The sequence below is a fragment of the Vibrio sp. Vb1729 genome, assembly GCF_033338655.1.
Taxonomy (GTDB): Bacteria; Pseudomonadota; Gammaproteobacteria; order Enterobacterales; family Vibrionaceae; genus Vibrio; species Vibrio alginolyticus.
Window position 1 is genome coordinate 1 of sequence record NZ_JAWOTB010000017.1, and the last position, 53083, is coordinate 53083.

Below are 53083 nucleotides of genomic sequence, written 5' to 3' on the forward strand. Positions count from 1 at the left end.
ACCGCGTTAAGAAATATGAAGGCGAAGTTCCACTATTCAGCCACTACCAAATCGAAAGCCAAATTGAATCGGCTTTCCAACGTGAAGTGCGTCTGCCATCTGGTGGTTCTATTGTTATTGACCCGACTGAAGCACTAACGTCTATCGATATCAACTCTGCTCGTGCAACTAAGGGCGGCGATATTGAAGAAACAGCTCTAAACACGAACCTAGAAGCAGCCGACGAAATTGCTCGCCAATTGCGTCTACGTGACTTAGGTGGCTTAGTGGTTATCGACTTTATTGATATGACCCCAGTTCGTCACCAACGAGAAGTAGAAAACCGTCTACGTGAAGCCGTTCGCCTTGACCGCGCTCGTGTACAAATCGGTCGTATTTCTCGCTTTGGTTTGTTGGAGATGTCACGCCAGCGCTTGAGCCCTTCTCTTGCAGAAGCAAGCCATCACATCTGTCCTCGCTGTAGCGGAACTGGTGTCGTTCGCGACAACGAATCTCTAGCACTTTCTGTACTTCGTTTAATTGAAGAGGAAGCGCTAAAAGACAACACAGCACAAGTACTTGCAGTCGTACCTGTGCCAATCGCCTCTTACTTATTGAACGAAAAACGTCGTTCAGTAAACCATATCGAACGCATTCAAGAAGTGAAAATTACGGTTGTTCCTAACTCTGATATGGAAACACCGCACTTTGAAGTTATCCGTGTTCGTGAAGGCGAAGAGTTCGATCTGATTTCTTACTTACTTCCTAAGAAACTGGAAGCAATGAAAGAAGCAGAAGGTAAAGAGCCAGCGGAAGTTGACGTAAAACCAAAACGAATTGAAGAGCCAGTTCTTAAAGGCTTTGCGGCTCCGTCTCAAACCGCACCTGCACCAGCAGCTAAACCAGCTCCTGAGGCGAAGAAGAAAGAACAAAACGTTGAACAAGAAGAGAAACCTGGATTGTTCAGCCGTCTGTTTAAAGCACTTGGTAGCTTCCTATTCGGTGGTTCTGAAGAAACAAAAGAAGAACAGAAACCTCAGGAAGAGAAAAAACCAAATCGCGATAATCGACGTAACAAACGTGATCGTAACGATCGTCGTCGCAATAGCAACCAGCGCGATAATCGTGATAACCGCGACAATCGCGATAACCGACGTCGTCGTAAGCCTCGTGATGAGCAGGCTAATGAGCAAAACGAAGCTCAACAACAAACAAATAAACCGCAAAACCGTAACCAAAAGCGTAAACCTAAAGCTCAACAGGCAGATAAAGCCCAAGAGCAGAAAGCAAACGCAAAAGTAGCGGAAAAAGGTCTGCAGCTAGCAGCGGAAGCTCGTACTGAAACAAAACCAGAAGAGAGCAAACCGAAGCAGCAAAATGCGAAAGCAGAAAAAGTGAAAGAGCGCCGCCAACGTCGCAAATTGAACAAGTCTGTACGCGTTAAGGACCAAGAAGCTATTGAGAAGAAAGCCGAAGAAACAGCGGTTAAGACTCAAGAAACGGTTGAAGCTAAAGTTGAAAAGCCAACAGAAGCAGCGGTAGAGGCACAGCAAGACAACAAGCAAGCAGAGTCTAAGCAACGTCGTAATCGTCGTTCGCCACGTCACCTGCGTGCAAGCGGCCAGCGTCGTCGCCGTGGCCGTGATCGCCGCCCTAACCCGTTCCGCCTACGTAAGGGAGGTGTCGCTTCTCCTGAAATGGCTATGGGTAAAGTAATGCCACGTTACATTCCGAAACCAGCACCTAAGAAGGAAGAGCGAGTTAAGGAAGAAGCTGTAGCAGCAGTACCTGCAATCCAAGGTGGCTTTGCTTGTCCAGAAATGGCAATGGGTAAAGTGATTATTCGTCGCGAGCAACCTGTCGTAACAGATGCGCCAGTTGTTGAACACAAGGTTCAAGAAACCGTTGAAGCGAAAGTGGAAGCTCCAGTAGTAGAAGCACCTGTTGTTGAAACAGTAATCGCAGAAAAAGCTGAATCGGCAGTAGTAGAAACAGCATCGGTAGAGCCTATCGTTGAAACTCCTGTAACTGAACATGCTGAACCGGTTGATGCCATTGTAGAAACGGCACCTGCTGAAGAGCCTATCGTTGAAGCAGCAAAAGAGATTGCAGCCGAAGCGCCAGTAGATAAACCAGAGCCTAAAGTCGAAGCCATTAAAGTTGCGGCTAAGCTAAACGCTAGCGCACCGATGACGAAAGCACCTGGCCCTCAAGAGCTACGCGAAATCACGGTTGCAGCAGCACCGTTCAAAACCGAACGTTACCAAGCTAAAGGTGCTGGTAGCCAAGTGGCTAAAAACCGTGCATCGGCAGAGATGACAAAGCCTAACTTTAACTAGGCTAAATCATTACGTTCAACTGCTTAACGGCATAAATAAATTAAAGGCTACCATCTGGTAGCCTTTTTTATCTTCATATTTGCCCAATAAATTGTTCATATAAATACCAATTCGTGATCACATTTGTACGCCATTATTCGTATCATTCTTGAACTTAATCACACTTTTCGGTAGCATGCGCCGACTCAAGTTTTCGACACCATTCTGATGCTGCTCTTTTAATACTACGGTTTACACTGCAATGTTTGATTAAAAATCAACCTTCCAGTGGCTTGTGCAAATACGAATATGTGTCGGGTTTAACTCATTGCAAAGAGAACTTAAAAACAAACATGTTCGAATTTCCCCAATTTTCTAAGCACTCCGTAAAAAATGATGTGCTATCAGGCCTAACCGTTGCGCTAGCATTGGTTCCTGAAGCTGTCGCATTTGCGTTCGTCGCAGGCGTAGATCCGATGGTCGGTCTTTACGCTGCATTCATCGTTGGTCTTATTACTTCCATTTTCGGTGGTCGTCCTGGCATGATTTCTGGTGCAACAGGTGCCATGGCAGTCGTAATGGTTTCGCTTGTCGCGACTCACGGTGTCCAGTACCTATTCGCAGCCATCATGCTCGCTGGTATTCTTCAAATTGCCGCTGGTATGTTTAAATTGGGTAAGTTCATCCGTATCGTACCTCACCCTGTGATGATCGGTTTTGTGAACGGTCTGGCTATTGTTATCTTCCTAGCTCAGTTGGGTCAGTTTAAAGCGCCAGACATCAACGGCATGCTTACTTGGCTACCACAAGACCAGATGCTGCTAATGCTTGGTTTGGTTGCGCTGACTATGGCAATCATTCACTTTCTACCAAAAATCACAACAGCTGTACCCTCTTCACTTGTTGCGATCGTAACGGTGACGGCTTTAGTGGTTGGCTTGGATCTGGAAACTCGTACTGTTGTTGACTTCCTGCGTACAATGTCTGGAGATGAAGCTGCAACACTCGCTGGTTCACTACCAACCTTCTCTATTCCTGCGGTACCATTTACGCTAGAAACTCTACAAATCATTCTTCCATACGCGATCATTCTAGCGGCCATTGGTCTAATTGAATCTCTACTAACACTGACAGTTTTAGATGAGATGACGAATACTCGTGGTCAATCTAACCGCGAATGTATCGGTCAAGGTATGGCAAACATGACGTGTTCTGTGTTTGGCGCAATGGGTGGTTGTGCGATGATTGGTCAGTCGATGATCAACGTAAACTCAGGTGGTCGCGGCCGTCTATCTGGTATCGTTGCGGCTATCGCTCTATTGATGTTTATCTTATTCGCTTCTTCGCTAATTGAAATGATCCCACTCGCTGCTCTGGTTGGTGTGATGTTCATGGTTGTCATTGGTACATTCGAATGGGCAACATTTAAGCTAGCACGCCGCGTACCGAAGCAAGACTTCTTCGTTATTGTTCTTGTGACCGTTGTTACTGTTCTTACTGACCTTGCTGTTGCCGTAGCGGTTGGTGTTATCGTTTCTGCATTAATGTTTGCATGGCAACACGCTAAGCACATCTATGCCGACACGTGCTTAAACGAGGAAGGTTCAAAAGAGTACAAGATTCACGGCCCTATTTTCTTTGGCTCTGCGGCTAACTTCCTGGAGTTGTTTAACGCGCCTGAAGATCCAAAAGATGTGATTGTCGATTTTGCAGACTCTCGCGTGACAGATCACTCTGCAATTGAAGCCATTGAAACACTGGCTGAGCGTTACAATGCTCAAGGTAAAACGCTGCACCTTCGTCACCTAAGCCCAGATTGTCGTAAACTTTTGGACAAAGCTGGCAGCTTGGTTGAAATTAACGTGAAGGAAGACCCAAGCTACAAAGTCGCAACCGACATACTAGCGGGTTAACACGAATAAAAAGGGATGAGCTGAGCTCATCCCTTTTTCTATTGTCTTCAAGCACGGTGATTATAGCTTCTTCAAAATTGCGCCTGATGCCTCTTCGATTAAATCAAGCACCAGTTCAAAGCCATCTTCCCCACCATAATATGGGTCCGGGACTTCGTCGTAAACTGACTCAGAATGACTTAAAAATAACGATACTTTGTGTCGATACTTCAACGGACAAATATCCAATAAATCGGCCAAATTTGCTTTATCTGCGGCTAATATAAGGTCAAACTTTTCAAAGTCATCAATGGTGACTTGGCGCGCTTGCATTCCTTTAAAAGAATAACCTCGCTGCTTTCCTGCTGCCATCGCTCTTGAATCCGGTCGGTTTCCTGCGTGGTAGCCAATTGTACCTGCCGAATCAACCTCTACTTCAACGCCTAGCTTTTGAGCTTTCGCTCTTAACACTGCCTCTCCAGTTGGTGACCGACAAATGTTTCCCATACAAACAACAAGTATTTTCTTCATTTTATTCCCTGAATTATCGGTGGTTTTTCTTCACGATATGTTGGTCTATCATAGCGAGATAAATCAATGAACCCAAATTAGCTTGGGCACAGCACGAAAAGGAATTGAGGAAGTATTATGTCTATCGAAGAAAATAAAGAAGCACGCCATAAAGCTCGCCAACAAAAAGTCAAAGAACAGGTAGACGCAAAAATCGCTGCTGCTCAAGAGGAAAAAGGTCTGCTACTGATCATTACCGGAAATGGTAAAGGTAAATCGACATCAGGATTCGGTACGATCGCACGCGCAGTGGGTCATGGTTTGAATTGTGCTGTCGCGCAGTTTATTAAAGGTACTTGGGACAACGGTGAGCGCAACCTACTTGAGAAACTCGGCGTTGAATTCCAAGTAATGGCAACCGGCTTTACGTGGGAAACTCAAAACAAAGCCGCTGATACCGAAGCAGCGCAAGGCGTATGGCAAGAATGTAAGCGCATGCTGCAAGACGACTCTATCGATGTCATCTTGTTTGACGAGCTAACTTATATGGTGAGCTACGGCTACATCGACTTAGACGAAGTGGTCGAAGCACTGAGCAACAGACCTAAAATGCAGTCGGTTATTATTACTGGGCGTGGCGCACATCGAACCCTGATTGAAATGGCCGATACCGTTTCTGAAGTGAAAAATGTAAAGCACGCATTTGAATCTGGCGTAAAAGCCCTCAAAGGCGTCGATTGGTAACACTCGCAGAGTAATTTAAAAAGGGTTGGCAAAATGCCAACCCTTTTGATTTTCACGCACGGTTAGTTGAAAAGATTCTTCAATAAACCATCGACCGCATCTTTGGTTTTCTCGTCTTTGATTTTGTCCGTTAGCTTCTCCACGCCACGATCGATTTCTTTTTGAGCTTTCTGCTTCAGAACATCATCGAATACGAGCTTGAATTTAGGATCTGCCCACTTACCAGACACATTGATTGGAATCGTGATGTCTTTCAGCTCATCTATATCTTTACCGCCCTGGCCTTCTAGGCTGCCTACAACTGACGTGCTGATAGTAAAGTCGACTGTTTCATTGATGTAGTTTGCGGTACCTTTACCACGAACACGTAACAATGGAGACTGAGCTTGCATATTATCCGTTGATACAACACCTTTGTTGAGTTTCAATGTCGCCGTCATCGCACTGAAGTCTGTTTTCTTAGCTACATTGGTGCCTTCAACTTTTTGCCCTTTAAATTTCGCATAGTTTTCACGAATCAACTGAGCAACGTTGATGCCATTCACCGCACCGTCAGCAAAATTGATAACAACCGTACCAGATAGATTCTTCTTGATACCGGTAGGCGTGAGACTCTTACCTGTAACATTCACATCAATGTTACCTGTCCCTTCAAGTTTGTCGTTTTCAGCAACGTCTATAAGTAGCGGTTGAACTTTCACGCCTTTGATTGACTTTTTAACACTGTAAGTCGCTGGTGATTGGCGTGCATCTAACTTCGCTGTCGCTGAGATTGAGCCTTGGTACAACTTCGAACTAAAAGATGTAAGCTCAAACACGCCACGATTTACAGTGAAGCTCGTTTTTACCGCTTCCATCTTCGCATTTGCCGCTTTGAATTTGTCGATGGTAATGTCACCCTTTACATCTAACGTTTTCAACGCAGACAAATCAGGCTCAACCTCAGGTCCGGCAGGAGCACTCTCGCCACCAGAAGCAGGCTTATTACCTTCGGCAGCTTGCTTATCTAACCCTAAGAACTCATCAAGATCGATATTGGGGCTATGGAGAGCAAAGCGTACTTTAGGAATATCACCGAGTGCCACATCAGCCTTACCATCTAAGGCGATAGCATTCGCTGTTAACTTCTCTAGAACAAAACTCAGATGGTTTTTCGTTAGGTCGAAAGACAGATCAGACACCATGTCGACTTTCATCGGGGACTGAGGTAAGGCATCACCCTCAAAAGTCGATTTAAGAGTTAACTTATCCAACTGTACTTTGCTGATAGCCTTGTCCACGCTAAGTTGACCAGCACCCTGCATATCTAACTTCATACCACCAGCGTCACCCTTAATGGCATAAGTCAGGTTATTTACTTTATCGAATTCAAACGTGTCTAAACCGATCGTTGCCGATTCAATTTTATTGGCAGGGTCAGAGTATGTCGCATCAAAGTTGATGTTCTTTAGCGCGTAGTTTGCCAAACCTTTTTCTAGCTTAAAGTCTGCCTGACCTTTCGCGGTGAACTTTTGGTCGTTCATTTCGCCCTTCACGCCAAAATCAGCCGTTGTCCAGTTGTCAAAAGCGAATTCGGAAAGGTTTAATGAAATATCATAAAGTTTGGTGTAACTACCGGCTTGCTTATCCTGCATTTCTAATGAACCGTTAGAAACCGTAACGCCAGCAAGATTAATACTCCACTCAGAACCAGAAGTTTGCGTTTCACCATTTTGCGTAGGCGCAGCATTGCTCTCTTGTTCTGCTTGTTGTGTTTGGGCTTTCGTCAATGCATCAATATTCTTGCTGCCATCTTTCTTGGTTTCAATGTAGAACTCAGCACCATCAAGCGTGACGTTTCCAATTTCAAGCTGTTGACTAAAAAGTGGCATAACAGAGATGTCTACACCAACGGTATCAACTTTGAATAAATTGGGTTTACTAAAGCCTTGTGGGTTTCGCAATTCTGTATGTCCCAACTCAAAGCCAATTGATGGGAAAAATTGCCAACTGATATCCCCTTCAATCACCAACTCTAATCCCGTTTGCTTTTGCGCTTGCTCAACAATAAGGGGTTTAAACTGATTCGGATTGACGAAGATGGTTAACGCTAAAATTGCGACCAAAATGACCACAATCGGTATTGCTAGAATTAAGAGCAGTTTCTTCATTTGTTTTTCCTTGCTCGAGTGTTTTTACAATTATAAGCGCAGACTCCATTTGCCGCTGACAGTTCCACAAAAGCGTGAAAAGTGTCTGGTTTTAACCTGCAACTGACTAATTTAAAAACAAAAAAAGAAGTGGCACTTAAGGTGCCACTTCTTCTCCTAAAAATAAAGCGATATAGCCGTCTATAGGCTTAAGCTTTCAAAAGTCTTGCAATGTGAGCTTTTAATACATCAATTGCGATACGGTTTTTACCACCGCGAGGAACAATAATGTCCGCATATTGCTTAGAAGGTTCGATAAACTGCATGAACATCGGACGTACTGTTTGTTGGTATTGCTTAAGAACAGACTCCATAGTTCGGCCTCGTTCTTCCACATCACGCTTAACACGGCGAAGCAAGCAAATATCTAACGGTGTGTCCATAAATACTGTCGCATGCATCAAATCACGAAGACGAGGGTCTGTAAGAAGAAGGATACCTTCTAGAATGATCACCTTTTTAGGTGTCATTGTGGTGGTGTTAATTGTTCTTGTGTGCTCAGTGTAGCTGTACTCAGGCACTTCTACTGCTTCACCACGTACCAATTTTTCTAGGTGCTCACACAGTAGGTCGTGGTCCAACGCACTCGGGTGATCGTAGTTCGTCTTTACTCGCTCTTCCATGCTTAGGTGGCTTTGGTCGTTGTAGTAGCAATCTTCCGTGATGACACCGATTTGATGATCGCCTACTTTCGCGCGAAGCTCATTATAAATAGTGCTCGCGATCAGACTTTTTCCAGAAGCAGAAGCGCCAGCAATACCTACGATGACGCATTGATTATTATCAGACATTAGTTTGCACCCGATGATGATTTCTAGTCACATAAAAAGATAAACTGCCTGATTATAGGGAGTTCACCCCATAGTTACTAGTTGGAATTAGGGTTTAGTCATAAGTTTCTGCCTGCTCAGAGGATTAACCTCCGAGCAAACGTTAAAATGTGCAATTATCAACCAACAGGCATAGTAAACTTAGTTCACCATTGTAAAGCTAATCGCATCTGGTTTTGCTTTGCCTTGCCAAAACATCGTGCTACATACGCGATCGGCAAGTTGCTTATAATACCCTGCATGCTCACTTTCTGGGCGTCTTGCTACCGTTGGCACGCCAGCGTCAATATCTTCTCTCATAGAGATATGAAGCGGAATTTGTCCTAACAATGCTAAGCCAAATTCTTGCGACATTTTTTCAGCTCCGCCCATACCAAAAATATGCTCTTTCGCGCCACATTGACTACAAATGTGATAACTCATGTTTTCCACAACACCAATAACCGGGACATGGACTTTGTTAAACATTGCCGCTCCCTTCCTTGCATCGGCAAGGGCTAAATCTTGCGGTGTTGTGACTAACACGCTACCTGTTACCGGAATTTGTTGTGACAGCGTCAATTGAATATCCCCCGTACCTGGCGGCATATCAATCACCAAATAATCCAAATCTGGCCAATCTGTTTCAGTTAATAACTGCGACAACGCTTTTGAAGCCATTGGACCGCGCCATATCGCCGCTTCTGATTTATCCACCAAATAACCGATAGAATGAGTATAGATGCCGTGAGCAAAAATGGGTTCCATCCACTTGCCATCACGAACTTCTGGTTTAGCATCTTCTTGCCCCAACATCATAGGTACAGACGGACCATAGATATCGGCATCCAACAATCCCACTTTCGCCCCAGATTGAGCAATTGCCAACGCTAAGTTAACTGCGGTAGTAGATTTACCAACGCCACCTTTCGCAGAACTGACGGCAATGATGTTCTTAACACCCTTAACCGAGTTAGCCACTTGAGTTTCTAAAGCTTTAACTCCAAGGCGAATATTAAATGGGAATTCAGCCACTTTACCCGAGGCTTGCTGCTGTTTGATCCAGTCATGCAGTACGGTTTGAAGCTCATTACTTGCGAATGGCAACGTTATATCAATAGAACCCTGTGTCGTAATCGAAATTGCGCCATGAATATCTGCCCAGTTTTCCACCAACTGTGGATGTTGGAATTGGTTAAACCAGTGACAAAAATCTTGTTTTGAAGTGAACTGATGCATAAGCCCTCCTTTTAGATGTCATGCTACCACCGTCCAGGCTCAACCAGAACCCCAAAAAAACTAAGGCATTCCGCAGTTTGACACCTTGGAGTTAGTCAGTTCATGGGGTAGTATTATCCATCAAAATTTATTTATACCTATCAAGAAAAGCGAATATTAAGTATGGCAAACGATCCAAAAAACTTTCCGTCAAGGAAAATGCTGGTAACTTGTGCCCTTCCGTACGCTAACGGTTCGATCCACCTTGGTCATATGCTTGAGCATATCCAAGCGGACATTTGGGTTCGTTACCAACGCCTACGCGGCAACACTGTAAACTTCATCTGTGCTGACGATGCTCACGGCACGCCAATCATGCTTAAAGCGCAACAGATGGGTATTACTCCTGAAGAAATGATTGCCGCAGTTAGCGAAGAGCACCAAAAAGACTTCGCTGGATTTGATATCAGCTTTGATAACTACCACAGCACACACTCAGATGAGAACCGTGAGCTAGCGTCACACATTTATCTTGAGTTGAAGAAAAATGGCTTTATCTCTAGCCGAACTATCTCTCAGCTGTTCGATCCAGAAAAAGAGATGTTCTTACCGGACCGTTTCGTAAAAGGTACCTGTCCAAAATGTAAGTCTGAAGACCAGTACGGTGACAACTGTGACAACTGTGGTGAGACTTACAGCCCAACAGAACTGATCAATCCTAAATCTGCGGTTTCTGGTGCGACGCCAGTAATGAAAGATTCTGAGCACTTCTTCTTCGACCTGCCTCAGTTTGAAAGCATGCTAAAAGAGTGGACTCGCTCTGGCTCGCTACAAGCTGAAACAGCGAACAAAATGCAAGAATGGTTCGAATCTGGTTTGCAGCAATGGGATATCTCACGTGATGCGCCATACTTTGGCTTCGAAATCCCAGGAGAGAAGAACAAATTCTTCTACGTATGGCTAGACGCACCTATCGGCTACATGGGCTCTTTCAAAAATCTATGTGACAAGCGCGACGACCTAGATTTCGACGAGTACTGGAAGAAAGACAGCTCAGCAGAGCTGTACCACTTCATCGGTAAAGACATCGTTTACTTCCACAGCCTATTTTGGCCAGCAATGCTAGAAGGTTCTGGCTTCCGCAAGCCTAACAACGTATTCGTACACGGTTACGTAACCGTAAACGGCGCGAAAATGTCGAAGTCTAAAGGTACGTTCGTAAAAGCAAGCACTTACCTAGAGCACCTAGACCCTGAGTGTCTACGTTACTACTACGCTGCGAAGCTAAACAGCCGTATCGACGATCTAGATCTTAACCTTGAAGACTTCACTCAGCGCGTAAACGCTGACGTTGTTAACAAGATCGTTAACCTGGCATCTCGTAACGCAGGTTTCATCGCGAAACGTTTTGAAGGCAAACTGTCTGACAACTTTGCAGAGCCTGAACTTTACAACGAATTTGTTGCTGCTGCTGACCGTATCGCTGAGCTTTACGAAACGCGTGAGTTTGGTCGTGCAATCCGTGAAATCACGGCATTGGCAGACAAAGCTAACCAATACGTTGATGAAAAAGCACCGTGGGTTGTAGCAAAAGAAGAAGGCAAAGATCAGGAACTACAAGACATCTGTTCTGTCGGTATCAACCTATTCCGCGTACTGATGACTTACCTGAAACCAGTAATGCCATCGCTAGCTGCGCGTACTGAAGCGTTTCTAAACCAAGAGCTAACTTGGGAAAACATCGCTGCTCCACTAACAGGCCACGAGATCACTAAGTTCAAAGCACTGTTCAACCGTATCGATCCGAAGAATGTTGAAGCGATGATCGAAGCGTCTAAAGAAGATGCGGCGGCAGAAATGGCGGCGAAAGAGAAAGCTGAAGCGGAAAAGAACAAGGCTAGCCAAACCGAGCTAGACAAAGAACCAATCGCTGAAGAGATTGAGTTCGATGCTTTTGCCGCAGTAGATATGCGTATCGCTCGCATCATCTCTTGTGAAGAAGTACCAAAAGCCAACAAACTGCTTAAGTTCCAATTGGACATCGGTGGTGAAACTCGTCAGGTATTCTCTGGCATCAAGTCAGCTTACAAACCTGAAGAGCTAGAAGGCAAGCTAACAGTAATGGTAGCAAACCTAAAACCTCGTAAGATGAAGTTTGGTATGTCTGAAGGTATGATCCTAGCGGCAGGCCCTGGTGGTAGCGACCTGTGGATCCTTGAGCCACATGAAGGCGCTCAACCTGGTATGCGCGTAATGTAAGTTGTAGCTTTACAATCAAATTTAAAAAGTCCTCGCCAGTTCAGCGGGGACTTTTTTTGACTGAATTCACACTTTTGGGGAATTTGTGCACCAAACTTGTACAGCACCTCTCCCATCACAATCCTAAATTACTGTTTTAATAGAATTTAATTAGTGGCATCAAAACTGCAATCTTCCTTGTTAGGTCCAAACACTAACAAGGAGTTGGTTATGTTTGTTTTGATTTCCACACTATTGTCCATCGCTATTTTAGCTGGAATATATCACTTATCTTCTAAACGAGAGCAGCAACATGCGCGCAAATATCAGCTGTTAACATTGTTGCGAGATGTTGTTCACCTTCTGAGACACCACCGAGCTGCTACTCACTACTCGCTTCAATTCCAACAAAACGATCAACAAAAATTGGACGCTCTTCATGATGCTCTGACTAACAAGCTGCATCTTTTAGTCGAAACATCACGGTTTGAAAACAAACCCATGTATCGCGTATTACAGATTAAAGTAGGGAAACTACTTGAACAATGGAATGACCATAGTGTTGCAAGAAACCAGATGGAGCATGGTAAGTTAATTCGTCATTGCTTGTTTTTGATGGATGAAGTAACCATCGCATGGCTAGCGGTTGAGCAAAGAGATGACTTGCATAATGAGTATCACATGAACTGGCAAAACATTATGGATAGCTTGGAGACCCTGACTCAGTTACGAATCAGCATTCAAGATTTAGGAGAGCAAGGCGGAAATGAGCGTTTCAAAAATTATGCATCGGTCATGATGCGTAAGCTAAACCAACTAGCGGTTATCGCTCCACTTAGCATTACCTCTCCTGCTTCCACGCGCTCAATACAGACGCTAAATGAATACGTGACAGGGAGTCATGTCGACTTAACAGAAGCAGAGCTTTATGGCGTCACATCGGACTTGTCATTGACCATCTTCAATACTTACGACCATGTCCTTTCAGATGTCGTAGAGTCATTATATCTACCGTTACCCAGACTCTCACTAGCAGGATAAACGTTCCATACCTTATTATTGGTGCTTGGTTCGTCGCCGACTTATAAATAAAAACAAAAAAACCGCAGGCCTAAGGCACTGCGGTTTTCGTTTATTCAACTTGTCAGCGCTTAGCTGTCGTCTTCCGTGAAGTTCGTTGGTAATTGCTTTTTCATTTCGTTCCAGATCAACGCACTTTCCATACCATAATGACGAATCACTACTGGTAGTTGCTCACGCTGGCCACTTTCACAAGTTTCGAGCAATTGATGGTAAAACTTCAGAGCTAGCTCACGAGAAGCTGGATTTGAGAAGTAGTAGCTACCGACACGATCGTAGAGCTTCTTCAAACCATTAAAGATCAAACCGTAAATTTGATTTCCTGAATGGAATGCTAGGCGCTGGAAAAGCATATAATCGTAAAAGTTGAACGTTTTAGCAATCAAGATTTCTTGACGCTTCGCTTCATCTTTCTCGTTATCTTCTTTCACATTCTGCAGAACTTTTTCAGCATACGGCGAAGAAGCGATGAATTCGTCCCAGGAAGCCGCATTCATTAAAGCTTCACAAGATTCGATTACGTTCTTAATTGTACGCTCAGAGCCCTCTTTGTTCGCTTTAAATGCATAGCGCATAAAGATAGGACTGATGTTGGTACGTGCCGCAAGCAGATCTTCTACAATGTTTGTCGCATTATCAACGTCTAGCGTCATTAAAGTATCCAAAATATGCAGGCCAGAGGTCTCCATAAATTGGTTAACTTTCGTAGGTTTGCCGTGCTGGATAGTCAGCCATCCATCACGGGCTAGTCGTTGAAGAACCTCTCTTAAAGTCGTTCGAGTAACACCAATCAGTTCGGACAGCTCGCGCTCAGCAGGTAAAATTGAGCCTGGAGGAAAACGGCCGTTCCAAATGCTCTCGATAATATATTTTTCTGCGAATCCCGCAGGGCTTTTCGCCTTTATGACCATTCTACTTTTTATCCAATATTGATTTCTGAGGGTCGATACTACTCATCATACCACTACTTAGCGGTTTGAGAAAATTTACGATCAATAGTGGAAATGACTCCATAACATAGAGTTAATACTCTATATGTTGTGTCAATTTAAGAGGCTCTAACATGCGAGCGAAAGCAGTAAAATATGAATTTTCATTTAATTAAACAGCTCACAAATCTCGGAGAAATAAAGACAACCGTGTCACATTTTTATATTCAAAATATGAAAAATTACTTTGTATATCACAGTTAATATTCTTTCTTAATTTGCCTTTTCTCGTCACTGACCGTCATTTAAAATCCAAGAGGATTTTTTTAAGACTTTCATGGTATAGTAACGCCGTTTTGATCGCGTTATTACATTTAAAAAGTCATTTTAGTCGGTAGCATCACGTTTTGTTATTGACTAATAAATGCCTGAGTGTAGAGTTTGCGGTCGAAAGTGAGCGGTGCTTGAGTTCAGGGGAAGTAACTTGGCAAGACTACAATAAACAAAGGATTGTTGTTTTACTAAGTTATTGTTTTTAAAGACTAGTTAATAAGTCTAACAAACAGATACTTAAGCACTATTGTAGTGTCTATTCATAATTTTGTTATAAAGAGAATTATCATGCCGATATCGCTCGGAAACGCTTTTATCAAGAACTTCCTTGGTAAAGCGCCTGATTGGTACAAAGTTGCCATTATAGCCTTCTTAATAATTAACCCGATTGTATTCTTCCTAATAAACCCATTTGTAGCTGGATGGTTGTTGGTCGCTGAATTTATTTTCACGCTAGCAATGGCATTAAAATGCTACCCATTACAACCTGGCGGTTTACTTGCTATTGAAGCCATTGCTATCGGCATGACTAGCCCTGCGCAAGTTAAGCACGAATTAGTAGCAAATATCGAAGTACTGCTACTTCTGGTATTTATGGTTGCGGGCATCTACTTCATGAAGCAGCTATTGCTGTTCATTTTTACCAAAATTTTACTTGGCATTCGCTCTAAAACCCTACTATCACTCGCGTTCTGCTTTGCTGCGGCATTTTTGTCTGCATTTTTGGATGCCTTGACGGTTATCGCCGTTGTTATCAGCGTGGCGATCGGCTTTTACTCTATATATCACAAAGTAGCGTCTGGTAACCCTATCGGTGACCATGACCATACACAAGATGACACGATCACTGAACTAACGCGTGATGACCTAGAAAACTATCGTGCGTTTTTGCGCTCTTTGTTGATGCATGCTGGTGTAGGTACTGCCTTAGGTGGCGTAACCACGATGGTTGGTGAACCTCAAAACTTAATTATTGCAGACCAAGCGGGTTGGTTATTTGGTGAATTCCTAATCCGTATGTCTCCAGTGACACTACCTGTATTTTTCTGTGGTCTCATCACTTGTGCTTTAGTTGAAAAGCTTAAAGTGTTTGGCTACGGCGCGAAGCTTCCTAATAACGTTCGTCAGATCCTCGTCGATTTTGACCGTGAAGAGCGTAAAACGCGAACAAATCAAGATGTCGCAAAACTCTGGGTTCAAGGTCTTATTGCGGTTTGGTTGATCGTTGCACTCGCTTTGCACTTAGCGGCTGTCGGCTTAATTGGCCTTTCTGTGATCATATTAGCGACCGCATTTACTGGTGTCATTGAAGAGCACTCCATGGGGAAAGCGTTTGAAGAGGCCCTGCCCTTCACTGCACTGCTTGCAGTATTTTTCTCGATCGTTGCCGTAATCATTGACCAAGAGCTGTTTAAACCAGTCATCGATGCGGTGCTTGCCGTTGAAGATAAAGGTACTCAGCTAGCTCTGTTCTATGTGGCGAATGGCTTATTATCTATGGTGTCGGATAACGTGTTCGTTGGTACGGTTTACATCAATGAAGTAAAAACTGCACTCATTGAGGGTCTCATTACTCGTGATCAGTTCGACTTACTGGCGGTGGCAATCAATACTGGTACTAACCTGCCTTCTGTTGCAACGCCAAACGGTCAAGCGGCATTCCTATTCTTACTCACATCGGCTCTCGCTCCATTAATTCGTCTGTCTTACGGTCGAATGGTTATCATGGCGCTGCCTTACACCGTCGTTCTTGCGATTGTCGGTCTGATGGGAATCATGTTCTTCCTAGAGCCTGCAACAGCTTCTTTCTACGAAGCTGGTTGGATTTTACCTCATAGTGGTGATCTGACTCCCGTAGTATCCGGTGGTCACTAAAATTTGAGTTGATTAGGAAACTTATCCACGATAAAAAGCTCTGAGTATTCAGAGCTTTTTCTATTTCAGACAGGAACAAAAACGTGACTATTTTAAATTCACTTAACCAGTTTTCAAAGGGACGTTTATCGTGGCTACTGCTTCTGCTATTCGTCGTTTTCTTTGAAGCATGCGCCCTCTATTTTCAGCACGTCATGATGCTTGCACCATGTGTCATGTGTATTTATGAAAGAGTCGCGATGATGGGAGTGGGCGTCGCTGCAATGGTTGGTATATTGGCACCCAAGAACCCAATTTTCCGCTGGCTAGGTTTGATAGGCTGGGGATTAAGTGCTTACAAGGGTTTGTTACTTGCAATGCAGCACGTTGACTACCAGTTTAATCCATCACCATTCGCGACTTGCGATTTATTCGTCACATTCCCCAGCTGGGCTCCGCTCAATCAGTGGGTTCCTTGGATGTTTGAAGCATATGGTGATTGCTCTAAGGTTGTGTGGCAGCTCCTTGATTTATCAATGCCACAATGGTTAGTAGTAATTTTTGCAGGCAATTTAATCGCTTTGGCATTAATTGTAATTGCACAATTCTTCCCTGCAAAACGCGTTAATCCAATTCGTTAATCCTACTGACGCGTAAAAATTAACAAAAAGCCGACCATCTGGTCGGCTTTTTGTTAAGTGGATAGCGCGGCGATTCGCTTTAGCCGCGTGATTGACCACAGCACTGCTTGAATTTTTTTCCGCTCTCACAAGGACAGGGATCATTGCGCCCGATACCTTTGAATGGGTTTAGGCTTTGAGCTTTATTTCCTACCATCAACTCATCCGCGCCCAGCGCGACTTCACCGACCATTAAATCAAGCTGGTCGACTAAATCTGTCAGGGCCGGTGGCGTTTCAATACCTGCGTCGCGCATCTGTTGCTGCGTTGCTGGCTCATCGATAGCCAGCATCAAAGTGGTCAGTAATGCTTGCAGCATACGCTGTAATCCATCATTGAGCTCAACGTCCTGCCACTGTTCTTCAATCATTGGCCAAACAGACATAAAGCCTTCGGCAAAATCAGCAAGTTGTTCAGGTTCTTTGCCTGTTAGCTCTAGCACGGAATATTCGTTTCGTTGAATTCGGTTATGCTGCTTGTGAATTTGCTCTTCCACAGCTGGTTGAATCGCTTTGAATCCCTCACCTAATAGCGGCTCTAACCACTTTTCAGGAGCGAGTGGTTTTGTCGTCAGATTCGCAGCTAACACTGCGCCTTCGATAAATAGGCAAGATTCATCGACGTGAACTTCACCTTTTTCAATCAATGTGTATTGCATGACATCTGGTTTCCCATAAATTTGGCGGCATTATACCTCAGAGCTCAAAAGCACGTAACCTAACGTTGTGTGTTTGACTGCACTGGGCGCTTCGACTCTTTTAATGACAAACTTAACTTACATCGCTACAATCGCCCTCCTTTTTACCACCAAACTGTATTAGGCAAGCTATGCGAGTTGTACTAGGCCCAATGGAAGGCGTTTTAGATCATTTGATGCGCCAAATCCTGACCGAGATAAACGACTATGACCTGTGTGTTACGGAGTTTGTTCGCGTAATCGACCAGCTATTACCCGATCATGTATTTCACCGTTTATGCCCGGAGCTGTTGCAAGGTTCTCAGACTGCATCTGGTGTGCCAGTACATGTGCAATTGTTGGGACAAGAACCAAACTGGATGGCTGAGAACGCAATTAAAGCGGCAAATCTTGGCGCCAGAGGTATTGATATAAACTTTGGTTGCCCAGCCAAAATGGTCAACAAAAGTAAAGGTGGTGCAGCGCTACTCCAGCATCCAGAGCTCATTCACCGTGTTGTGAAAGCTTGTCGAGAAGCCGTTCCAGAAGCCATTCCCGTAACTGCAAAAATTCGTCTTGGCTGGGAGAACCCTGAAGATTGCTTTGAAATTGTCGATGCCATTCAGTCTGCTGGCGCAAATGAATTGACCGTACACGCACGTACTAAACAAGGTGGTTATAAAGCTTCTGAGATAAAATGGGATTACATCAACCAAATTCGCGAACGTTTCGATATCCCACTGATAGCGAATGGTGAAATTTGGAATTATGAAGACGGTCAACGTTGCATTGAAACGACTGGCGCTAACTCTTTGATGGTGTGCCGAGGCGCTTTCAATATCCCTAACTTAGGCAATATGGTAAAACATAACCACCAGCCAATGTCATGGCCCGAGGTGGTTGAGTTGCTCATCTATTACTCCAAGTTTGAGATGAAAGGCGATAAAGGCTTGTATTACCCAAACCGCGTAAAACAATGGTTCTCTTACTTACGTCAGGCTTATCCTGAAGCAAAAGACCTATTTAGAGAAATCAGAACGTTCAACAAAGCCGCACCAATTGTTGAGCATATTCAACGCTACCGCGATGACTTAAACTCTCAGGTTGCATAACTCCCGAACACAAAAAAGGACGAATATCTCGTCCTTTTTTGTATCTAAATCCTAGTAACAGATCTTATTTTTGCCGGTACTTTTGGCTTGATATAACTTTTCATCCGCCGCTTTAAACAATTCATCAAAGTTTTCTACTCGGCTCTCTTTACTAAACACCACACCGCCAGAGATCGTAAAGCCTTCTTTCGTTACGCGTGTCGAGCGCTCATCTATGGCCTTTTTTACTCTGTCTAAAATGAGTTTAATGCCCTCTGAATCTTCGTCATAAATCGCTAAAACGAACTCTTCGCCACCAAACCTTGAGGCAACATCGGTATGGCGAATATTTTCACGTATACATTTTGCAACAAGCTGAATTGCAGAATCACCGACATCATGACCATAGGTGTCGTTGATCTTCTTGAAGTTATCAATATCGAACACTGCTAAAGCAACCTGTTTTTTTGTCATCTTATTACGCCACACGGTTTGCATACCTCGACGATTCAATAAACTGGTCATTGGGTCTCTTGCTGCCAGTTCTTTAAAGTAACGTCGCTCGCTATGCATATTCACATAGAACAAGACGACGGTACTCAGCACGTAAATAAATAGTGCGACAATAAGGCTGTATTTTTCAAAAACCGCTAGGTTCTTAGCTTCATCCCAAAGGTTGTACTCGTAGTACATGCTGTGATTCGCACTCAATCGCTCTAATTCGACTGGTTTGATTCGTGTACTGTTTGAAGGAATGGATTGTAAATTGGAAACCAAATGAAACTGACCAACAAGACCTAGCGACGAAGCCATGAGCGTATTGATGTCAAAATCAATAGACAAAACACCTTGGTGTTCTCCTTTCTCATAGACGGGTACCGTCATACTAATGACTTGACCTTCCATCGAGTCCAACACTGGCCCTGGTCCAGCCAAGGTAATGTTCACTTTATCTTGCGCGGTTTTTTGCCAAAAAGGTCGGGCTTTTAGCGTTGACAAAAGTTCTCTCGTGAAATTTTTTGCGTAGGTATCGGGTGAGGAGATAACGTAACCGCGTTTGTCAATGTAATGGATTCCAACAATGTGCGATTCAATATCGTGCAGAAATGACAAGGACGGCGCAAAACCCGCCTTTTGTTCAGCTAACTGGTTAATCGTTGAACCTTGCTGGCATAAGCTTTCGTCCCCTACGATCATATAATCAAGGTCAACCGCAGGTAACCCTTCACTATAAACACTATCGAGTAATAACACATCTATAGGCCAAAGATAACAAAGCCCTTCTTTGACTAAAGAATTATGTTCTTCAAACAGTGGGTTAGCGTAATTGGTATAGTTGGTGAAGCTGTAATCTAAAGCCGTGAGTACTTTAATACCGCGAGACATTGCACGCTCGATACGCGAATACTCAGAATCGATATAGCGGTTAACCGCATCATAGTAATTTTTCGTTGTCACGAGTAAAACCACTACAAATAACGCCAGAGGAAAAAAGATGACAAATGAGAGGCTAAATCGCCTTTGGTTTACCATTGAGTACCATACATATGAAAGGTCAATAGTCTCTTATGACTGCTATTAAATTGATACTCGTTATCTGGTGACGCATGCAATGCAGCACCAGATAACAAGAGACCAAACAAATGTGTGCGCGCTGTTTGAGACCGTTTATATATTAAAGGAGTTTAATCAATATAGAGTGTGGTGTCACTTTAGTCGCCATAATTTGCAGCTCTGTGCAGACATATTGACAGAGATATGACCTTTATAATCAACCTGTTCTGTGTCATCTAACAACGATACAACTTGGCTAACCTCCAAGCCCAGTTGCCACATAGGTAAATCGATTGAACATTCATTACCACTGAGATTAATCATTACAACGACTGCTTCACGACCCAGTACACGTGCGTACGCCAACAGGTTGTTAGTGCAATGAAGCCATTGAATACAGCCCGACTGTAAAGGCTTACATTGTTTACGTATCTTGATCCATTGTTGGTAAAGCGATAGCCATTGTGAACTTTCAATTTCATTCCAAGGAAAACAGCGACGATTATCTGGGTCTAGACCTCCTTCTAGACCGACTTCACTCCCGTAGTAAATACAAGGCGTGCCAACGTAAGTCATAAGCATTGCTAGCGCGATGTTCATTTTACGCTTATCACCATCAACCAGTGTGATAAAACGAGCAGTATCATGACTATCGAGTTGATTTAGCTGCGATAGCTGATTCGAAAATGGAATTTTTGCTCTGGCTTCGTCCAACCATGCTTTAAACTCCAAACCATCAATGTTGATTGGTTCATACATAATATCTTGCTGCGCGATAAAAGCTCGAACTGGATGAGCAAAACCGTAGTAGTTCATCGCCCCATCCTCTTGATCACCTTGCAACCACTGCGTTGCTTCAAAAAAGTGCTCACCTAACACATAAGCATTCGGGTTTACTGACTTAGTCGCATTACGAAACGCTGCCACATAATGAGCATTGTTTTTCGCGCCGTCTCCTTCGCCAAGCATATGGATTACATCAAACCGCCAGCCATCAACCAAGTACGGTGGCTTCAGCCAATACTTGATGACAGAATCTTCACTTTGGTAGATGTAGTCGCGCACCTGTTCATTTTCAAAGTTCAGAACCGGTAAGTTACCAATGCCTTTCCAACCAATGTAGTGATTGGTTTCACCTTCGAAAAAGTAGTAATCACGGAACTTTGACTGCGGATTGCCATACGCTCCTTCTCCTTTTTGTTGGATATCAAACCAAGGATGATGCACTGACGTGTGGTTAAACACCGCGTCTAAGACAATCTTCATATTCTTACCACGGATTTTCTCACACAGTTCAGCAAACTGATCGTTGGTGCCGAGCATAGGGTCAACAGTGAAGTAATCGGTGGTGTCATATTTATGATTACTTGGTGAAGAAAAGATCGGGTTGAAATAAAGCGCAGTAACGCCGAGCTGTTCAAGATAGTCCAACTTTTGTTCTACACCTTTGAGGTCGCCGCCAAAGAATTCACGCGCCCCGGTATTTTGGTGAGAGCCTACCGCGTCTCCCCACGCCTTGACAATCGATGCAGAATCATACTGCGCATAAGCGTGGCGAATATCAGACTCACTTTTACTAGCAGAAAAACGGTCAGGAAAGATTTGATAGAAAACTTGCTCTTGGACCCAGCTTGGTGGTTGATGGTTTACATTCAACTTAAAGTGGAACTCTTTGGGTGGAATACGCTTTTGCACACCCCGTGCATCGAGCCAGTATTGTTGTCCGTCTTTGAGGATCTTAAACACATAATGTGTGACATCTCGATCTCGATTTGGTCGAAACGATGCCTCCCATAGTAACAATTCCCCAGCTGTTCCAATTTGAGCCATGTCGACCAGATATTCTTCATTGTCCGGCTCAATACGCACATAGACGGAATCAAAATCCAATGTCTCGGTTTTCAGCCTGACTGTAACTTGCTCGTCATTAAAAGCTAAACCATCAATAGTTTGACTATGAAAAATAAATGGCAGGTTCATTATGGGCACTCCTCGTCATCGGATATGCCACTATTTTATTGAAGAATTAGAGACAAGAAATCCTCCCTGCGAGTTGACATATCAGCCAATTTTCGCAAGGAGGATCACACTTAGTAGGCGTAGTGACTTGTCGGATACCGCTTAGTTCAACAAAAGACTGTCATCTGCCAGCTCTTCACCACGCACTTTGGAGAACATATCCAACAAGTCTGGTACTTGCATGTTAGCGCGCTGCTCTCCAGCCACATCAAGCACAATTTCACCTTGGTGAAGCATTACGGTCCTATCGCCACATGCTAATGCGTCTTTCATCGAATGCGTCACCATCATCACGGTTAAATCGAACTCATCGACAATACGTTTAGTTAAGTCGATAACAAACGCCGCCATACGAGGATCAAGCGCAGCCGTGTGTTCATCAAGCAACAACAACTTACTCTCCGATAACGTCGCCATCACAAGGCTAACGGCTTGTCGTTGTCCACCAGACAGCAACCCAATGCTATCGCCCAAGCGGTCTTCTAAACCAAGACCGAGGATGCTAATTCGCTCTTGGAACAGCTTGCGACGTTTGGTAGAGAGCGCCAACCCCCAGCTGCGTTTTTTACCACGCATGTGCGCTAGAGCCATGTTCTCTTCTATCGTCAGTTCACCACAAGTCCCGGCCAATGGATCTTGAAACACTCGGGCGCATTGCGTCGCACGTTGGGCAACCGTCTGCTTGGTGACGTCTTTGCCATCAATGATCACCTGACCACCTATCATCGGCGTCTCACCTGTCACCGCACCAAGCAACGTCGATTTTCCTGCGCCATTAGAACCAATCACGGTAAGAAATTGATGCTCTGGAACCTCTAAAGAGACGCCTTTCAATGCACGATTTTCCAAAATCGTCCCAGGGTTGAACGTGACCTGAATATTATTTAGTTCGATCATAATGCCTCCCCAGAACCATTTTTTGATGCCGCTTGTTTAGCATCAGTAACGCGTTGTTTCGCTCTCATGCTCTGTTTTAGCTTTGGAGCAATAAGCGCCACAGCCACCAATACTGCGGTAACCAGGTTGAGGTCTGAAGCTTGTAAACCAAACATGCCAGAGCTCAAAGCGAAAGCCACTGCAAGGCGATAAAGTACCGAACCGATGATGACCGCAAATACCGCAACCCAAATCTTGCGCCCGGGAATAAGGGTCTGCCCCAAAATCACAGCTGCCAAACCAACGACAATGGTGCCCACGCCAGAGGTCACATCCGCAAAGCTGTTCGTTTGTGCAAACAACGCGCCTGCGAATCCCACAAACCCGTTGGATAAAGCCAAGCCAAAGTAGGTATAAAAGCCAGTGCTCGCCCCTTGCGCAGAAACCATACGCGCATTCACACCCGTGGCTCGTAAACCAAGACCAAAGTCGCTGTTCAGCAGGCGAATGACAAAGAAAGCGGACAGAAGAACTAAGACCCCAACAACCAGAGGGCGAATAAACATCGCATCGCCCAATGCTTCAAACGGAGTGAGAATCGTATCCTCTCCAAGCAACGCCATATTAGGTTTGCCCATAATACGAATATTAATTGAAAATGCAGCGATCATGGTAAGAATGGAAGCTAACAGGTGTAAAATACCACACCGAACAGCCAGAAAAGCGGTTACCCACCCCGTCATACTACCAGCTATCATCGCCATTATTGTCGCAAGCCAAGGATTAATACCTGCGACAATCGCCGTTGCAGCCACCGCCGCTCCCATTGGAAAGCTGCCATCCACACTCAAATCGGGGAAATCGAGAACACGGAACGTAAGATACACACCCAGAGCGACTAGGCCATAAATCAAGCCAATTTCGAGTGCACCAAAAAAAGCAAATGCAGACATAACTGCTCCTTTCTGCATGCTCAGGCTGGCTAATACCAACCTGAACTTAAGACTTCTAACGTATACTCCCCTTCTTCTCTAGCAGAATGCTCTACACGAGAAATCCGGCGAGTATCAATTTTGGGGCAAGCGTCTACCAACCAACGTGACAGGCTTAACCCCAAAAAGCGTTACTTATTGCATGCTTGTCGCACGTTCAACCACAGAACTTGGCAGCTTGATACCGAGCTTAGATGCTGCGCTTTCATTAATTACAAGGTCAGAGCCCGTCGCGACTTTTACATCCAGCTTGCCTGGTTCTTGACCATCAAGAATCGCCGCCACGTAATCCGCGGTTTGTACACCAACCTGGTAGTAGTCAAAACCTAAGCCTGCAATAGCACCCTTTTCGACATACGACGTCGCGCCACCAAATACAGGTTTCTTCGCTTGATTCGCTGCCACAATCATCCCTTCAATCGCACTTGCAACTGTATTGTCTGTTGGGGCGTAAAGAATGTCTGATTTCGCTGCAATCGCTTGAGTCGCAGACTGAACATCAGCACTTTTTAGTGCGGTCGCTTCAACCACTTGTATGCCTTTTGCTTTTGCGCTTTCTTTTAATAATTCAACTAAAGTCACGGCATTAGCTTCACCGGGATTAAATACAACCCCGATGCTTTTCACCTGAGGAAGAATTTCTTGGATGAGATCGACATGCTGAGCAACGGGTGAAAGATCAGACAGGCCAGTTACGTTTTTGCCTGGTTGTTCCATCGACTTAACCAATTTCGCACCAACCGGATCTGTTACCGCAGTAAAGACAACAGGAATAGAGCGAGTAGCCGACACCAAAGCTTGTGCCGAAGGTGTCGCGATGCCAACTAACACATCAGGATTTTCACCGACGTACTGACGGGCAATTTGCACCGCAATCGCTGGATTACCCTGTGCGGTCTTATAATCAAATTCTAGATTTTTGCCTTCTTCGTAGCCTTTCGCTTTCAAACCATCAAGCAATCCTTGGCGCGTCGCGTCTAACGCCGGGTGTTCGACAATCTGTGAAACTGCGACAGTTGCAGTGGCGGCCAGTACATTGGTAGAAGAGAAAATAGCAGTAGCTGATAGAACGGCAGTGGCTAATAAACGTTTCGTTTTCATCATAACTCCTTGATGTGACTTCGTCCTTGTTTCACGAGCTTTCAATATGTGTATCGACTCGTGAATTCAAATGTTTGAAGGCGGTATTGTTGTGTTCATATAACTGTGCACTTCTTGCGCATCTTGTTTTTATTATTACTACTAAGTCTTAGTAAAGAAAAGAAAGATTTAACACTAAAGCAACATTTGTGATCGGGGGGACTTCTTCATCCGGAAAGAATCTTTGGTAAACAAAGCTTCGCTCGCTTCATCAACGACCGTCAAAGTAGGTAATAGAGGCAGGATCAAAAATGGAGCGGCCAGTGCACACTCCATTTCAAACAATTTAAATTAGAACCAACGCTCTAATGACGATTTATCGAGCTGGCGAAACGCTCGGTTCAGTATTATCGCAAGCTCTTTGTAACGAGGGCGAGCTTTGACAGGCTCTAAGGCAAAACCTGTTTCCACAATTTTTTGATGCAACTCCCGATACCAAGAGGCCAAAGAAGGCGGCAATTTCGTGTTGGATCGAGCACCAAGCCACCAAATGCCTTGAAGTGGCAAGCTAATCGCAAACAAGGCGACAACAATGGATTGAGGTAACGCGTGGTAATTGTTGAATGCCATTTGAGTGAGTACGCTGATCGCAGCAACGGCTGGCATGACTTTAATGCCAAAGCGAGTCGCCTTAATGATACGCTGTTCCGGAAATATGGCGCTTAGCTCTTTACGAACCGGCCAGATCTCCATGTAATTCTGGCCATCTTTCAGGCTATGGATCAATCCGACTTTATTACTCATACCGCTCTCTCACTAAAAAATAGTTGAACATTTCAACTGAAGGTACAAAAAATTGATGAAAGTTAATATTCTTTCAAATTTTTTTTGTTATCATTGCTTATTATCGCTATCCTTTGCAGACCCTCAATCTCATTGTTGCTGTTATTTACAATTTAAGCAACTCCGAGATATCTATCTGCACGGATCGCATCATAGTGATGGAAGGGTTCATCACTATTTCTTTATATGGAATTAGAACAATTTTTGACCAGGATTAGTACGCAGCCTTCTGGGTATCGGCTATTCTTGTGATTAATTTTTCATTCTTTAACTGATTTTTTATCAGACGAATAACAGGTAGTCATACATGTCTAAGCTAGTTTTAGTTTTAAACTGCGGTAGTTCTTCTCTTAAATTTGCCGTTGTTGATGCCGAGAACGGCGACGAGCACTTGTCAGGTCTTGCTGAGTGTCTTCACCTTCCTGAAGCTCGCATCAAGTGGAAACTTGATGGCAAGCACGAAGCTCAACTAGGCAATGGTGCAGCTCACGAAGAAGCACTAGCGTTTATGGTAGAAACTATTCTTGCTTCTAAGCCAGAGCTTAAAGCTAACCTAGGCGCAATCGGTCACCGTATCGTTCACGGCGGCGAGCAGTTCACTCAATCTGCACTAATTACTGATGAAGTTCTAAAAGGTATTCAAGACGCTGCAACATTTGCACCTCTTCATAACCCTGCTCACATCATCGGTATCGAAGCGGCTAAGAAAAACTTCCCAGAGCTGAAAAACGTTGCTGTATTTGACACTGCGTTCCACCAAACTATGCCTGAAGAGTCTTACCTATACGCTCTTCCATACAACCTATACAAAGAACACGGTATCCGTCGTTACGGCATGCACGGTACTTCTCACTTGTTCATCACTCGTGAAGTTGCAGGCCTACTAAACAAACCAGTTGAAGAAGTAAACATCATCAACTGTCACCTAGGTAACGGCGCATCTGTATGTGCGATCAAGAACGGTCAATCTGTAGACACTTCTATGGGTCTTACTCCACTTGAAGGTCTGGTAATGGGTACTCGCTGTGGCGACATCGACCCTGCTATCGTCTTCCACCTACACGACGCTCTAGGTTACTCTGTTGATCAAATCAACACGATGCTAACTAAAGAGTCTGGTCTTCAAGGTCTAACTGAAGTGACTTCTGACTGTCGTTTCGTTGAAGACAACTACGGTCAAAAAGAAGAAGCAACACGCGCAATGGACGTGTTCTGCCACCGTCTAGCTAAATACGTTGCTGGCTACACTGCTTCAATGGAAGGCCGTCTAGACGCAATCACTTTCACTGGCGGTATCGGCGAGAACTCTGGCCCTATCCGTGAAATGGTTCTAAACCGTCTTGGCATCTTCGGTATCGAAGTAGATAGCGAAGCTAACCTTAAAGCTCGCTTCGGCGGCGAAGGCGTTATCACGACTGAAAACAGCCGTATCCCTGCAATGGTTATCTCTACTAACGAAGAGCTAGTCATCGCTGAAGACACTGCTCGCCTGACAGGTCTTTAATTGAATTCCTGGCTAGCCACTCGGCTAGCCAGATTTTCATTCAAACGAATTTCTTAGGGGCTCAACTCCTATTCTTCGAGCTTCATGGAATAAGAGTTGAGCTTTTATCCCCCAAATAGCTAAAGGTACTCTACGAATGTCTCGTACTATTATGCTTATCCCTACTAGCGCAGGCGTTGGCCTAACAAGCGTTAGCATGGGTGTTCTTCGCGCTATGGAGCGTAAAGGCGTTAAAGTTTCTTTCTACAAGCCAATCTGTCAGCCACGTTCAGGTGGTGATCAGCCAGATCTGACTTCAACTATCGTTGGTCGTAACAGCGATATGAAGATCGGTGAACCAATGGCGATGTCTGTTGCTGAAAGCCTAATCGGTAACGACAACATGGACGAGCTGCTAGAAACCGTTGTTGAACGTTACAACCAAATCAACAAAGACGCAGACGTTACGCTAATCGAAGGTCTTGTACCTACTCGTAAGCACCCATTTGCAAACCAAGTAAACGCGGAAATCGCGGCAACACTTGGTGCAGAAATCGTGCTAGTTGCGACTCCAGGTACTGATAACCCTGCGCAACTGAAAGAGCGTATCGAAGTAGCATGTTCTAACTTCGGCGGCACTAAAAACAAAAACATCTCTGGTGTTATCATCAACAAGCTAAACGCTCCTGTTGACGAAGCTGGCCGTACTCGCCCTGACCTATCTGAAATCTTTGACGATGCAGACAGCGCGAAACAAAACGAATTGAAAGTGATGGAAATTTTCAACACTTCTCCAATTCGTGTACTAGGTTGTGTGCCATGGAGCATTGATCTGATTGCGACTCGTGCAATCGACATGGCTAAACACCTGAACGCAGATATCATCAACGAAGGTGACATCAACACTCGTCGCATCAAGAGCATCACTTTCTGTGCACGTTCTCTGCCAAACATGATTGAGCACTTCAAACCGGGCTCTCTACTTGTTACTTCTGCAGACCGTCCTGATGTTATCGTTGCTGCTTCTCTTGCTGCAATGAACGGTGTGGATATTGGTGCTGTACTGCTAACTGGCGGTTACGATATCCCTAGCGAAATCGAAGGCCTATGTAAACCAGCATTCGACACTGGTCTACCTATCTTCAAAGCACAAGGTAACACTTGGCAAACGTCTCTAAACCTACAGAGCTTCAGCATCGAAGTACCTGCAGACGATAAAGAGCGTATCGAGTTCATCAACGAACACGTTGCTGGCCACATCGACGGTAACTGGATCGAGTCTATGACTGAAGGCACTCAGAAGTCTCGTCGTCTAAGCCCACCAGCGTTCCGTTACCAGCTAACTGAACTTGCTCGTAAAGCAGGTAAGCGTATCGTTCTTCCAGAAGGTGACGAACCACGCACTGTTAAAGCAGCAGCAATCTGTGCTGAACGCGGCATTGCAGACTGTGTACTTCTAGGTAACCCAGATGAAATCCGTCGCGTAGCGGCTCAACAAGGCGTTGAGCTAGGTACTGGTGTAACCATCATTGATGCAGATGCTGTTCGTGAAAACTACGTTGCTCGCCTAGTTGAGTTGCGCGGTGCGAAAGGCATGACTGAAGTTGTGGCTCGTGAGAAGCTACAAGATTCAGTATTCCTAGGCACAATGATGCTTGAGAACGACGAAGTTGACGGCCTAGTTTCTGGTGCTGTTCACACTACGGCGAACACTATCGTTCCTCCGTTCCAAATCATCAAGACGGCACCAAATGCGTCTATCGTATCTTCAGTATTCTTCATGCTTCTGCCTGATCAAGTACTGGTTTACGGTGACTGTGCAATCAACCCAGATCCAACTGCTGAACAGCTTGCTGAAATCGCTATCCAATCTGCTGACTCTGCAGCAGCATTCGGTATCGAACCACGCGTTGCAATGATCTCTTACTCTACTGGTGAATCTGGTAAGGGTGCAGACGTTGATAAAGTACGTGAAGCAACAAAACTGGCTCAAGAGAAACGTCCTGATCTTATCATTGACGGTCCTCTACAGTACGACGCTGCTATTATGGAAAACGTTGCTGCTTCTAAAGCACCAAACTCTCCAGTTGCAGGTAAAGCGACAGTATTTGTATTCCCAGACCTAAACACGGGTAACACAACTTACAAAGCGGTACAACGTTCAGCTGACCTAGTATCTATCGGTCCAATGCTGCAAGGTATGCGTAAGCCTGTAAACGACTTGTCTCGTGGCGCGCTAGTAGACGACATCGTGTACACCATCGCTCTAACAGCTATCCAAGCAGACCAAGAAGCTAAATAATCGCTTCTAACATCTAGTTGGATATAGATACAAAGCCCTCGATTCGTCGAGGGCTTTTTCTATTGCTGGCCAGAACACTTATTTGTTTTTTATACCAATCACTGGACAACCTATAATTACTGGTGCACAAAGCTTTTCTTCCTATCGCCCCCCATACCTAATCGACATTGCTCGTGCTTGTTCTTACACCGATTGACCCACTCCCCAAAATGCATTGGCTCCAAAGCAGCACGGTCCCTGTTCAATTTATCGACATTATTTACGTTTTAGCTAAACTTTTTTGCTAGGAAATACGTAAAAGCTACTGCAATGCACAAACTCATTGACTGCTAAGGAATATATATGAAGGATTTCATCAATACATCACTGATAAAGTTTGGTTTAGCTGCGTTTCTGATTAGTTTTTCTTCATTCAGCTTTTCCGCCCCGAGTATTAAAGGCGTCGATCAAGATATGTCCGGAGGAACGGTGACCGCTGAAATGGCTCATGCTGATGACAATGGGTGGATGGTTGTCCACCGAACAGACGAATCAATGAAGCCTGGTCCTGTTATCGGCTACGCTCCGTTAAAAATGGGAAAGAATGAAAACGTAAATGCAATTTTGATGGAACCAGTAGAATCAGGCGATATGCTGATGTTAATGGTCCACGGAGAGAAAGGTGGCATGAAGACTGGTGTGTTTGAGTATACGCTCGGCGTTAAAGAGGACGGTCCTGTAAAAGTGGACGGAAAGCTAGTGATGGACATCGTACGCGCTAAGTAAGGTGGCGATGAATGAAAAAGTAAACTTCCTACTCCCGGTATTTAGATGACACAAAAGTACTTAACGGCATTGCTAACCGTTAAGTACTTTTTCATTTGCGATGGAAGCAGCAAACTAGCCAATCCTTTCTCTTCCATGAGGAGTATTTAGGTCTAAATCAGGCCCTTTTGGTACAACTTGCGTCGGATTAATCCCAGTGTGGCTGAAGTAGTAGTGGCGTTTAATGTGATAGAAATCCGTCGTATCTTCGACGCCTTTTACTTGATACAACTCTTTTAAGTAGCCTTGTATATTTTCGTAGTCTGCGATGCGCTGCTTGTTACACTTGAAATGCCCCACATACACCGCATCAAAACGAATAAGAGTCGTAAACAAACGCCAATCCGCCTCAGTAATTGTGTTCCCTGCTAAGTAACGATGCGTCGCTAGGTGAGCATCGATTTTATCTAACGCATTAAACAAAGAATCAAACGCTTCTTCATACGCCTCTTGCGTAGTCGCGAAGCCACAACGATACACTCCGTTGTTGACATTCGGATAAACAAAATCGTTCCACTCATCAATAACGTGTTTTAGATGTTCTGGATAGTAGTCGTCGTGATTCCCTGTTAACGCATTGAACTCCGAGTTAAACATGCGAATGATCTCTGACGACTCGTTTGACACAATAGTATTGGTCTTTTTATCCCAAAGTACAGGCACGGTTACGCGGCCCGTGTAATCGGGTTTGGCCTGCGTGTAAATTTGATACATGCGCGTGTGACCAAACAATGGCTCAGGAAGCCCCATTTGCCAACCTTGGCTGAGCATATCAGGGCAAACGACCGTGACATCAATATGTGGTTCTAAACCTTTCAGCTTGCGGAAAATGAGGGTTCGATGTGCCCAAGGACAAGCAAGAGAGACATACAAATGGTATCGACCGGACTCTGGTGTAAACTCCGCATCAGGGTCGTTTTTAACCCAGTTACGGAATCCGGCATCTTCGCGCACAAATTTGCCACCATTTGATTTTGTGTCATACCAGACATCTTGCCAAACACCTTCAACCAACTTACCCATGATTGCTCTCCTCTCGTTCTGTTTGTGTCTATATTAGCGTTTCCTATCAAACAGAGAATCATCGAACTTAGGACATCATGTTCAAGAAATTCGAATGTATAAATCAGACACATAAAAAAAGCGCGACCCGATGAAGGTGTCGCGCTTAAGCCCGTCACAGGCTGAATTTATACACTAACGTGTAAACAAGATACCGCGTGAACGTCATTACCTAAAATGGTTGGCTTCGTCTTCGCACACTCTTCGGTTGCTTGTGGGCAACGAGTGCGGAATACACAACCCGACGGTGGGTTGATAGGTGAAGGAAGATCACCCTCTAGCATTTGGATTTTCTTATTGCGCTCAATATCCGGGTCCGGGATCGGAACCGCAGACATCAGCGCACGCGTATATGGGTGCTTAGGATCAGCAAACAGAGCCTCGGCCTCGCCAAGTTCCACGGCATTACCTAAATACATAACTAAAACGCGATCTGAAATGTGTTTAACGACAGACAAGTCATGCGCAATGAATACCAGAGAAAGCCCTAACTCTTTTTGAATCTCTTTAAGCAGGTTAACAACCTGAGCTTGAATAGATACATCAAGCGCCGATACTGGCTCGTCACAAATGATCATCTTAGGCTTAAGGATAAGCGCACGCGCTATCCCGATACGCTGACACTGACCACCCGAGAACTCGTGTGGGTAACGGTTAATCACGTTAGGTAATAGGCCAACTTTCGCCATCATCTCTTTAACGCGATCTTTCACTTCCTGCTTAGACAGTTCTGGATAGAATGTCTCAAGAGGTTCAGCGATGATATCACCAACAGTCATACGCGGATTCAGCGATGCCAATGGGTCTTGGAAAATCATCTGAATTTCTTTACGCGTCTCACGGCGCTGAACGCTTTTCATTTTAGTAAGGTCTTGACCCAACCAAACTACTTGGCCGTCAGTAGCTTCAACCAGACCAATGATGGCACGAGCAAACGTCGATTTACCACAACCTGATTCACCTACTACACCAAGCGTTTCCCCTTCGTATAGTCGAACGTTCACGCCATCTACCGCTTTCAGGCTCGAAGGCTTTGACCACGGCCATGCCGACTTTGAGGCAATGCTGAAGTGAACTTTCAGCTCAGAAATGTCCAGAATTAGTTTTTTGTCTACTGCGTTCATTTGTTCCAAGCCTCCCATTCAGAAAAACATGCACGCTGACGACCATCACCAAATGGTGTCAGAATTGGCGCCTCGCGCTTACAACGATCCATCACACGGTGACAGCGCTCTTGATAAGGGCAGCCCGGCGGTAGACGAAGCAAGTTTGGTGGATTACCAGGAATGGTCGGCAGAATTTCACCCTCAGTATCGAGGCGAGGAATCGCCTTCAGCAGCCCCTCCGCATAAGGATGGCTTGGATTGTAGAAAATTTCGTTTACGTTACCGTACTCCATAGTACGGCCTGCATACATCACCAGCACCTTGTCACACGAACCTGCAACCACACCAAGATCGTGCGTGATCATGATGATCGCTGTGTTGAACTCAGATTTCAGCTCATTCAACAAGTCCATGATCTGTGCTTGTACCGTCACATCAAGTGCTGTTGTTGGCTCATCGGCAATAAGCAGTTTAGGACGACATAACAACGCCATCGCGATCATTACACGCTGACGCATACCGCCTGAAAACTCATGCGGGTACATCGTGATACGCTTACGCGCTTCAGGGATTTTTACCGCTTCCAGCATGCGTACTGATTCTTCAAATGCTTCCGCTTTGCCCATGCCTTTGTGCAGCATAAGCACTTCCATCAACTGATCACTCACTTTCATGTAAGGGTTCAGTGATGTCATTGGGTCTTGGAAGATCATTGCGATCTGTTCCGCACGCACTTTGTTCAGTTCTTTTTCTGGTAAGTTTAGGATTTCTTTGCCTTCAAACTTTGCGCTACCAGAAATAATACCGTTCTTAGCCAAAAGGCCCATGATTGCGAATACGGTTTGAGATTTACCTGATCCCGACTCTCCAACGATACCTAAGGTTTCGCCTTGGTTTAGAGAAAAGTTCAAATCGTTTACTGCGGTTACGATACCATCTTGCGTGGTGAATTCGACGCGCAGATCTTTGACATCTAATAAGCTCATCATTGCTTCCTTAATCTTATCTTTTAATTATCTGTCTTTTGGATCCAGCGCATCGCGCAGGCCGTCACCAACGTAGTTGAAGCAGAATAGCGTCACAACCATGAACACTGCTGGGAATGCCAGCTGCCAGATTGCTACTTCCATTGTCTGTGCACCTTCTTGTAGAAGAGCGCCCCAACTTGTCATTGGTTCCTGAACACCAAGACCAAGGAATGATAGGAATGATTCCGTTAGAATCATACTTGGGATAAGCAGCGTAGAGTATACCGCTACAATACCCAGTACGTTCGGTACGATATGACGAGTAATGATTTTCCAGTTGCTTACACCACACACATGTGCCGCTTCGATAAACTCCTTGCTACGTAGACTAAGAGTCTGACCACGTACGATACGCGCCATATCTAGCCATGCGATAGCACCAATCGCAACGAAGATCAGCATGATGTTACGACCGAAGAATGTTACCAGTACAATCACCAGGAACATAAACGGTACCGCGTATAAAATTTCTAGAATACGCATCATTACGCGGTCAACTTTACCGCCGATGAAACCAGATGCTGCGCCGTAGAGCGTACCAATCAGTACCGCTACAAATGCACCCATAACACCTACCATCAACGAAATACGACCTCCAATTAGCGTACGCACGTATAAATCACGGCCTAAGCTGTCAGTACCAAACCAATGGTCAGCATTCGGTGCAACGTGCATCGCGTACCAGTCAGTATCATCAAATGTGTACGGAGCGATCATTGGCAGGATAATAACCGCCAACGTCATTAGAACAAGAAGGAATAAGCTCACCATCGCCGCTTTGTTGCGCATGAAACGGATACGAGCATCTTGCCAAAGACTGCGACCTTCAATCTCCAAGTTTTCGGAGAATTTCTCAATCGCTTCTAGGTTTTCTTTTTTCGTTAACATAACCAAACGTCCCTGTTAGTAGCGAATTTTCGGGTCAATCATCGCAAGTAAAATATCTACAATCGCGTTGAATAGAATGAATAGGAAACCAATCAGAATGGTTACCCCCATTACTAGCGAGTAGTCACGGTTAAACGCAGCGTTAACGAATAGTTTACCAATACCAGGCAGACCAAAAATGGTTTCGATAACAACGGAACCGGTGATGATACCTACGAAAGCTGGGCCCATGTAAGAAACAACAGGGAGAAGTGCCGGCTTAAGAGCGTGTTTGATAATGATATAACGGTAACTTAGACCTTTAGCACGTGCCGTACGAATAAAGTTACTGTTTAGGGTTTCGATCATCGAACCACGCGTGATACGAGCAAAGGTAGCAACATACAGTAGCGACATACCAATAACAGGAAGCACTAAATACTGCCAGCTACCATCTTGCCAACCGCCCGCAGGGAAGATATTCCAATGAAGCGAGAATATGTAGATAAGCGCAGGCGCTAATACAAAGGATGGCATTACGACACCAAGCATCGCAGTCGACATAATGGTGTAATCAATCCAAGTATTTTGCTTGAGCGCAGCAATGGTACCGACGGTAACCCCCATTATCAAAGTAAAGATAAAGGCGATGAAGCCCACTTTAGCCGAAACAGGTAAGGCAACCGCGATCAGCTCGTTTACTGAGTAATCAAGGTATTTAAATGACGGTCCGAAATCACCTTGGATAACATTGGTCAAATACGTGGTGTATTGTTCAAATACAGGTTTATCCAAGCCATATTTAGCTTCGATATTTGCCATTACTTCGGGTGGCAATGGACGCTCTGTCGAGAAAGGGTTTCCCGGTGCAAAGCGCATAAGAAAGAAAGATACGGTGATCAAAACCAACATTGTTGGGATCGCCTCAAATATCCTTTTTGCGATGAATTTAAGCATAAACTCACTCTTTCAGTCTGTGACAGTTAAATTAAAGAAGTCGTCCAATTCTTTTGGACTAAAGATAGGCGCTACATGCAATTTCTCACATGTAGAGCCTCATTTTTATAGTTCTATCGAGTTACGAATTACTCTGTGATGTAGAGATCTTTAGAGTAAATCTTGTCTTCCGCGTTATTTATTGGGAAGCCACCAACTTTCGGTGATAGTAGACGTGATTTCACGTACTGGTAGATAGGTGCGATTGGCATATCTTTTGCCATCAACTTCTCTGCTTCTAGGTAAAGCGCTTGACGCTCTTCGTCAGAAGTTGAAGCAAATGCTTTGTTCATGATCGCATCGTACTCTTTGCTGTCGTAGTGAATACCACCAGTAGTGTTATTACTCATCATCAGCGTTAGGAAAGATGAAGCTTCGTTGTAGTCGCCACACCAACCTGCACGAGCAACCTCAAAGTTGCCAGAATCTTTGGTAGATAGGTAAGTTTTCCACTCTTGGTTTTCTAGCGTAACGTCTAGACCAAGCGTCTTCTTCCACATTGAACCCAGTGCAACCGCAAGTTTCTTGTGGTTCTCTGATGTATTGTATAGAAGGTTAAATTCAAGAGGGTTGTCTGCGCCGTAACCCGCTTCTTCCAATAGACGCGCAGCTTCTGCGTTACGCTCTTCTTGCGTCATTTTGCCGTATGCAGGAATTTCTGGGTTGAAACCTGCCGTAATTTCAGGTGTTAGGAAGTAAGCTGGCTTTTGACCTTGACCTAAAATCGCATCAGTCACAATGTTACGGTCAATCGCATAAGAAATCGCTTTACGCACACGAACATCATCAAACGGCTTTTTCTTCGTATTGAAGATGTAGTAGTAAGTACATAAGTTACCGGTTACAGACACTTCTTGTGGGTGCTCTTTCTTCAGACGCTTGAAGTGCTCTGTAGGCAGCTCGTTCGTGAAGTCGATTTCACCCGCTAGGAAGCGGTTCATTTCCGCTACTTGGTTCTCGATTGGTAGGAAAGTAACTTGGTCAAGCGTCGTGTTTTCGTTGTCCCAGTACTGTTCGTTACGTTTTAGAACCAAACGCTCGTTTACAACCCAGTTGTCAACAACATAAGCACCGTTACCTACAAAGTTCTCTGGCTTCGTCCATTGATCGCCGAACTTTTCAACAGTTGCTTGATGAACAGGTTTCACTGTCGTGTGGCCCATCATCATTACAAAATATGGTACTGCAGTATCTAACTCAACCACTAACGTGTGATCGTCAACCGCTTTAACACCTAACTCGCTCTTATCTTTTTTACCCGCAACAATGTCTTTTGCGTTCTTCATCTTGGTGTATTCCATGTACCAAGCATATGGAGAGGCGGTTGCTGGATCGACTGCGCGTTGGAAGCTGTAAACGAAATCACCTGCAGTGACAGGATCACCGTTTGACCATTTTGCGTCTTCACGTAAGTGGAAAGTGTATGTTTTGTTGTCTTCAGTTTCCCAAGATTCTGCAACACCAGGGATAGTGTTACCGTCCGCATCTTGGTTTACAAGGCCTTCAAGAAGATCGCGAATCACGTGGGATTCTGGAACACCTTGAGATTTATGAGGGTCTATTGTCGCAACTTCTGTACCGTTACCACGCACCAATTCTTGAACAGCAGCAAGTTTTGGCTCTTTAGAATCAGATTTAGCTTCAGGGGCTGGAGCCGGAGCAGGCTCAGCAGCTTGTTTCTCCGCAGGCTTTTCACCACAACCAGCTAGAGCGAGAGAAAGACCAGCACCAATAAATAAAGCGCGCGTGATTTTATTCTTATACATGCGTAAAACTCCAAATTTTTTCGTTAGCATCCATGACTTCTTTGTAAGGGCCTGGAACGGTCAGAGTTTTAGATTTTTTTAGTGCACTTTCTGAGCACAAAAGTCTAAAACCTTACAAAGACTGCGGCACACATTAGCAATCATTGAAGTAATTTGCCATAAAAATGTAGCAAAAAAACCAATAATGCTGACTAAACCACACATATCTAGCAGTAAACTCTAACCCCAAAGCATTCACCAGCCAAATAAAGACCAGAAGCGACATTTAACAGGCGAAACTTTCGATTAATCTGAGTTTAAACCATTTACTAGCATCTTATGCTAGATATTTACACATCATTTAACATTTATGACAAATCAAGTCTAACAAATAATTGTTTATATATTGGGCAAAAAACTTTTATTGTGAAGAATATCACCAGACAAAAGATAGGAAATATTGAAACAAAGTGAGCAATACAATGAAGATAAATACAAAAAAAGCTAAGTACCATTAGCACTTAGCTTTTTTCACTAGAATGCGGGTTAGTTCTATTTTTCCCAACGCTGTGCAGCTTGATGATCGGTGTCGCGCGACTCAACCCAACGATCTTCATTCGTCGTACGCTCTTTTTTCCAAAATGGAGCTTGGGTTTTCAGATAATCCATGATGAACTCGCACGCATCAAATGCCGCGCCGCGGTGCGCACTGGAAACGCCCACAAATACAATTTGATCACCGCTATCCATGTCTCCGACGCGATGAATCACGCGTACACCTAATAGTGGCCAGCGAGACTCAGCTTGATCACAAATGTCGCTCAAGCTCTTCTCTGTCATCCCCGGATAGTGCTCTAGATGTAAACCAATGACATTATCCCCAAGGTTCATATCTCGAACTTTACCAACGAATGTAACGACAGCACCGGCAGCCGTCCCTTCAGATAGACGTTGATATTCTTGCTCAACCGAAAAGTCTTCAATTTGTACAGAAACACGAGAATCCATCTTAACCCCCAGTTACCGGCGGGAAAAACGCAACTTCGTCACCTGCTTTTACTTGTGTATCCAGAGGGACGATGGATTGGTTCACTGCAGCAAGTAGCTTTCCTGGCTCGAGCGCTAAATCCCACTTGCCATCTTTCTTAGTGCCTTCTTCCACTAGATGTGCACGAATTGATTCAACCGTTTCAAACGGCCCGTCTAACTCGACACTGTCGATGCCAATCAGCTCGCGAGTTTGAGCAAAGAAAAGTACTTTAATCATGATTCCACCTTAAAGTGACCAGATTTACCACCCGTTTTCTCTAGTAGACGAACTTGACCAATGACCATGTCTTTTTGTACTGCTTTACACATATCGTAAATCGTTAGAGCAGCAACGGAAGCTGCCGTGAGCGCTTCCATTTCCACACCAGTTTTACCCGCAAGTTTACATACTGATTCGATGCGAACTTTGTTTTCTGCTTCGATAGCTTCCAGTTGAACTTCAACTTTAGAGAGTAGTAGCGGATGACAAAGTGGAATCAAATCCCAGGTTTTCTTCGCAGCTTGAATACCAGCAATACGAGCCGTCGCAAATACATCACCTTTGTGGTGCTGGCCAGAGACAATCAGTTGAAGTGTTTCTGGGGCCATGTGAACAAATGCTTCAGCACGAGCTTCACGAACCGTCTCCGTTTTTGCTGACACGTCAACCATGTTTGCTTCGCCAGAAGCATTGATATGTGTAAATTGGGTCATTGTTTTTCCTTCGCTTTTAGGAAAGGTTATACAGATAGGTGTGGCATGAAGTTACAAGGGCGATGACTTGCATCCAACTGCTGTTTAATAATTTTTGTCCAGCCTGTACGACACGCACCCGTTGAACCTGGCATTGCGAAGATCACGGTGTGGTTAGCAAAACCTGCAATCGCACGAGACTGAATGGTAGACGTACCGATCTCTTCGTACGACACCATACGGAACAACTCACCAAAACCTTCAACTTCTTTATCAAATAGAGGCTTAAGTGCTTCTGGCGTGCTATCACGTGAGGTGAAACCTGTACCGCCAGTAATCATGATCGCTTGTACGCTTTCATCAGCAATCCATTGAGAAACAATCGCGCGGATCTTGTACATGTCATCAATAACAATTTGCTTGTCTACTACGTTGTGACCCGCTTCTTGAGCATGCTCAGCTAGGTAACGACCAGAGATATCGTTTTCTTCAGTACGAGTGTCAGATACCGTTAGAACGGCAATATTTGCAGGTTGGAATTTGCTTTCAGCGTGACCCATTTGTTCACCTATTCTCTTAATTAGCTTTGATACGCTTGGTATCGATTCGGAAAAAGTTAGAGCCAGCTTATCACTAAGCTCGCTCTAAAAGTTGAATGAAGTTAGCCGCCGATAGACGCGAGGTGTGGCGTCATACCAGTATTGCCATCATGCAAGAAATGGCTTACCGACTTGGTTTGTAACTGCGCCTGGATACGTTCAATAAGCTCACTCTCTTGCTCATCACGTTCCAAAAGATCACGCAATTCTACACCATGGTCTCCAAACAGACATAGGTGCAGCTTACCCATCGCAGAAACGCGCAGTCGGTTGCAGCTTTCACAAAAGTCTTTTTCATAAGGCATGATAAGACCTATTTCACCCTTGTAATCAGGATGAACAAATACTTGCGCAGGACCATCATTATGCGAGCGCACTTTCAGCAACCAACCATTTGCAATTAGCTGGTTACGAATTGCCACTCCGGATACATGGTGCTTATTAAATAGCTCATCCATCTCACCCGTTTGCATCAACTCAATGAAACGCAGTTGGATTGGACGATCTTTTATCCAGTTAAGAAACGCTGGCAGCTCGTGATGGTTCAGATCTTTCATCAACACCACATTAACTTTTACTTGCTCATAACCGACCTCGAACGCACGTTCGATACCATTCATGACTTCAGTAAACTTATTTTCACCTGTGATTTGATGAAACATACGCGGGTCAAGGCTATCCACACTGACATTAATGTGGGTTAAACCCGCTTCACGCCAATCTGCGACTTGTTTTGCCATGCGATAGCCATTGGTTGTCGTTGCAACTTTTTGAATGCCAGGCGTCGCCGCTACTGAATGGATAATGTCGGTAAAATCTTTGCGTAAGCTAGGCTCACCACCAGTGATGCGCACTTTTGACGTGCCACAATCAGCGAATGCTTTTACGACCCGTTTGATTTCAGGGAGAGATAAAAAAGACGAGTTTTTATTGCCCGAAGGCTTATAGCCATCAGGAAGGCAATAGGTACATTTGAAATTACATACGTCGGTCACAGACAGACGCAAGTAATAAAACTTACGATGAAATTTGTCTTCGAATTGTTGCGCCACGGAACACCTTTCCAAACACGGGAGGCATGGCCATTTCCAATCATGCCCTTGTGACAGTATGCCACTGGCTCAAAACGCTTATCCAAGGACTTAGCAATAGTGAGCTCGGAGTTATGGCAACCAGAGATATGAAATCTCTGATAGCTTTGCGGTGTAAAATACTTAATATTTGTAATGGAATCCAGACTTGAGTGATAAAAAACTCTCTAGAGACACAATTTACCGCTAAGTGAGTACCTTTAAGACACTCCTTAAGATAAATTGTAGCCGTTTTTTATTAGATTATTAGAAGAACATAATGAATATCTACACAGATAAAAAAGTGGTCGCTGTTGGCGGTGGTCATGGCTTAGGTCGAATGCTGGCCGCATTACGAGATTTTGGCAGCAATGCAACTGGGATTGTTGCCACGACTGACAATGGTGGTTCAACAGGAAGAATTCGTCACTGCCAAGGAGGAATCGCTTGGGGAGACACACGTAACTGTATTAATCAGCTCATTACAGAGCCTTCGATCAGTTCTATGATGTTTGAATATCGCTTCAAAGGCACTGGCGAACTTGATGGTCATAATCTTGGTAATTTGATGCTTACTGCACTCGATAACTTATCGGTCAGACCTTTAGATGCCATTAATCTGATTCGCAATATGTTAAAAGTCGACGTTAACATCCTTCCTATGTCCGAACACCCTTCGGATCTTTCCGCGTTATCCGTAGATGGGAAGTGGGTTACGGGAGAAACAAATGTCGACGAAATGAAAGCAGACTTGCGACGTTTGGATCTTTCACCAGAAGTGCCTGCTACCAAAGAAGCCATCACAGCTTTGGCGGAAGCGGACGCGATTATTCTTGGCCCTGGCAGTTTTTTAACTAGTATCATGCCTCCTTTATTGCTGCCTGAACTCGGCAAAGCGATTGCAGCAAACACAAAAGCAAAAGTCATTTTTGTTGCTAACCTGAGTCCAGAATACGGCCCAGCGGGACGAATGACGATGGCTCAAAAATTAGAATGGTGTGAACGTGCCTGTCAAGGAAGAAAAATAGACGTGGTTCTAGCAGAGAAAACCGAGCAAGACGTCTTAAGTCAATGGAATGTAGTGACGGAGTCACTCGCCTCCTCTAACCGAGACTGGCGTCACGATAGAAACAAGCTCAAACTAGCGATTGAAAATCAGCTACAACTTTCTATTTAAGAGCACGTTACCTGGCTAGCGCCCTCTTTTAAGGTGTTTATTGATAATGAAAACCCTTCTGTCATCGAAGGGTTTTAGTTCAGGCATCCAGTAAGAACAGATGTTTACTAAGAAAAAATGGTTAATAGGAATAAATAGTTACTGTCGCCAAGAGCGATAAGCATCTCGAGTTTCGTGCAAAAGATCGAACATAACCTCTAACTCCTCAGACTCCGCAGTCAACTCACCGGCTTTCGCTTTTTTGTCTATGGACATCGCCAGTTCACAAAGGCGATCTGCCCCAAAGCTCGCAGCACTACTTTTCAACGCGTGGCTGATTTCTTTTGAGTAAGCTAATCGCTCTGCCCCCTGCAGTTGGGATAAGTTCTCGATATAGGTATCCATTTCTCCTAGGAAGATATCGAACAGTACAGGTACGTTGTCACTGCCAATTTCCATCGACAGTTCATCTATTTTTTGCTGATTTAATACATTTACACTCATACTTTTTGCCGCTCTTCCTTGCCGTTCCATGCCTGTAACTTGCGGTAAATCGTCGACGGACTGACATCAAGGTATCCCGCCGCTCGAGGAATATTGCCATCACATGCTTCAATCGCTTGCTCGATTGCCATTTTTTCCGTCATCCATAATGGCATAATCTCAGATGCGGTCATCGCTTTCGGCTCAATTAATTTAGCCACAGACGACGGACGGTCAAGCGGTTGATTCAACGGTGGCGGTAACATGTCCAACGTAATCTCTTTACCGTTGTTTAGAACAACGATATTGCGTAGCACGTTTTGTAACTGACGAACGTTACCCGGCCACTCATAGCTGTTGAATCGCTCGATGACATCAGGCGCAAAACGTATGAAGCTTTTTCCTTCTTCGTGTGACATGTAACCTAGCAGTGAGTATGCAATTTCAATAACATCTTCGCCTCGTTCGCGTAAAGGCGGTAAATGCAAAGGAATGACATACAAACGATAGTACAAATCTTCACGGAATCGACCTTCTTGTACCTCTTTCCAGGGATCACGGTTAGTGGCACAAACAAAGCGCACATCCACGCTCTTCATTTTTGAGGAACCCACTTTTTGGAATGTGCCCGTTTGAATAAATCGTAGCAACTTGGTTTGTAAATCCAAGTCCATCTCACAAAGCTCATCTAGAAAAAGTGTGCCGCCATCCGCTAACTCAGCTGCCCCTTGACGATCATTCGCAGCGCCAGTAAAGGCCCCTTTTACGTGACCAAACAGTTCACTCTCAATCAAATCTTTTGGAATTGCAGCACAGTTAATTGCAATAAAAGGTTTGTCACCACGTTTACTTGCTGCGTGAATAGCCTCGGCACATACCTCTTTACCAGTACCACTTTCACCTGTGATAAAAATACTCGCTTTACTGCTCGCCGCTGAATCTATCGTACGGTAAACCTGCTGCATGGTTTGGCTACTGCCGATAAACCCCTGATAGCTCTGATTGCCTGGATTATCGGCTTCATTTTTTAGCTTGGTCGCTTTACGAATGGCATTGTTAACCGTGACACGTAAACGGTCTGCTTCACACGGTTTAATTAGAAAGTCTTGTGAGCCATGACGCATGGCCTCGACAGCGGTATCGATAGAACCGTGAGCGGTCATAAAAATTATAGGTACGTCGGGATGACTCTTTTTAACGGCATGTAAAACGTCCATCCCCGTCATATCTGGCAGACGGAGATCGAGTAAAATAAGATCTGGAATTCGATGATTTAGGCTCTCAATGGCATCCCTACCTGTGCCGACAATATTGATATCTATGCCAAGCGGTGTCAGGTATGAGCGGTACAGAGCCGCAACAGATGCGGTGTCCTCGACCATTAAAAGGTAACGAGACTTTGGGCCTTCGGGTTTTTGTTGCATAACCTAGCTATTATTTTGTTGTGTTTTAAACAATAATCGCATTACGCTTTGCATTTTGCAAATAACATTAGCTAAATTATGGGCAAAGGAAAAAATTCAAAAATAATATCAATTATTTAAAAAGTGGCACAAACCATGCTGTAACGATAGTGACCCCTCGGGTCACCTAGCCAACTGACGTTGTTAGTGAACGATATGTTCACAAAACAAGCCAATAGACCCGACTGCCTATTGGCTTCTTTTTTTTACAAGCGACCTAAAATGCTTGGATAGTTAAATCGGTAAGTTTGTTCAACTATTTGCGATGAACTGCGCTCGTAGTTTTTCAATCTCGTCACGCTTTTGTGCCGCTAACTCAAACTCTAAATCTTGCGCATGCTGATACATCGCTGCCTCCAGTCGACTGATTTCTTTTTCTAGCTGCTGAGGGGACAGTGCCTCGTAAGTTTGCGAAGGCTCCGCCACTTTCGATAATGGTACCTGTTTAGTGTTACGCTGGCGTTTAGACTTAGTGATATCGCCAAGTTCCATGATGTCTTTGATATTTCGTTTGAGCGCTTGTGGCGAAATACCCATTTCTTCGTTGTACGCTTCCTGCTTCTCGCGACGACGGTTAGTTTCATCCATCGCCTTTTTCATTGAGTTGGTGATTCGGTCAGCGTATAAAATCGCCTTACCTTCGATGTTTCGTGCAGCACGACCAATGGTCTGAATGAGTGAGCGTTCAGACCGCAAGAAGCCCTCTTTATCCGCATCCAAAATTGCAACTAACGAGACCTCTGGCATATCCAGGCCCTCTCTCAATAAGTTTATTCCCACCAGCACGTCAAATTCCCCAAGACGAAGGTCACGGATAATTTCCACACGCTCAACAGTATCAATGTCTGAGTGTAAATAACGTACCTTAACATCATGTTCGTGAAGGTATTCGGTGAGATCTTCAGCCATTCGTTTGGTCAGTGTTGTAACCAGAACTCGTTCATCTTTAGCTGCGCGAATACGGATCTCAGACAATAGGTCGTCGACTTGGGTCGCTACTGGGCGAACTTCCAACTCAGGGTCAAGCAAGCCTGTAGGACGAACGACTTGATCCGCTACATCACCCGCCGATTTTTCTAGTTCGTAATTTCCAGGAGTAGCAGAGACGAAAATCGTTTGTGGCGCTAGTGCTTCAAACTCCTCAAACTTCAGTGGACGATTATCCAAAGCTGAAGGTAACCGGAAACCAAACTCCACCAGCGTTTCTTTACGCGAACGGTCGCCTTTATACATGGCACCTATCTGCGGTACTGTCACGTGAGATTCATCGATGATCAACAAGCCATCATGAGGTAAGTAGTCAAACAGGGTTGGTGGCGGCTCACCTTCCGAGCGTCCACTGAGATAACGAGAATAGTTTTCGATACCGGAGCAAAAGCCCAACTCATTCATCATTTCGATATCGAATTGAGTGCGCTGGCTAATTCGCTGCTCTTCCAGTAGCTTGTTGTTATCTAGAAGCTGCTTTTTGCGCACTTCTAGTTCGACTTTAATATTTTCAATCGCTTCAAGAATGCGATCTCTTGGCGTGACATAGTGCGTCTTGGGATAGATGGTATAGCGCGGCAAGTCTCGTTGTTTCACCACGCCTGTCAATGGATCGAACACACTGATGCAATCCACCTCATCGTCAAACATCTCAACGCGCACAGCGTCTTGGTCTGATTCAGCAGGGAATATATCAATCACCTCGCCACGGACACGGAACTGCCCTCGCTCAAAAGCAACATCATTGCGCGAGTATTGGAGCTCCGCTAGGCGACGAAGCATATCACGCTGATCAATCACATCACCGCGACGTAGGTGCAGCATCATTTGTAGATACGATTCAGGATCACCCAAGCCATAGATAGCCGATACCGATGCAACAATAATGGCATCTTTACGTTCTAGTAGTGCTTTTGTAGCAGACAAACGCATTTGTTCTATATGCGCGTTAACTGAAGCGTCTTTCTCTATAAAGGTATCCGTGGTCGGAACGTACGCTTCAGGTTGGTAGTAATCGTAGTAAGAAACAAAATACTCAACCGCATTATTAGGAAAGAATGACTTCATCTCACCATATAACTGAGCAGCAAGCGTTTTGTTTGGCGCAAGTAATATTGCAGGTCGTTGGGCTTGAGCAATCACATTCGCTAGTGTGAAGGTTTTACCTGAGCCTGTGACCCCCAACAAGGTTTGATGTGCTAGCCCAGCATCGAGCCCCTCAAGCAACTGATTGATCGCTCCTGGTTGATCGCCCGACGGCTGATAATCGGAGACCAATTCATAGACTTTACTCATACCCTTCCTCAATTTTACTGCGCTTTGGCTGTATATATATACACCTTAGCTAATGAAATCTACGTCTATCGAGAATTTAACCATCATTGTTAATAAATTTTCTTGTTTGTCTAGAATGCTATAGCCATACAAAAGTGACTCTGATATATTACTTCGCCCTAGTTGAAGAGCTACACACATTCTTCACATTATAGTTTCCACAACTTTTCCCCAAAAATTAGCTTAAAACTTTCTTATCCCCAAAAGATTGATTTTTATCCACTTTGAATGCCTTTTGATTAACATCGATAAATCTCTGTTTTATTTGCTTATTTTACGCATAACTCTGACTAAAAATTCATTAAATAAAAACTTAGTTGCATATCAATTTTCTTTACCCAGATCTCATCAACATACTTATCCACAAATTTAGTGGATAACTAACCTCAAGCCTTTACTGGCAAGCCATACAGAAAAGTAAAGCCCTTAACTCAATATTTTTTGCTAAAAATGTATTTTTTTACTGTTGACAGTAGTTTGAGTGCTCGGTAAGATTCGTCCCGCTTTCAAGCAAAGCAATTCCTCCTTAGCTCAGTTGGTAGAGCGACGGACTGTTAATCCGCAGGTCGCTGGTTCGAGCCCAGCAGGAGGAGCCAGATTATAGAAAAGCCGTGTCGCAAGACACGGCTTTTTTTGTATCTTAATCGCCATGAAATCTAAGCCAATCTAGGCGCCATAAAATCACACCGAAAAAAGTTCAAATTACAGAACTCATAACATTGTCATAGATAGTGTTCTCACAGCACCACACATTTAATTCTGTCTCTTTTCTAGCAAAACACAATCGTAAATAGTTGAATCTATTATTAATGCAATTTAATCATTAAAAAAATGAAAAGCATTCATTTTACTCATAATAAATAAATCCATACGATTAAAAGGGTTAAGAATGGTTCCGTCCTACTCGTCGCCTCCATTCTAATTATCAATAACTTAGGGATTTACTTATGACTATTCCGACAACTGACATGCTAGATGCATGGGCTGGATTTACTGCTGGTGAATGGCAAAACTCTGTCAACACTCGTGACTTCATCCAAAAAAACTATACACCCTATGAGGGAGACGAGACTTTCTTAGCTGAAGTTAGCGAATCCACTTCAGCATTATGGAACCAAGTGCTTGAAGGCATAAAACAAGAAAGCCGCACACACGCCCCTATTGATTTTGACACAGACTTGCCCTCAACAATCACTTCCCACGATGCAGGCTACATCAACAAAGATCTGGAAAAGATCGTTGGCTTACAAACTGATCAACCGCTAAAACGTGCAATCATCGCCAATGGCGGGATTCGCATGGTCAAAAACTCTTGCGAAGTTTATGGCCGCGAGCTGGATCCAACGGTTGAAAAAATCTTCACTGAATACCGTAAAACTCACAACAAAGCGTGTTTCGACCTTTACACCAAAGAAATCCTAGCGTGTCGTAAATCCGGCATCATTACGGGTCTTCCTGATGCCTATGGCCGTGGTCGTATTATTGGTGACTATCGCCGTCTCGCCCTATACGGTATCGACTTCTTAAAAGCAGACAAAAAAGAACAATACAATTCAACACAAACGTTCTTAGAACAAGGCAACGATCTTGAGAAAACACTTCGTCTTCGCGAAGAAATAGCCGATCAAGTTCAAGCACTTGAAGACATTCGTCAAATGGGTCTGAAATACGGTATTGATATGTCGCTACCTGCAAAAACAGCACAAGAAGCGATCCAATTTACCTACTTTGGCTACCTAGCGGCGGTTAAATCGCAAAACGGCGCAGCAATGTCACTGGGCCGTACTTCGACTTTCCTAGACGTCTATCTAGAACGCGATATCGCAAACGGTTTGATTGATGAATCACAAGCGCAAGAAATGATTGACCACTTCATCATGAAGCTACGCATGGTTCGCTTCCTACGCACACCAGAATACGATTCATTGTTCTCTGGCGACCCAATCTGGGCAACCGAAGCCATGGCTGGTATGGGCGTTGATGGCCGTACGCTAGTATCTAAAACGACATTCCGGTACTTACATACACTACATACTATGGGCCCTGCTCCTGAGCCAAACATGACGATTCTTTGGTCAGAGCAATTACCTGAAGCGTTCAAGCAATACGCTGCAAAAGTGTCGATTGATACCTCTTCTGTTCAATACGAAAACGACGATCTAATGCGTCCTGATTTCAACAATGACGACTACGCGATTGCATGTTGTGTGAGCCCGCAAATTGTTGGTCAGCACATGCAATTCTTTGGTGCACGTGCCAACCTTGCAAAAGCGCTGCTTTACACCATCAATGGTGGTATCGATGAAAAATCGAAAGCGCAAGTGGGTCCGGTAGTGGACAAAGTTCAAGATGAAATTCTCGACTTTGACGCTTTGATGCCTCGTTTCGACAATATGTTGGAGTGGCTAGCAACGCAATACGTCACAGCGTTGAACATCATCCATTACTCACATGACCGTTACAGCTACGAAGCATCACTGATGGCATTGATGGATCGCGACGTGCACCGCACCATGGCGTGTGGTATTGCAGGTCTGTCTGTTGTCGCTGACTCTTTGGCGGCAATTAAATACGCGACCGTGAAACCTGTTCGTGATGAAGATGGCATCGCCGTTGATTTTGAAATCGAAGGTGATTATCCAAAATTTGGTAACAATGATGCCCGTGTTGATGACATCGCTTGTGATCTGGTTGAGCGCTTCATGAAGAAAATTCAGAAGATGCACACCTACCGCGAAGCAGTGCCAACTCAATCGATCCTAACGATCACATCTAACGTGGTTTACGGCAAAAAAACGGGTAATACACCAGATGGCCGTCGCGCAGGTATGCCTTTTGGCCCGGGTGCAAACCCAATGCACGGTCGTGATGAAAAAGGGGCGGTTGCGTCTTTGGCATCGGTATCTAAACTGCCGTTTGCTTACGCGAAAGATGGTATTTCTTACACCTTCTCAATTGTGCCTAACGCACTGGGTAAAGATGAATTAAGTCAGAAGAAAAACCTAGCCGCGCTAATGGATGGTTACTTCCATCACGAAGCAAGCAACGAGGGCATTGCGATTGAAGGTGGTCAACACCTTAACGTCAACGTTCTGGACCGAGAGATGTTATTGGATGCGGTTGAACATCCAGAGAAATACCCTCAGTTGACGATTCGAGTGTCTGGTTATGCGGTACGTTTTAACTCTCTAACGACAGAGCAACAGCAAGACGTCATCACTCGTACCTTCACAAGTAAGATATAAACACAGTCCATCAAGCACTCAGAAAGTTTAAATAATTAGCTTGTAAATATGCGTTGCCCGCCTCTCTTTTCTACCTGGGAGAGGCGGGCTTTTTTTAAAATCACACATTAGATGAAAATTAATAGGTAGTATCCTCTCGCTAACAATACATTCAGCAAACGATTCAATTTCTTATTGATTCATCAAAATACATCAATTAGACGACTATTTTTCCATCGTGTATGTAAAACCACATCGTTCACTGGTTGTTATTGGTGTCACAAAACACGATAATATCAAGATCGGATTTTAAGAACGTAATAACTATGACCGAATATGTTTTGTTGTTGGTCGGCACTGTGCTGGTGAACAACTTTGTACTGGTGAAGTTTTTGGGCCTATGTCCTTTCATGGGTGTGTCCAAAAAACTGGAAACAGCAATAGGTATGGGCTTAGCGACAACTTTTGTGCTAACGCTCGCGTCAGTGTGTGCGTATTTAGTGGAAAGCTACATCCTTCGTCCACTGGGTATTGAGTACCTTCGAACCATGAGTTTTATTTTGGTGATAGCCGTTGTGGTGCAGTTCACCGAAATGGTTGTGCACAAAACCAGCCCGACGCTTTATCGCTTGCTTGGCATTTTCTTACCGCTGATCACAACAAACTGCGCAGTATTGGGCGTGGCACTTCTTAACATTAATGAAAACCATAACTTTATTGAATCGATCATCTACGGCTTCGGCGCCGCTGTTGGTTTCTCGTTGGTGTTGATACTTTTTGCATCCATGCGAGAGCGCATAGCCGCCGCCGACGTTCCTGTACCTTTTAAAGGTGCATCAATAGCAATGATTACAGCAGGTTTAATGTCACTCGCCTTTATGGGCTTTACAGGTTTGGTGAAGTAAGCGATGAGTACGATTTTAATTGCGATTATCGCGTTAGCGGTTCTGGCTGCGATTTTCGGCGCGATACTTGGTTTTGCTTCTATTCGCTTTAAAGTTGAAGCGGACCCTATTGTGGATCAAATCGACGCCATTTTACCGCAAACTCAATGCGGTCAATGTGGCTACCCTGGTTGCCGCCCTTATGCTGAAGCAATTGCAAATGGCGACCACATAAACAAATGTCCCCCTGGTGGTCAGGCAACAATCGAAAAGCTCGCCGACTTAATGGGTGTTGAGCCAGAAGAATCTGCGCACGATCTCGACAGCAAAATTCCAACCGTTGCGTTTATTCATGAAGACATGTGTATTGGCTGCACTAAGTGTATTCAGGCGTGTCCGGTGGATGCAATTGTAGGCGGAACAAAGGCGGTCCATACCGTAATCAAAGATGAATGTACGGGCTGTGACTTGTGTGTTGCCCCATGTCCGACTGATTGTATTGAAATGATTCCTGTGGCAACGACCACAGAAAGCTGGAAGTGGCAACTTCACTCCATTCCGGTACTTAACATTACGGATGCTGCCGACAATGCAGCGAACGTGAAAGATTCAATTAAGTAAGGTTTCACATGTTGTCTTTGATTGAACAAATTCGTACAGGCGCGCTTTGGGATTTCCCAGGTGGTGTGCATCCGGCAGAAAATAAAAAGCAGTCCAACAAAACTGAACTCGCTCATGCGGCTATCCCGTCAGAAATTGTATTGCCGCTAAAACAGCACATTGGTAAAGCGGGTAACCTACTGGTTGCCGAAGGTGACTACGTATTAAAAGGTCAGCCATTAACGCAATCGGAGACCGGCTTTACGGTTCCAGTGCATGCTCCAACATCAGGTACGCTCACCGCGATTGAGCCACGAACTGTCGCGCACCCTTCTGGGTTAAGTGAGTTGTGCGCAGTCATCACGCCTGATGGGAAAGATGCATGGTGTGAAAGAAACCCCGTCGCAGATTACCAACAAGAAACCCCTGACGCACTGATTGATATTATTCGTCTCGCTGGTATTTCTGGTATGGGTGGCGCAGGCTTCCCTACTGCAAAAAAAATCCAATCAGGTTTTGCTCGTACCGAGATTCTTATCGTTAATGCAGCAGAGTGCGAGCCATACATCACGTCTGATGACAAGCTCATGCAAGAACATGCCGAAGAGCTTATTCAAGGTATCGAAATTGTCGAACATATCCTGACACCAAAGCTCACGATTATTGGCATTGAAGACAACAAGCCAGAAGCAATCAAAGCGCTAGAAGCTGCGGCTATAAACAAAGATATCGTTATTCGCGTTATCCCGACTAAATACCCTTCTGGCGGTGAAAAACAGCTGATCAAAATTTTAACCAATAAAGAAGTACCAAGTGGCGCGATTCCAGCCGATATTGGTATTTTGGTTCAGAATGTTGGTTCTCTTTACGCTATCAAACGCGCAGTCATCGACGGTGAACCGATGATAAAGCGCATCGTGACTCTCACTGGTAAAACCTTCAAACAACCACGCAACGTTTGGGCATTGTTAGGGACACCAGTACAAGCACTGTTGGATGAGTTTGGCTATAAAGCAGATAAGAAGTTACAGCGTTTAATTATGGGTGGGCCAATGATGGGCTTTACCCTTCCTCACTCCCAAGTGCCGATTACCAAGACAGCAAACTGTATCCTTGCTCCGACTCGTCGTGAGATCTCTCCGCACCAGTATGAGATGGAATGTATTCGCTGTAGCCAATGTGCAGAAGCGTGCCCTGCTTCGCTGCTGCCTCAACAACTGCAATGGCATGCAAAAGCTGAAGAGTATGACAAACTCGAAGAATTAAACTTAAAGGATTGTATCGAGTGCGGCGCTTGTGCGTTTGTATGTCCAAGTGAAATTCCGCTCGTACAGTACTACCGCCAAGCGAAAGCAGAAATTAGAACTAGAACACAAGAAGCGGAAGCTGCAGAGCGAGCAAAACTGCGTTTTGAAGAGAAAAAAGCGCGTATGGAACGCGAAAAAGCAGAACGTGAAAATCGCTTCAAGAAAGCTGCCGATCAACGCCGAAAAGAGATGAAGTCTTCTGGTAGCGATGATGCGATAGCAGCAGCGATCGCACGAGTGAAAGCTCAAAAGACAGAAACCACAGAAAAAGCAGAGCCAGCAGTAAAACCCGCCGTAGCGGCAGCCATTGCCAAAGCGAAGGCGAAACAAGCTGCAGCAGCTAAAGCAGGCTCTAGTGAACCTGATAACTCAGAAATGGCAAAACTGCGCGAAGAACGCAAACGTCTTGCTCGCGAACGTAAAGCGCAAAAAGAACAAGGCGAAACGCCAGACAATAACGCTGATGATAAAAAATCGGCAGTTGCGGCCGCCATCGCCCGAGCTAAAGCGAAAAAAGCACAACAAGAAGATTCAACTGAATCTGTAGAATCGGAAACGTCTGCACAGCAAGACAGCGATCCGAAGAAAGCCGCGGTTGCTGCTGCCATTGCACGTGCCAAAGCACGTAAAGCGAAGCAAGCAGACTCAACTGAAGCGGAAGAAGCTGAAGCACCTACTGAGCAAACCGACGATCCGAAAAAAGCCGCCGTGGCTGCTGCGATTGCACGTGCCAAAGCACGAAAAGCGAAGCAAGCAGACTCAACTGAAGCGGAAGAAGCTGACGCACCTGCCGAGCAAACCGACGATCCGAAAAAAGCCGCAGTTGCCGCTGCAATTGCTCGAGCCAAAGCGCGCAAAGCGAAGCAAGCAGACTCAACCGAAGCGGAAGAAGCTGACGCACCTGCCGAGCAAACCGACGATCCGAAAAAAGCCGCAGTTGCCGCTGCAATTGCTCG

42 protein-coding genes, 1 tRNA gene and 1 riboswitch are annotated in these 53083 nt (G+C 44.6%); of the genes, 17 read left to right on the forward strand and 26 right to left on the reverse strand.

The annotated features are described in order from the left end of the window. Positions 1 to 2318, forward strand: a 2318-nt coding sequence (locus tag R7E29_RS10085; RefSeq protein ID WP_318082639.1) for a ribonuclease E/G, incomplete at its 5' end; no start/stop codon positions are given. A 332-nt stretch (positions 2319 to 2650) separates the two neighbouring features. Beyond that, positions 2651 to 4210: a SulP family inorganic anion transporter gene (locus R7E29_RS10090; RefSeq protein ID WP_005380840.1), complete on the forward strand. Its 1560-nt coding sequence runs from the start codon at positions 2651 to 2653 to the stop codon at positions 4208 to 4210. A gap of 60 nt (positions 4211 to 4270) precedes the next feature. Here the strand turns inward: R7E29_RS10090 and R7E29_RS10095 are convergent, their stop codons facing one another. After that, on the reverse strand, positions 4271 to 4720 hold the full coding sequence (locus R7E29_RS10095; RefSeq protein ID WP_213906551.1) for a low molecular weight protein-tyrosine-phosphatase: 450 nt from the start codon (positions 4718 to 4720) through the stop codon (positions 4271 to 4273). A gap of 117 nt (positions 4721 to 4837) precedes the next feature. On the opposite strand from R7E29_RS10095, the gene cobO reads away from it, so the two are divergent. Beyond that, positions 4838 to 5443, forward strand: a complete 606-nt coding sequence (cobO, locus tag R7E29_RS10100) for a cob(I)yrinic acid a,c-diamide adenosyltransferase (RefSeq protein ID WP_005380837.1) — start codon at positions 4838 to 4840, stop codon at positions 5441 to 5443. A gap of 62 nt (positions 5444 to 5505) precedes the next feature. Here cobO and R7E29_RS10105 read toward each other — a convergent pair whose 3' ends face one another. The 3 genes from R7E29_RS10105 to apbC form a co-directional block, all read right to left on the reverse strand. Next, positions 5506 to 7593 carry an AsmA family protein gene (locus tag R7E29_RS10105; protein WP_054576220.1) on the reverse strand — a complete coding sequence of 696 codons (2088 nt, stop codon included), beginning with the start codon at positions 7591 to 7593 and terminating at the stop codon, positions 5506 to 5508. Between the two features lie 188 nt (positions 7594 to 7781). After that, entirely contained in the window at positions 7782 to 8423 is a 642-nt protein-coding gene (gene udk, locus R7E29_RS10110; protein ID WP_005380833.1) for a uridine kinase, read from the reverse strand. A gap of 180 nt (positions 8424 to 8603) precedes the next feature. Continuing rightward, positions 8604 to 9680 carry an iron-sulfur cluster carrier protein ApbC gene (apbC, locus tag R7E29_RS10115; protein WP_005380830.1) on the reverse strand — a complete coding sequence of 359 codons (1077 nt, stop codon included), beginning with the start codon at positions 9678 to 9680 and terminating at the stop codon, positions 8604 to 8606. A gap of 162 nt (positions 9681 to 9842) precedes the next feature. On the opposite strand from apbC, the gene metG reads away from it, so the two are divergent. Next, positions 9843 to 11918 carry a methionine--tRNA ligase gene (gene metG / locus R7E29_RS10120; protein ID WP_005387290.1) on the forward strand — a complete coding sequence of 692 codons (2076 nt, stop codon included), beginning with the start codon at positions 9843 to 9845 and terminating at the stop codon, positions 11916 to 11918. Between the two features lie 210 nt (positions 11919 to 12128). Beyond that, on the forward strand, positions 12129 to 12938 hold the full coding sequence (locus tag R7E29_RS10125; RefSeq protein ID WP_017821380.1) for a hypothetical protein: 810 nt from the start codon (positions 12129 to 12131) through the stop codon (positions 12936 to 12938). Positions 12939 to 13048: 110 nt separating this feature from the next. Here the strand turns inward: R7E29_RS10125 and fadR are convergent, their stop codons facing one another. Next, positions 13049 to 13888 (reverse strand): fatty acid metabolism transcriptional regulator FadR, encoded by an 840-nt coding sequence (gene fadR / locus R7E29_RS10130; protein ID WP_054576221.1) that lies wholly within the window; start codon positions 13886 to 13888, stop codon positions 13049 to 13051. Between the two features lie 639 nt (positions 13889 to 14527). Here fadR and nhaB point away from each other — a divergent pair. Together nhaB and dsbB are read left to right on the forward strand one after the other, a co-directional pair. Continuing rightward, complete coding sequence (gene nhaB / locus R7E29_RS10135) at positions 14528 to 16114, forward strand: Na(+)/H(+) antiporter NhaB (protein WP_005380822.1); 1587 nt, start codon at positions 14528 to 14530, stop codon at positions 16112 to 16114. Positions 16115 to 16197: 83 nt separating this feature from the next. Continuing rightward, positions 16198 to 16734 (forward strand): disulfide bond formation protein DsbB, encoded by a 537-nt coding sequence (dsbB, locus tag R7E29_RS10140; RefSeq protein WP_031779052.1) that lies wholly within the window; start codon positions 16198 to 16200, stop codon positions 16732 to 16734. A 79-nt stretch (positions 16735 to 16813) separates the two neighbouring features. Here the strand turns inward: dsbB and R7E29_RS10145 are convergent, their stop codons facing one another. After that, positions 16814 to 17431: a YecA family protein gene (locus R7E29_RS10145; RefSeq protein WP_005380818.1), complete on the reverse strand. Its 618-nt coding sequence runs from the start codon at positions 17429 to 17431 to the stop codon at positions 16814 to 16816. 170 nt (positions 17432 to 17601) lie between these two features. Between R7E29_RS10145 and dusC the strand changes: the two genes are divergently transcribed. Continuing rightward, the gene (gene dusC, locus R7E29_RS10150; protein ID WP_054576222.1) at positions 17602 to 18561 is read left to right on the forward strand and encodes a tRNA dihydrouridine(16) synthase DusC; all 960 of its coding nucleotides are present in this window, start codon (positions 17602 to 17604) and stop codon (positions 18559 to 18561) included. A gap of 51 nt (positions 18562 to 18612) precedes the next feature. On the opposite strand, the gene R7E29_RS10155 is transcribed toward dusC, so the two are convergent. The 6 genes from R7E29_RS10155 to yfbV form a co-directional block, all read right to left on the reverse strand. Next, entirely contained in the window at positions 18613 to 20073 is a 1461-nt protein-coding gene (locus tag R7E29_RS10155) for a sensor domain-containing diguanylate cyclase (RefSeq protein ID WP_054576223.1), read from the reverse strand. A 174-nt stretch (positions 20074 to 20247) separates the two neighbouring features. After that, the gene (malZ, locus tag R7E29_RS10160; RefSeq protein ID WP_054576224.1) at positions 20248 to 22074 is read right to left on the reverse strand and encodes a maltodextrin glucosidase; all 1827 of its coding nucleotides are present in this window, start codon (positions 22072 to 22074) and stop codon (positions 20248 to 20250) included. Between the two features lie 141 nt (positions 22075 to 22215). Then, entirely contained in the window at positions 22216 to 23010 is a 795-nt protein-coding gene (locus tag R7E29_RS10165) for an ABC transporter ATP-binding protein (protein ID WP_005387275.1), read from the reverse strand. Next, the gene (locus R7E29_RS10170; RefSeq protein WP_012841584.1) at positions 23007 to 23942 is read right to left on the reverse strand and encodes an ABC transporter permease; all 936 of its coding nucleotides are present in this window, start codon (positions 23940 to 23942) and stop codon (positions 23007 to 23009) included. The genes R7E29_RS10165 and R7E29_RS10170 overlap by 4 nt, the downstream gene beginning before the upstream one ends. Positions 23943 to 24116: 174 nt before the next feature. Continuing rightward, entirely contained in the window at positions 24117 to 25082 is a 966-nt protein-coding gene (locus R7E29_RS10175; RefSeq protein ID WP_017633858.1) for an ABC transporter substrate-binding protein, read from the reverse strand. Positions 25083 to 25412: 330 nt separating this feature from the next. After that, positions 25413 to 25865: a terminus macrodomain insulation protein YfbV gene (gene yfbV, locus R7E29_RS10180; RefSeq protein WP_005380809.1), complete on the reverse strand. Its 453-nt coding sequence runs from the start codon at positions 25863 to 25865 to the stop codon at positions 25413 to 25415. A 346-nt stretch (positions 25866 to 26211) separates the two neighbouring features. Between yfbV and R7E29_RS10185 the strand changes: the two genes are divergently transcribed. The 3 genes from R7E29_RS10185 (at position 26212) to R7E29_RS10195 (ending at position 30454) form a co-directional block, all read left to right on the forward strand. Further along, on the forward strand, positions 26212 to 27408 hold the full coding sequence (locus R7E29_RS10185) for an acetate kinase (protein ID WP_005380807.1): 1197 nt from the start codon (positions 26212 to 26214) through the stop codon (positions 27406 to 27408). A 136-nt stretch (positions 27409 to 27544) separates the two neighbouring features. Then, a complete protein-coding gene (pta, locus tag R7E29_RS10190; RefSeq protein WP_033905765.1) occupies positions 27545 to 29689 on the forward strand; it encodes a phosphate acetyltransferase in 2145 nt (714 codons plus the stop codon). A 342-nt stretch (positions 29690 to 30031) separates the two neighbouring features. Next, entirely contained in the window at positions 30032 to 30454 is a 423-nt protein-coding gene (locus R7E29_RS10195) for a hypothetical protein (protein ID WP_054576225.1), read from the forward strand. A gap of 114 nt (positions 30455 to 30568) precedes the next feature. On the opposite strand, the gene R7E29_RS10200 is transcribed toward R7E29_RS10195, so the two are convergent. The 11 genes from R7E29_RS10200 to moaA form a co-directional block, all read right to left on the reverse strand. Then, positions 30569 to 31516: a glutathione S-transferase family protein gene (locus R7E29_RS10200; protein ID WP_054576226.1), complete on the reverse strand. Its 948-nt coding sequence runs from the start codon at positions 31514 to 31516 to the stop codon at positions 30569 to 30571. Positions 31517 to 31683: 167 nt separating this feature from the next. Next, on the reverse strand, positions 31684 to 32697 hold the full coding sequence (oppF, locus tag R7E29_RS10205; protein WP_005387265.1) for a murein tripeptide/oligopeptide ABC transporter ATP binding protein OppF: 1014 nt from the start codon (positions 32695 to 32697) through the stop codon (positions 31684 to 31686). Beyond that, positions 32676 to 33647 (reverse strand): ABC transporter ATP-binding protein, encoded by a 972-nt coding sequence (locus R7E29_RS10210; RefSeq protein ID WP_005380792.1) that lies wholly within the window; start codon positions 33645 to 33647, stop codon positions 32676 to 32678. The genes oppF and R7E29_RS10210 overlap by 22 nt, the downstream gene beginning before the upstream one ends. 27 nt (positions 33648 to 33674) lie before the next feature. After that, the gene (gene oppC, locus R7E29_RS10215; RefSeq protein ID WP_017633861.1) at positions 33675 to 34577 is read right to left on the reverse strand and encodes an oligopeptide ABC transporter permease OppC; all 903 of its coding nucleotides are present in this window, start codon (positions 34575 to 34577) and stop codon (positions 33675 to 33677) included. A 15-nt stretch (positions 34578 to 34592) separates the two neighbouring features. Next, positions 34593 to 35513 (reverse strand): oligopeptide ABC transporter permease OppB, encoded by a 921-nt coding sequence (oppB, locus tag R7E29_RS10220; RefSeq protein WP_005380786.1) that lies wholly within the window; start codon positions 35511 to 35513, stop codon positions 34593 to 34595. Positions 35514 to 35641: 128 nt separating this feature from the next. After that, on the reverse strand, positions 35642 to 37318 hold the full coding sequence (locus R7E29_RS10225; RefSeq protein ID WP_053349674.1) for an ABC transporter substrate-binding protein: 1677 nt from the start codon (positions 37316 to 37318) through the stop codon (positions 35642 to 35644). Between the two features lie 531 nt (positions 37319 to 37849). After that, a complete protein-coding gene (moaE, locus tag R7E29_RS10230; RefSeq protein WP_017821374.1) occupies positions 37850 to 38305 on the reverse strand; it encodes a molybdopterin synthase catalytic subunit MoaE in 456 nt (151 codons plus the stop codon). 1 nt (position 38306) lies between these two features. Further along, positions 38307 to 38564, reverse strand: a complete 258-nt coding sequence (moaD, locus tag R7E29_RS10235) for a molybdopterin synthase sulfur carrier subunit (RefSeq protein WP_005388938.1) — start codon at positions 38562 to 38564, stop codon at positions 38307 to 38309. Next, positions 38561 to 39040, reverse strand: a complete 480-nt coding sequence (gene moaC, locus R7E29_RS10240; RefSeq protein WP_005380779.1) for a cyclic pyranopterin monophosphate synthase MoaC — start codon at positions 39038 to 39040, stop codon at positions 38561 to 38563. The genes moaD and moaC overlap by 4 nt, the downstream gene beginning before the upstream one ends. Before the next feature lie 26 nt (positions 39041 to 39066). After that, positions 39067 to 39579, reverse strand: coding sequence for a molybdenum cofactor biosynthesis protein B (gene moaB / locus R7E29_RS10245; RefSeq protein ID WP_054576227.1), 513 nt, complete (start codon positions 39577 to 39579; stop codon positions 39067 to 39069). 101 nt (positions 39580 to 39680) lie between these two features. Then, complete coding sequence (gene moaA / locus R7E29_RS10250) at positions 39681 to 40670, reverse strand: GTP 3',8-cyclase MoaA (protein WP_017636052.1); 990 nt, start codon at positions 40668 to 40670, stop codon at positions 39681 to 39683. After that, positions 40659 to 40793, reverse strand: a riboswitch (molybdenum cofactor riboswitch). Its footprint overlaps the gene before it by 12 nt. 175 nt (positions 40794 to 40968) lie before the next feature. Between moaA and R7E29_RS10255 the strand changes: the two genes are divergently transcribed. Next, a complete protein-coding gene (locus tag R7E29_RS10255) occupies positions 40969 to 41865 on the forward strand; it encodes a YvcK family protein (protein WP_005388931.1) in 897 nt (298 codons plus the stop codon). 138 nt (positions 41866 to 42003) lie between these two features. Here R7E29_RS10255 and luxU read toward each other — a convergent pair whose 3' ends face one another. The 3 genes from luxU to uvrB form a co-directional block, all read right to left on the reverse strand. Continuing rightward, positions 42004 to 42348, reverse strand: a complete 345-nt coding sequence (luxU, locus tag R7E29_RS10260) for a quorum-sensing phosphorelay protein LuxU (protein ID WP_054576229.1) — start codon at positions 42346 to 42348, stop codon at positions 42004 to 42006. Continuing rightward, a complete protein-coding gene (luxO, locus tag R7E29_RS10265) occupies positions 42345 to 43751 on the reverse strand; it encodes a quorum-sensing sigma-54 dependent transcriptional regulator LuxO (RefSeq protein ID WP_005380768.1) in 1407 nt (468 codons plus the stop codon). Before luxO ends, luxU begins: the two co-directional genes overlap by 4 nt. Positions 43752 to 44042: 291 nt before the next feature. Continuing rightward, positions 44043 to 46073, reverse strand: a complete 2031-nt coding sequence (gene uvrB, locus R7E29_RS10270) for an excinuclease ABC subunit UvrB (protein ID WP_017636056.1) — start codon at positions 46071 to 46073, stop codon at positions 44043 to 44045. A gap of 559 nt (positions 46074 to 46632) precedes the next feature. On the opposite strand from uvrB, the gene R7E29_RS10275 reads away from it, so the two are divergent. The 5 genes from R7E29_RS10275 to rsxC all read left to right on the forward strand — a co-directional run. Continuing rightward, positions 46633 to 46708 (forward strand) — tRNA-Asn (locus tag R7E29_RS10275). 351 nt (positions 46709 to 47059) lie between these two features. After that, on the forward strand, positions 47060 to 49357 hold the full coding sequence (pflB, locus tag R7E29_RS10280) for a formate C-acetyltransferase (protein WP_054576231.1): 2298 nt from the start codon (positions 47060 to 47062) through the stop codon (positions 49355 to 49357). Positions 49358 to 49662: 305 nt separating this feature from the next. Next, a complete protein-coding gene (gene rsxA / locus R7E29_RS10285; RefSeq protein ID WP_005380762.1) occupies positions 49663 to 50241 on the forward strand; it encodes an electron transport complex subunit RsxA in 579 nt (192 codons plus the stop codon). A gap of 3 nt (positions 50242 to 50244) precedes the next feature. Further along, a complete protein-coding gene (gene rsxB / locus R7E29_RS10290) occupies positions 50245 to 50841 on the forward strand; it encodes an electron transport complex subunit RsxB (protein ID WP_005380760.1) in 597 nt (198 codons plus the stop codon). A gap of 8 nt (positions 50842 to 50849) precedes the next feature. Next, the coding region (rsxC, locus tag R7E29_RS10295; protein ID WP_318082640.1) for an electron transport complex subunit RsxC at positions 50850 to 53083 on the forward strand (2234 nt) is incomplete at its 3' end.

What these genes read in the sequence shown, in the direction of transcription:
- R7E29_RS10090 (WP_005380840.1), top strand. Translation starts at nt 2,651, where the DNA reads ATGTTCGAATTTCCCCAATTTTCTAAGCACTCCGTAAAAAATGATGTG.
- R7E29_RS10095 (WP_213906551.1), bottom strand. Translation starts at nt 4,720, where the DNA reads ATGAAGAAAATACTTGTTGTTTGTATGGGAAACATTTGTCGGTCACCA.
- cobO (WP_005380837.1), top strand. Translation starts at nt 4,838, where the DNA reads ATGTCTATCGAAGAAAATAAAGAAGCACGCCATAAAGCTCGCCAACAA.
- R7E29_RS10105 (WP_054576220.1), bottom strand. Translation starts at nt 7,593, where the DNA reads ATGAAGAAACTGCTCTTAATTCTAGCAATACCGATTGTGGTCATTTTG.
- udk (WP_005380833.1), bottom strand. Translation starts at nt 8,423, where the DNA reads ATGTCTGATAATAATCAATGCGTCATCGTAGGTATTGCTGGCGCTTCT.
- apbC (WP_005380830.1), bottom strand. Translation starts at nt 9,680, where the DNA reads ATGCATCAGTTCACTTCAAAACAAGATTTTTGTCACTGGTTTAACCAA.
- metG (WP_005387290.1), top strand. Translation starts at nt 9,843, where the DNA reads ATGGCAAACGATCCAAAAAACTTTCCGTCAAGGAAAATGCTGGTAACT.
- R7E29_RS10125 (WP_017821380.1), top strand. Translation starts at nt 12,129, where the DNA reads ATGTTTGTTTTGATTTCCACACTATTGTCCATCGCTATTTTAGCTGGA.
- fadR (WP_054576221.1), bottom strand. Translation starts at nt 13,888, where the DNA reads ATGGTCATAAAGGCGAAAAGCCCTGCGGGATTCGCAGAAAAATATATT.
- nhaB (WP_005380822.1), top strand. Translation starts at nt 14,528, where the DNA reads ATGCCGATATCGCTCGGAAACGCTTTTATCAAGAACTTCCTTGGTAAA.
- R7E29_RS10145 (WP_005380818.1), bottom strand. Translation starts at nt 17,431, where the DNA reads ATGCAATACACATTGATTGAAAAAGGTGAAGTTCACGTCGATGAATCT.
- dusC (WP_054576222.1), top strand. Translation starts at nt 17,602, where the DNA reads ATGCGAGTTGTACTAGGCCCAATGGAAGGCGTTTTAGATCATTTGATG.
- R7E29_RS10155 (WP_054576223.1), bottom strand. Translation starts at nt 20,073, where the DNA reads ATGGTAAACCAAAGGCGATTTAGCCTCTCATTTGTCATCTTTTTTCCT.
- malZ (WP_054576224.1), bottom strand. Translation starts at nt 22,074, where the DNA reads ATGAACCTGCCATTTATTTTTCATAGTCAAACTATTGATGGTTTAGCT.
- R7E29_RS10165 (WP_005387275.1), bottom strand. Translation starts at nt 23,010, where the DNA reads ATGATCGAACTAAATAATATTCAGGTCACGTTCAACCCTGGGACGATT.
- R7E29_RS10170 (WP_012841584.1), bottom strand. Translation starts at nt 23,942, where the DNA reads ATGTCTGCATTTGCTTTTTTTGGTGCACTCGAAATTGGCTTGATTTAT.
- R7E29_RS10175 (WP_017633858.1), bottom strand. Translation starts at nt 25,082, where the DNA reads ATGAAAACGAAACGTTTATTAGCCACTGCCGTTCTATCAGCTACTGCT.
- yfbV (WP_005380809.1), bottom strand. Translation starts at nt 25,865, where the DNA reads ATGAGTAATAAAGTCGGATTGATCCATAGCCTGAAAGATGGCCAGAAT.
- R7E29_RS10185 (WP_005380807.1), top strand. Translation starts at nt 26,212, where the DNA reads ATGTCTAAGCTAGTTTTAGTTTTAAACTGCGGTAGTTCTTCTCTTAAA.
- pta (WP_033905765.1), top strand. Translation starts at nt 27,545, where the DNA reads ATGTCTCGTACTATTATGCTTATCCCTACTAGCGCAGGCGTTGGCCTA.
- R7E29_RS10195 (WP_054576225.1), top strand. Translation starts at nt 30,032, where the DNA reads ATGAAGGATTTCATCAATACATCACTGATAAAGTTTGGTTTAGCTGCG.
- R7E29_RS10200 (WP_054576226.1), bottom strand. Translation starts at nt 31,516, where the DNA reads ATGGGTAAGTTGGTTGAAGGTGTTTGGCAAGATGTCTGGTATGACACA.
- oppF (WP_005387265.1), bottom strand. Translation starts at nt 32,697, where the DNA reads ATGGGAGGCTTGGAACAAATGAACGCAGTAGACAAAAAACTAATTCTG.
- R7E29_RS10210 (WP_005380792.1), bottom strand. Translation starts at nt 33,647, where the DNA reads ATGAGCTTATTAGATGTCAAAGATCTGCGCGTCGAATTCACCACGCAA.
- oppC (WP_017633861.1), bottom strand. Translation starts at nt 34,577, where the DNA reads ATGTTAACGAAAAAAGAAAACCTAGAAGCGATTGAGAAATTCTCCGAA.
- oppB (WP_005380786.1), bottom strand. Translation starts at nt 35,513, where the DNA reads ATGCTTAAATTCATCGCAAAAAGGATATTTGAGGCGATCCCAACAATG.
- R7E29_RS10225 (WP_053349674.1), bottom strand. Translation starts at nt 37,318, where the DNA reads ATGTATAAGAATAAAATCACGCGCGCTTTATTTATTGGTGCTGGTCTT.
- moaE (WP_017821374.1), bottom strand. Translation starts at nt 38,305, where the DNA reads ATGGATTCTCGTGTTTCTGTACAAATTGAAGACTTTTCGGTTGAGCAA.
- moaD (WP_005388938.1), bottom strand. Translation starts at nt 38,564, where the DNA reads ATGATTAAAGTACTTTTCTTTGCTCAAACTCGCGAGCTGATTGGCATC.
- moaC (WP_005380779.1), bottom strand. Translation starts at nt 39,040, where the DNA reads ATGACCCAATTTACACATATCAATGCTTCTGGCGAAGCAAACATGGTT.
- moaB (WP_054576227.1), bottom strand. Translation starts at nt 39,579, where the DNA reads ATGGGTCACGCTGAAAGCAAATTCCAACCTGCAAATATTGCCGTTCTA.
- R7E29_RS10255 (WP_005388931.1), top strand. Translation starts at nt 40,969, where the DNA reads ATGAATATCTACACAGATAAAAAAGTGGTCGCTGTTGGCGGTGGTCAT.
- luxU (WP_054576229.1), bottom strand. Translation starts at nt 42,348, where the DNA reads ATGAGTGTAAATGTATTAAATCAGCAAAAAATAGATGAACTGTCGATG.
- luxO (WP_005380768.1), bottom strand. Translation starts at nt 43,751, where the DNA reads ATGCAACAAAAACCCGAAGGCCCAAAGTCTCGTTACCTTTTAATGGTC.
- uvrB (WP_017636056.1), bottom strand. Translation starts at nt 46,073, where the DNA reads ATGAGTAAAGTCTATGAATTGGTCTCCGATTATCAGCCGTCGGGCGAT.
- pflB (WP_054576231.1), top strand. Translation starts at nt 47,060, where the DNA reads ATGACTATTCCGACAACTGACATGCTAGATGCATGGGCTGGATTTACT.
- rsxA (WP_005380762.1), top strand. Translation starts at nt 49,663, where the DNA reads ATGACCGAATATGTTTTGTTGTTGGTCGGCACTGTGCTGGTGAACAAC.
- rsxB (WP_005380760.1), top strand. Translation starts at nt 50,245, where the DNA reads ATGAGTACGATTTTAATTGCGATTATCGCGTTAGCGGTTCTGGCTGCG.